The organism is Thiorhodovibrio winogradskyi, assembly GCF_036208045.1.
GTDB lineage: Bacteria > Pseudomonadota > Gammaproteobacteria > Chromatiales > Chromatiaceae > Thiorhodovibrio > Thiorhodovibrio winogradskyi.
In genome coordinates this window covers 2,637,031-2,692,714 of the sequence record NZ_CP121472.1, presented here as the reverse complement: position 1 = coordinate 2,692,714, position 55,684 = coordinate 2,637,031, and the positions used below count along the sequence as shown (strand labels likewise).

Below are 55,684 nucleotides of genomic sequence, written 5' to 3'. Positions count from 1 at the left end.
CGGATGCGCGTCAGACCCAAGGCGTAGTTGAGCAGGTTGAACGGAAACAGCGGCACCAGCCGGGTGAAGGCGACGAAGCGCCAGCCCTCGGCCTCGACGCCCTGGATCAGCCGCGCACTAAGGCCCTTGGCGCGCGCCTGGACCCAGTCGCCGGCGAGATGGCGCGCAATCAGAAACGCCAAGCCGGCGCCGAGCGTGGCCCCGATCAGGTTGTAGAGCGTGCCCCAGAGCGGGCCGAACAGGGCGCCACCGGCCAGCGTCAGCACCGCGCCGGGCAGGAACAGCACCGTCGCCAGCGCATAGAGTCCGATGAAGATCAGCGGTGCCGCGGCACCAGCGCCGCTGACCCAAGCCTCCAGTGCCGCGACGTCGAGCCGATCGCGGTAGAGCAGGGCGGTCGCCACCGCGCCGACGAGCAGCAGGACGCCTAGGGCGCGGAGCAGCGTGCGATGCATGGCGGCCTCCGGTGGATGCGTGAAAAGATCGAGACGTTCAACCTAATGGTTGATCAAAGGATTGCGATCTGTCAAGCTTCTTCCCTCATCAACCAGGGCTCTAATCCCTGCTGACCACAAGGCGGAGGAGACACGACACGATGGACAGTTTCATCCAAACCCACGAGGCGATGATCCGCCTCGGCTTCTTCCTCGGTGTGTTCGCGCTGATGGCGACCTGGGAGGTCATCGCGCCCTCGCGCACGCGGATGCTGACCCGCTTGCAGCGCTGGAGCAGCAACATTGGCTTGGTGGTGTTGAACACGGTTCTGCTGCGGCTTCTGTTTCCGGCCGCCGCAGTCGGTATGGCGCTGTACGTCAACAGTGCCGGCTGGGGGCTGCTCAATGCGCTGGACTGGCCGTTTTGGGCCGAGGTGCTGGTCGCGCTGCTGGTGCTCGACTTCGCCATCTGGGTGCAGCATGTGCTCTTCCATGCGGTGCCGGCGCTGTGGCGGCTGCATCGGGTCCACCATGCCGATCTCGACTTCGACCTGACCACCGGCGCGCGCTTCCATCCGCTCGAGATCATCCTGTCGATGCTGATCAAGTTCGCCGTGATCGCCGCGCTCGGGCCGCCGCTGGTCGCGGTGATCCTGTTCGAGGTCATCCTCAATGCGATGGCGATGTTCAACCACGCCAACATCGCGCTACCGGCCTGGATCGACCGCCCCTTGCGCTGGCTGGTCGTGACCCCGGACATGCACCGCGTGCATCACTCGATCGAGGACGACGAGACCAACTCCAACTTTGGCTTCAACCTCTCCTGGTGGGACTGGCTGCTCGGCACCTACCGCGCCCAGCCGCGTGCCGGCCAGCAGGGCATGACCATCGGCATCCGCCAGCATCGCGAGCCCCGGCGCGTCGACCGGCTCGACGGCATGTTGCTGCTGCCTTTCGTTGGCCAAGTGACCGAGTATGCGATCAATCGCCGGCAATGGGCCGATGCGCCTGATGCGTCTGAGGCTCCGGGTAGCGTTGAGATGAGCACCCAGGCGAGCACCGGAGACAACAGATGATCGCAAGGCAAGCATAACGCCTGCACTCGGCGCTTGCCATACAGTCTCACTTTCGTTAGATTAAACGAATGAAAGAACGACAACTCAAAGATCTGCTCTACGAGCAAGTCGCGCGGATCGGCAAAGCGCTGTCGAGCCCGAAACGGCTGGAGCTGCTGGAGCTGCTCGCACAGGGCGAGAAGACCGTGGAGACCTTGACCAGCGAGTCGGGCGGCGACGTCAAGCTGGTCAGTGCCCATCTGCGAGCGCTGCGGGAGGCGCGGCTCGTTGAGGTCCGGCGCGAGGGGCGCTTCATGGTCTATCGCGCGAGTGGCGCCGATGTCGGCGCCTTGCTCGCCACGCTGCGCGATGTTGCCGAGAGTCATCTCGTCGAGCTGCGCCTGGCCCTGGAACAGCTTGTCGATGCCGAGGCGCAGCTGACCGGTATCTCCCGCGAGACGCTGCTCGAGCAGGCTCGCCGAGGAGACGTCCTGGTGCTCGATGTGCGCCCGGAGAGCGAGTATCGCAGCGCCCATCTACCCTTCGCGCGGTCCATGCCGCTCGATGAGCTGGAACACCAGCTAGACGCCTTGCCGTCGGATAAGCCCATCGTCGCCTATTGCCGTGGCCCCTTCTGTCTGATGTCGGAGCAGGCCGTTGGACTCCTGCGGGCGCGGGGCTTTCGCGCCGCCCGCATCGACGACGGTGTCAGCGAATGGCTCGCCCACGGCTTAACGGTCGATTCGTCGACCAACCCGACGCATTGATCGGTCCCTGAGGAGAATCGCGTGTCCAATGTGGAGAGATTGACCGGCGCCCAGCTTGTGATTCGCCTGCTTGAACGGCAAGGCGTTCGCGTGATCGCCGGTATTCCAGGCAGCGCCAACCTGCCTTTGTACGATGCCTTGTCCAGCTCGCTCAGAATCCGACATGTGCTGACGCGCACCGAGCAGGGCGCCGGATTCATTGCTCAAGGGCTAGCACGCGCCAGCCGGCAGCCCGCCGTGTGCTTTGCGACGTCCGGCCCCGGAGCGACCAATCTGCTGACGGCCATCGCCGATGCCAAGCTCGACTCCATTCCGGTGGTGGCGATCACCGGACAGGTGGCCTACGCATTGATCGGCACGGATGCGTTTCAGGAGGTCGACACCTACGGCCTGAGTCTCCCGATCACGAAACACAACTATCTGGTCAGGTCGGCGGCGGAGCTCGTGCACATCCTGCCGCAGGCGTTTCAGATCGCGGCATCCGGGCGGCCAGGTCCCGTGCTGATCGATATTCCGCGGGATGTCCAGCTGGAGACGGTGGAGATCGAACACTGGCCGGAACCGGGCATCGCCACGGCTCCGCCCGCCGTGGATGCGTCATTACTGCAGGAGGCGGCACGGCTGGTCGCCCAGGCCGAGCGTCCGATCCTCTATCTGGGTGGCGGCGTGATTCAGTCCGGCGCGGCTCCCGTCGCACGCGCGATCCTGGAGCGATGTGGCTTACCGACGGTGACGACCCTGCACGCCCTTGGCGTCCTGCCCGTCGATCATCCGCTGTGGCTCGGCATGCTCGGGATGCATGGTGCCCCCTGCGCCAATAGGGCGATGGACGAGAGCGACCTATTGATCGTCGTCGGCGCGCGCTTCGATGACCGCGCGACCGGCAAGCTCGCGGAGTTCTGTCCCCATGCCCGGGTGATCCACATCGATATCGATCCGGCCGAACTCGACAAGCTGCGCGCCAGCCATGTCGCCATCAGCGGCGAAGCCGATGCCGTTCTCCAACAATGGCAGCCCCTGCTCGCGTCGTCGGCGCGTCCGTCCTGGCTGGCGCGGGTCCGCCAGTTGAAAGCGGACTGGCCGCTGCGTCTACCTGGCGCCGATGATCCGCGCACCCATTACGGACTCGTGAGGGCGGTTGGAGACTGTCTGGATGAGCAGGCCCTGATCGCGACGGATGTCGGCCAGCATCAGATGTGGGCGGCACAGGCCTATCCGCATCGCCAACCCGGTCGTTGGCTGACGTCGGGCGGACTCGGCACCATGGGATTCGGCTTGCCGACAGCCATTGGCGCGGCCTTGGCGGAGCCGGACAATACCGTCGTCTGTTTTACCGGCGACGGATCGCTGTTGATGAATGTCCAGGAGCTGGTGACTGCCGTCCAAGAGGACGTCAATCTCAAGATCGTCCTGATGAACAATTCGGCACTGGGGCTGGTGCATCAACAGCAGACCCAGTTCTATGGCGCGCGCTGTTTCGCGTCTCGGTTCTCGCATAGTCCCAATTTTGTGGCGCTCGCCGAGGCCTGTGGTCTGCCCGCCGTCGATCTCGATACGACGCCGGACCCGCATCAAGCGCTGGCCGACGCCATCGCGCGGCCTGGTCCCTGTTTGATTCACTGCCGCATCGACGCGCAACAGCGGGTGAATCCGATTGTGCCGCCCGGCGCGGCCAATCGCGACATGATCGGAGTCTGAGATGAAACCGTCCGCCTTGAAGCGCGTCGTGCTGGAGCTGACCGTCAACAACCATCCGGGCGTGATGTCGCATGTCGTCGGGCTCTTTTCCCGTCGAGCCTACAACGTCGAGGGCATTCTGTGTCTGCCGGTCGCGGGTGTCGACATCAGCCGCATCTGGCTGCTGATCAATGAAGACGAGCGCTTGCCGCAGATGATCAAGCAATTCGAGAAATTACACGACGTCAAGCGTGTCGACCGGCGACCGGGAGAGCGTGAACTCTTCGATCAGCTTGAAGCATTGGTCAGTCTTGAAATCAGCAACGAAAAGTAACCATCCAACCATGAACAAACACGCTCGCGTCCTCATTCTTGGCTCAGGCCCGGCCGGTTATACCGCCGCCGTGTATGCGGCCCGCGCCAATCTAAAACCGGTATTGATCACTGGCCTCGCCCAAGGCGGGCAACTGATGACGACCACCGATGTCGACAACTGGCCGGGTGCGGCAGAGGGCATTCAGGGGCCGCAACTGATGAGCGATCTCGAGGCGCATGCCCGCCGTTTTGACACCGAGATTATTTTCGATCACATCCACACGGCCCAGCCGATCGAACGGCCATTCACCCTGATCGGCGATTCCGGGACCTACACTTGTGACGCGTTGATCATCGCCACCGGCGCCTCGGCGCAATATCTTGGCTTGCCATCCGAGCAGGCGTTCTTGGGCAAGGGTGTGTCGGCCTGCGCAACCTGCGACGGCTTTTTCTACCGCGACAAACCCGTGGCCGTGGTCGGTGGTGGCAATACAGCCGTTGAAGAAGCCCTGTACCTGGCGAACATGGCCAGCCACGTCGCGCTGATCCACCGCCGCGATGCCTTGCGCGCCGAAAAGATCATGCAGGACAAGCTGTTCGCCCATGAGCGGAGCGGCAAGGTCAGCATTCTCTGGAATCACGTGCTCGACACGGTCCTCGGTGATCAAACCGGCGTCACCGGTCTGCGCCTCAAGAGCACGCTCGACGGGGCGAGTCAGGACATCAGTGTCGAGGGCGTCTTCATCGCCATCGGGCATAGGCCGAACACCGAGCTTTTCGCCGGCCAGTTGGAGATGGAGGCTGGTTATCTTCTCACCCAAGGCGGTCGCCACGGCAACGCGACCCAAACCAGCCTGCCCGGCGTCTTTGCCGCGGGTGACGTTGCCGACAGCATCTACCGTCAGGCCTGCACCTCCGCCGGCACGGGTTGCATGGCGGCGCTCGATGCCGAGCGTTATCTCGATAGCCTTGATGCTTAAGTGTTCTCCACCAACCCAAACCACTTAACACACGAAAAGACCAGGAGCGAAAATGTCGATTCTCATCATTCTCAACCGCGAACCCTACGACAACACCGATGTGACCTGGAACGCCCTGCGTCTGGCCGGCACCCTGACGGATCAAGGCCAGAGCGTGCGCTTGTTCCTGATGAACGACTCGGTCGATCTGGCGCGGGATGTCTGCAAGCCGCCTGAGCACTATGATCAAGATTTATCCCAGATGTTGAAGGACTTGATCGCGCGCGGCGTGCCGGTGCAGGTGTGCGGCACCTGCATGGCGCGCTGCGGAATCTACAAGAACCATCCCTACTTCGAGGGCGCCGAGTCCTCGACCATGGCCGCGCTGGCCGAATGGGTGGCCGACAGCGAGAAGGTGCTGACCTTCTGACGCGCGTCCAGCTCACGGAAAACACAATCAGAAATCAGTCGCCAACCACCAGCCACCAGCCACCAGCCACCAAAGGAAACCCACACCATGACCGATGTCACCACCCCCGCACTGGCCACCCGCTGCGTCCATGCCGGCGAACTGGCCGACGCCCATGGCAGCCCGCACACGCCGATTTACACCACCACCTTTGCCTTCCCCTCGACTCAAGCGGTACTGGACGTGGTCGAGGGTCGCGCGACCGGCAGTCTCTACACCCGCTATGGGCTCAATCCCAGTATCCAGTCACTGGAGGCCAAGCTCGCCGCGCTCGAGGGCGCCGAGGCGGCGCTGGCCTTCGCCTCCGGCATGGCCGCCGAGGCGGCGGTCTTTCTCGCCCTGGGGCGCGCGGGCGTGGTGTGCATCGGCGATGCCTATGGCGGCACCCTGGAGCTGATCGGCGAGCAGTTGCCGGCGCTTGGCATTCCCACCCGGTTGATGCTTGGCGACGAGTTGGATCAGCTCGACGCGGCACTGGCGGCCGGCGCCCGCCTGGTGTTTCTGGAAACCCCCAGCAATCCGGTGCTGGAGGTGTTCGACATCGCCGCCATCGCCGCGCGCGCCCATGCCCAGGGCGCCTTGCTGGTGGTCGATAACACCTTCGCCTCGCCGGTCAATCAGCAACCGCTGGCCTTGGGCGCGGATCTGGTCGTGCACAGCGCGACCAAATACCTCGGCGGCCACAGCGACCTGACCGCCGGCGCCCTGATGGGTTCCAAGGCGTTGATCGAGGCCGTCTGGCCCTGGCGCAAGAATCTCGGCACCACCCCGGCGCCCGAGACCGCCGCGCTGCTCGCCCGCAGCCTGCGCACCCTGGTCGCGCGGGTGCGCACCCAAAACGCCAGCGCCCAGCGGATTGCCGAGGCCATGGCCGCGCATCCCCGAGTGGCGCGGGTGCGCTATCCCGGGCTGCCCGCGCATCCCGGTCACGCTCTGGCGGCGCGGCAGATGCAGGGCTTTGGCGGCATGTTGACGCTGGAGATCAAAGGCGACGGCGCGGCGGCGAGTCAGGTCGCCGACCGCTTGCGCCTGTTCGCCCTGGCGCCCTCGCTCGGCGGCGTGGAAAGCCTGGTCACCCAACCCTGCACCACCACCCACCACGGCCTGCCGCCTGCCGAGCGCACCCGACGCGGTATCACCGACAGCATGCTGCGCCTGTCGGTGGGACTGGAAGAGCCCGAGGATCTGATCGCCGATCTGAACCAGGCGTTGGGCTGAGTGCTCATGTCGGCACTGATTTATCTCGACCACAACGCCACCACCCCGGTCGCCTCCGATGTGCTCGACGCCATGCTCCCCTGGTTGGGCGCGGGCTTTGGCAATCCGGCCAGCGATCATCCGCTTGGGCGGGCCGCGCGCGCGGCGGTTGACCAGGCACGCACGCAGGTGGCGAGTCTGATTGGCGCGCAACCCGAAAACATCCTCTTCACCGCCTCGGCCACCGAGGCCAACAACCTAGCGCTGCTGGGCGCGGCGCGGGCGCTGGCGCAGACCGGGCGCGGCCGGCATCTGATCGCCAGCGCCGTCGAGCATCCGGCGGTGAGCGCGCCGCTTGACTATCTGGAAACCCAGGGTTGGACACTGAGCTGGCTGCGGGTCGATGCCAGTGGCCAGGTCAACCCCGCCGATCTCCAAGCCGCGCTGCGCCCGGATACCCGGCTGGTGTCGGTGATGCACGCCAACAACGAGGTCGGTACGATCCAACCCATTCGGGAACTGGCGGCACTCGCCCACCAGAGCGGCGCGCTCTTTCACTGCGACGCAGCGCAATCAGCGGGCAAGATCCCGATTGATGTCAACGCCCTCGGTGTCGATTTGCTCACCCTGGCCGGGCATAAATTCCACGCGCCCAAGGGCATCGGCGCACTCTACCGTCGCGCCGGCGCCCCGCTGCAACCCCTGCTGTTCGGCGCCGGTCAGGAGCAGGGCCTCCGCCCCGGCACCGAGAATGTCGCCTACATCGTCGCCCTGGGCGCGGCGGCCGCGCTGGCGCAAGCCCGCCTGCCAACACTGAGCGCGCGGCTTAAGCGCCAGCGCGATGGGCTGCACCGGGCACTTGAGGCGGCTATTCCTGGGTTAGTGCTCAACGGCCATCCCGAGGCGCGTCTGCCCAACACCCTGAGCCTGGCCTTTCCCGCCGTCACCGGGCACGACCTGCTGGCAGATGCTCCGGAGATCGCCGCCTCTCTGGGCGCGGCCTGTCATGCCGGCGCCGATGCCGTCAGCAGCGTGCTCGCCGCCATGGGCCGCCCCCCCGAGCAGGCGCACGCGACGGTGCGTCTGAGCCTGGGCGCCGAAACCAGCGATGCCGAACTGGAGCGCGCCGCCGATGTGCTGATCAACGCCTGGCGGCAGTCTGTGACGGCGGGCCAATAGAGGCGGTCGCCATGCGCGCTGAACCTCCCGAACCCGATACGAGCGGCGAGAACCCGCAGGATAGTGGCCTGTGGCCCTCGCCTGCGTATCACCAACAGGTCGAACGCCTGCGCGCGGCACTCGGCGAGACCATCTATCTGGTCGAACTCATCGAGAGCCCGGTGCAGCTTGGCGTGCATCTCAGTGGGCAGCCCTATGAACTGCTCGGCGTCATCGACTTCCCGCGCCCCGATCCGGCGCGCGGGCTGGCGCCGCATCTGCTGCTGCTTGATGACGGTCGCGGGGTCAACCTCGGGCGCATTGCCCGTGTCAGCCGCCGGCCCTTCGCGCCCGAAGCAGCGGATCTGCTCTATCTGGATCGCACGGCCGAGCAGAATCTGCTGTTTGCGCAACGGCGATTATCACCTGAGTTTCTCGCCCAGCGCAGCCGCGCGGCCTTGGGGGAATGTCTGGGGCATGGGTTGGCTGATCGAGACCGCCGACTGATGGGAGAAGATACACTCAGATGACTTGATCTTGGCCGACCGCTTGGCATCATGACGCCAAACATTCACAACATTTCAAAGCTGGCGCTCAATCACCAGGTGCGAGTCGACCTCCCGCACGCCTGGTATGTACTCGGCCAGGCTCTCGGCGACATTGCGCTCGGCCACAGAGCTGACCGAGCCGCTGAGAATAACCCGCCCGCTTTCGACCGCCATGTCGATGGCGCGCGCATTGACTCTGGTGTCCGAGGCCAATAGGCGCAGCAGGCGGGGCGCGATCCAGTCATCCGCGTTTTCTTCCGCCTTGGCGCGCTCCTCGGCTTCGCGCTCCTTGGGGATAAGCGCCGGGTCGACGCTGATGTAGTTGAAGACTTCATCGACCCCCAAGGTGCTGGCGGCCATGGCGGCGAGCCGATCCTTGGTCGCGGCGTTGCCGACCTGACCGTGCAAGCGCACGACGCCTTTTTCGACCTCCATCTTCACATCCAGCGGCTGATTGCGGGTCTGCCAGCGCAGACGCTGACGCAGGCGTGCCTTTGTGGTGCGATCACGCAGCTCGCCAATCAGTTGGCCGGATGCTGCCGCCATGGGTGCGTCCAGTTCGAGCTCCATGACGATCTCTGTATCAGCGCTCGCCATCAACTCGGCCAATTCGCGCGCCAGGTCGGCCTCAATGGCGTTGGAGACCGCGCCTTCCAGATGCCACTTGTTGGGGAAGGGAATGATCCGAATCTCGTATCCGTCGAGCAAGGGGTTGATCCGCATTAACATCTGCGCCTGCGCGGCGCGCACATCGGGCGTTTCGGCAGCAGTGGCGGTGACAACGGAGAGACTGAAGAGGGTCAGAGTAGCAAGGGTTTGCAACACCGCGATTACCTCGATAGACGACAGTCGATTTCAGTGTCCAATGGTTTGACCGCGAACGCGCGGCGTCACGCTGACGCCGCGCCGCGCTCAAGGCATTAAAGATCGCCGACGGCTTCCTTCACCCGCTCCGCGAGCACCGGATCGTAGCGCATGCCGGAAGCGATCTCGTTGTAGTCAGCAATGGAAATGCCGCTGTTCTCGACTGCCTTGACCATGGCTTCCTGGGCCTCTTGCTGCATGCTCTGGGCGGCCTCGGTGGATTTGGCCGTGGACATCTCCTCGGTCAGCTCCTGATTGAGCTCCTGCACATTCTGAAAGGCTTCGGCAAAGGTCGCCAGGGTCCCGTCGTCAACCTCGACTTGCTGTGCGCCCTGCGAGGAGTAACTGCCCTGGGGTTGGCCGCCGCCGGTTGCTCCTCCGCCCCCCATGGATTGCGCCAGCACCGGTCCGGCACTCAGGAGTCCGGCGGCGAGCAGAGCGGTGGCGGTCAGGGTATTGGTTTTGGTCAGTGTCATGATAAGACCTCCTTATAGGTCAGTTTGGCGAAAGGTGCCCCAAGACAATCAGGGATCGTGCCAAACTGCCAAGACGGCATGATTTGTCTTTTTATAACAGACCACTAGGATCAATTTTGCCGCCTCCCCGGCGGTCCCATCCAGCGCCCAAAGCGGATCATTTCGACACATGGGGCATTCCGCTACGGGTCATCCGGACCCCGTTCACCGAGTTTGCGATAGAGCGTCTTGCGCCCGATACCCAGAATGCGCGCGGCCCGCTGCTTGTTACCGCCGGTCCAGTCGAGTACCGCGCGAATATGGCTGGCCTCGACCTCGGCAAGGGTGCGCCAGTCTTCCTCTCGGGCGCCTGCCGCGGGCGATGTGGCATCCGCCGCGGTCGGTGACGCCTGGCGCACGCGCTCGGGCAGGTCATGGAATTCAATCCGCGCGCCGGCGGCCAGGGTGACCAGGCGCTCGACCAGACTGCCCAGCTCGCGCACATTGCCGGGAAAGGCGTAGTCGAGCAGCGCGCGCCAGGCCTCGGGCGCGAACTCAGGCGCCGTGCCGGCGCGCGCATGCAGGCCGAGGAAATGGCGCAAGAGATGAGCGATGTCCTCGCCGCGTTCGCGCAGCGGCGGGACATGCAGGCGAAAGGTCTCCAGCCGGTAGAACAGATCCTGGCGTAGCTCGCCAGCGGCAATACGCTCGCTCGGGTTCTGGTGGGTGGCGGCGAGAATGCGCACATCGGCGGCGATTTCCTGATTGGCGCCGACCGGGCGCACTTGGCCGTCTTGCAGCAGGCGCAGCAGTTTGGTCTGCATGGCCGGTGGCATCTCGGCGATTTCATCGAGAAACAGCGTGCCGCCGTCGGCTTCCAAAAACAGCCCGCGCCGCCCCGCGCGCGCGCCGCTGAAGGCGCCGGCGGCATGGCCGAACAATTCGGATTCCAGCAGGGTTTCGGGAATGCCGGCGCAATTGAGCGCCACGAAAGGCGCCTCGGCGCGCGTACTCTCTTGATGCAGGGCGCGCGCAACCAGTTCCTTTCCGGTGCCGGACTCGCCGGTGATGAGCACGCTGCTGTGCGACGGCGCGATGCGGCGGATCAGCTCAAAGAGCTTCAGCATGGCGGGACTTTTGCCGAGCATGCCGTGGAAGTCCCGCGCCCCCAGCAGCTCCCGATAGCGCGCCACTTCCACCTGTAATTGGCGCCGATCGAGCACCCGCGCCACCGTCAGGCGCAGATGTTCCAAATCCAATGGCTTGGTGAGAAAGTCGTCAGCCCCGGCCTTGAGCGCCGCGACGGCTTGGTCGATGGTGCCAAAGCCGGTCACCATGATGAACCCGGGCTGGGGTCGACAGGCGCGACTGGCCTGCAACACCGCCAGGCCATCGGCGCCGGGCAGGCGCAGATCGCACAGCACCAGGGCAAAGGACGCGGACGTCAGGACGGCGCGAGCGGCCTCGGCATCGGCCACGCCCAGCGCGCGATAGCCCGCGTCCGCCAGCTCGTCGATCAGCAGTTGGCGGTAGCCGTGATCGTCCTCGACCACCAGGATGCTGGCGACCTGACCGGTGTTGTTGGCGGCTGTCTCGGCGTTTGTCATCCGGAAGTCTCTGCTGCGCGGCCCTCTGGTGCGCCATGCACAATGACAGGCGGTAATGCGATTTGAAAACAGGCGCCGCCCAGCCCCCCGGCCTCCAGCGACAAGTGCCCATCATGCTCGGCGATCGCTGCGCGTGCCACCGCCAGCCCAAGCCCGGTGCCCTGGCCAACTGGCTTGGTGGTGAAAAAGGGCTCGAACAACCGCTCGCGCGCGGACTCGGCAATGCCTGGCCCGTCGTCGCTCACCCACAGCCGCAGTCCGTCGTCATCCAGCTCGGCGCTGATCAACACCCGGGCGTGAGCGGCGTTCAGGGCATTGTCGAGCAGATTGCCGAGCGCCTGCTCCAGTCGCAACGGGTCGGCATACAGGCGTTGCCCGGCCAGCTCGGGCGACAACGCCACATCGACCGCCACTGGCCGCTGTGCCGCCTGGGTGCAGCGGCTCACCACGCCATCAATCAGCGGCCCCAGCAATACCGCGCGCCGGTGCAGCGGATTGCGGCGGGCAAAATCCAGCAGTTCCCGCACAATGCGCGAGATGCGATCCAGCTCCTCGCGCTGCGCGGCCAGCTCCGCGCGCGCCGGCGATGACGCGGGTAGCCCGCGCAACGCGCGTTGCGCTCGCCCGGCGACACTGCCAAGCGGCGTGCCCAGTTCATGCGCGAGCCCCGCGGCCAAACGACCGACGGCAGCGAGCTTTTCGGACTGGCGCAGCTCGCGCTCAAGCCGCGCTTCGCGTTCGCGCTGAGCGCGCAGATTGCGCTCGGAGGTCTCCCAGCGATCAATCATGGCGTTGATGCCGACGCCGAGCTGCTTAAGCTCCACCGGCCCGCGCACCGGTATGCGCAGACCGCTCTCGCCGGTGCCGATGGGCGCCATGGCGGCGGTGAGCGCACGCACATGGCGCCCTATGGCGCGATGGTGGCCGATCAGCACAATCAGCACAAAAAGCACCGCCACCAGCAGCACTAGGGTGCCGCCCACCCAGCGCAGCCGCGTCAGGTAGGCTTCGAAACGGCTCAGATCGCGGGTGACTTGCAGCAGTCCGACCACAGTGCCAGCGGGATCGTACAGCGGCAGAAAGAAGGAAAACACCTCGCGCCCGCGCCTTTCCTCGACACTACCCTGGGTGCCCTCCGCCGTCACGGCGCGCGCATCGCGCCGGCGCTCCAGCAGCGGACTGCGGGGTCCGCTGGTGGCGACTTGCTCACCCGCGCGGTCATACACATAGGCGCCAAATACCTGATCGATCTGGAACACCGAGTCCAGGGCCTCGCGCACCGCCACGACATCGCCCCGCACCATGGCTGCGGCAATGGGCAGACGAATCGAGCGGGCAATCAGCTCGATATCGTCCTGAACGCGTCGGTGCATCTGCTTCTCCAACTCCCGCACCCCGAACATGCCGAGCGCCACCAACAGCCCCAGCAGCGGCAGCAGCACAAAGGTCAGCACAGCATTTCTGAGTGATTGAATCGGCTGCAAAAGCTTGGTGTCGTGTATCTCGCCATCCAATTTTGTCGCCTGGGAGTTTAGCATGAGCACCCCCGACAACCACTCACGCAGCGAAAGCCGAGCGATTTGGACTTCCATTAGCGCTGCAGGCCAAGCTGCTGCGCGCCGTGCAGGAACATCGGCAGCGGGTCGGGACCGGGACTGAGCCCAAACATGATCCACACATGACACAGGATAATGGCGGCCCGTGGGCCGCCCCCTTTTTTTGCGATTAGGCGATCAGACCACCTTGTCAGTTACCCCCGCCGCATTTGCCCTCCCCGCATTTGCCCTCACCCTTGCCCTCGGCGCCTTTGTCGCCGCCGCCGCACTTGCCTTCGCTCTCCTTGTCGGCGCCACACTTGGCCTCGGTCCCTTCTTGACCACCGCATTTGCCCTCGCCGCATTTGCCCTCGGCTTGCGCCAGCTGGATATGAGCACTGCTCAGCGGTTGGGCGAGAAAGGGATTGCCGCTGTCGGCCAGGGCACTGCCCAGGGTCAGCGGGCCGCCAACCAGGGCCGCGCCGGCCCAGGTGAGTGTGGTCATTGTCTGCTTCGTCATGGTCAACTCCTGATCCTACAAGGATCCTGATGGTGGAAAAATCGTCTTGCGTGTCGGTCGGGTTCGGCGAACAGTGTCGCGGCTCTGAGTGACACACATCAGTAAAGACCGCCCGAGGGCCGGATTTCTTTCAGCGCTTCGCCACTGGTGCGTCGGAAAGATTGGCCAATGTGGCAAGAATGTCCGCCGGCTCGGCGCGCTGGCGGTAATCGGTCTCGGCGAACGCGTAACGGATAACCCCTTCCTGGTCGATCACGAAGGTGGCCGGCACCGGCAGGATAAAGCGTCCCTCGCCGTTGTACTCGGCGAGATTCAGCCCGAGTCGCTCTTGGTAGAGCGCGCGCAGCGACTCCGGCACCTCGAACGCCAGCCGGTAGGCCTGCATGGTGTCATCCTTGAGGTCGCTCAGAATTTCGAAGGGATAGCCGTCCACCTTGACCTGCGCGAGGGACTGATCCGGTTGCTGGGGCGTAATGGCGATGAGCTGTGCCTGATAGCGCTCGAAGTGCGGCAGGCTCTGGTGGAGTCCGCGCAATTGCAGATTGCAGTAGGGACACCAGGCGCCGCGATAGAAGGTCAGGACGACCGGACCTTCTTGCAGGCGTTGCGTCAGTCGCACCATCTCGCCCCTGGCGTTGGGCAGTTGGAAGTCCGGCGCGGTCTCGCCAACCTGCGGTCCTGGTTCGGGCATGGCGGCCGCCAGGGCGGCAGCGGCGGCTTCCATCTGGTCACGCTCGATAGCGGTGAAGGGTGGCGGGTGCTTGGCCTGCTCGGCCTGAAAGGCATCCAAGTCGCTCTGGTAGCTGGGCAGTCGCGGCGGGTCGGCGGCGGTTGCGCCGCCCACCGCTGCCGCGCCCATGGTAATGGCGAGCGCCAGGGCGAAACGCGAATGCTGCCGTGCCGGCCAGCTGTCATCGATCAAGGCAAGGTCTGGCGTGATGGTGGGGACCGGCGCGCGGGATGATGGGCGCATGGGGGGCTCCTCTTTGTGGTGGTGGGTTAGAATGGGCGATGGGCTCACACCCACAACCGCGCCTGGGTGCCCGAATCCGTGTCCGAGGTCAGCTCAAAGGTCCAGCCATGGGCATCGGCCACGCGTTGCACATAGGCCACGCCCAAGCCCGTGCCTGAGTGCTTGGTGGAGAAAAAGGGCGTGCCGACGCGAGCCAGGGTTTCGGGCGGGATCGGCGCGCCGGCGTTGTGCACTTCAAGACAGGGTCGCTGCGGCTCGTCCCCTGATTCCGGGGTTGATTCCGGGGTTGATCCCAGGGTAAATCCCAAGGTCAGTGTCACGGTGCCGTCGGGAGCCGAGGCCTCGGCGGCATTGTCGATCAGATTAAACAGCGCCTGCGCCAGCATGTCCGCATCGGCCAGGATGGGCGCGAGCGGCGCGGTCTCGATGATCTGGAGCCGACGGCCCTTGAGGCTGGGCAGCGCCGCGAGCGCGGGTTCGAGCTGGCGCGCGAAGGTCAGTGGCTCCAGTTCCTGGCGCTCGGGTGGACGCTCGCCGGCGTAGCCGAGAATCTCCGCCAGCAAGCGTTCCAGTCGCGCCGCCTCGCCTTGGGCCAGCTCGACGCGGCGTTGTGTTCGTGCCTGACGTTCGGACTCGAGCGCCGGCACCACGCGCGCGGCGAAATCGTCCAGACACAGCTGGATGGTCGCCAATGGATTGCGAATCTGATGCGCCAGGGTCGCGGCCAGACGGCCCAGCTCGGCCAGGCGGGCAATGGCCGCCTCGCCGGCCTTGCGCGCGGTTTGATCCCGGAGCACCGCGACAAAGCGCACCTGCTCGGGGGTGCCGAATTTGCAAATACTGATTTCGCTGGGGAAACAACTCCCATCGCGCCGCTGGTGACGGCTTTCCATGGTCCGAGGCTGATCGAACGGCAGTTGGGCGCGAATCTCCGCCAGGGCCTCGGCCGACAGGCTGACGTCGATATCCGGCACCGGGCGGCCAATCAGCTCCTCGGGCGTGAAGCCGAGCATCCGCGCGGCGCGCGGATTGACATCGAGAATCCGCCCGTCGCCAGCAACCAGGAAGAACCCATCGCCGGCGTTCTCGACAAAGGCCCGCAAGCGCTGCTCGCTGCGCTTGAGCGATTCCTCGGCACGCTTGCGCTCGGTGACATCGCGCACAATGGCAATAATGCAGTCACGCCCTTGATGAGGAACGACCGCGGCGGAGATCTCCGCCGGCAGCCGCGCGCCAGCGCGGGTGGTGCAGCTGAGCTCATTGGTCCAGCCATGGCCGGTGGCGAACACCTGCTCGGCGAGCGCCTGCAATTGCGGCATTTCATCCGGGTGAATATCCGAGACCCGCACCTCGGCGAGCAGTTGGTCGCTGTCATAGCCAAGCAAGGCGCAGGCGCGCGGATTGGCCTGAAGAATGCGATCGGCATGCGGGTCGATGACGAAAATGGCATCGTTGGAATGCTCGAAGATGGCGTGCAACCACCAGTGATGATCGGCGCCTGTCGGTTGGATCGCGCGGCGAGCGGTTGGGGTATCGGCCGGGGACATGGGCGAACCTTTGGCATGGGATGGATAAGGATTGGGTCGACAGTCCGCGCGGACAGGCGCTTGCTCACCTGGTGGATCGCAAGCCTCACCTGGTGAGAAGACCGCCGAGGGCGGCTGTTTCTTTCAGCGCGAGTGATGATTGACCCGCGCCGACCGAGCCGGCCACCGCGACAGTCTTTCTCAGGGGTGGAGCGCGTAGCAATCGAGGTCGGCGGCGACGCTGACGCGCCCGGAATACTCGTCCGCGATGCGCGCTCGGCTCGCGTCAAGGTCGGCCTCGGAACGGCGCATCAGATGACTGAGCACCAGATGCTCCACGCCGGCCTCGCGCGCGATGGCGGCGATCTCCGAGGGTCGCGGGTGCAACCGCGCCGCCACCGCGCCAGCATCCTCCGGGATGGCGTGATCCATGATCAGCACCTCGGCATCGCGGGCAAAGTCGATGAAGGCGGGATCATCGCCGTTGAGATCGCCGCTGAAGACGATGCGCTGGTCACCGATGTCGACCCGGTAGGCCAGCGCCGGCACAGGCCCGTGGGTGACACCCATGGCGCTGACCTGGTAGCTGTCGGTTGCGAGCACCGAGAGCGGCTTGCGGCTTGTGGCATCAAGCGTCCGGCGCTCAAGCGCGGCCAGTCCATCGCTGCCATCCAGGTACCCGGCGAGGTAGCGAAAGGCGCCGACGGAAGGTCCGAGCAACCCCTGTAGATAGCCCTCCAGACCGGGATACTGGCCGCCGCCCGTTGGTCCCGCGATCGGCAGGGCGCGGGTGCGCGGGCTGAAATAGCCGCGCTTGAGCAACGCCGGCAGGTCGGTGGCGTGATCGGCATGCAGATGGGTCAGGGCAATCAAGTCCAGATCGGCAAAGCGTGCCCCACTGGCGCCGAAGCGCGCGAAACTGCCGCCACCAAGATCGATCAGCATGCGAGCCCGCCCATCCAGCCACACCAGATAGCCGGCGCTGGCGCGGCCGTTTTGACCCTCGGGACCGCCGGAGCCGAGCACCTGCACGGCGATGGCGTCCGCGCAAGATTGTGCGACCGCCTCTACCGTCACCCCGCACAGCAGCGCACCGAGAATCAGCATTCTCAAGCCAAGCATTCGCATCCTCCTCACCATGACAGGAACCAGTCGGGTGATCGAAAAACCGCCAGATGGCCTGCAGGAACCTCTTGCGCCAGTCGCGCCCTTCGGCATCGGGGCAAGCGTCAGCCAAGATCAGGCGAGTTAGCCCGGACTCCCAAGCGCCAGGATCGCATTGGCAGCGACTGACGAGGGCTAACGGCATGATTCCAGGTGCTGTCGTGCCATCCACCGGGAATCTATCACGCCTGCCATCGAACGCACCTCAGTAATCGGGCCATGCAACCTAATCTAGCCATGCGGAAAGGATTCACAAAGTCCTCTCCAGGAGTAAATATTCCACCGAGATTCCGTCTCGATCATCCTTTATCTTCTGCGCCTAAGGGGATTTGCGGATCGTGTTAAATGACTCGACCAAAAACAACCGGCAGGACGAGATTGTGTTATCTGAACATGAATCGGGTGAACAACTATCCTTGGACCAGGGAATAAACCGCCCCGAACAGGCAAATAAGAGTCCCCGGACGAGGGAACCCAAACCCCTAGCGAGGCTTCGCCTCAGACCAACGAGTCCTGGGGTGGCCCCGGCTGAGCGCACAGAGTGGTTTACACTCTGGATATAGCCGCCCAAGCGGCGAGGAGGCGTGACGCCTGTTGCTCAATCGGGGCCAAGGATAATGATAGGACAAACCGTCGCCGAGTTGTTGGATCAGCATGTGGGATTAGACATCGAAGGCATCGATCGGCTCTATCTGAATCTCTACCAGCCGTTGCTACAGACCGGCGGCGGGGTGGTGAATTTCTTCAAGGGCCATCGTGGCGCGCAAGTCGCCTCCACCACTCTGATGGCGCCGATGACGAAGGAGTTCGCCGCGGCGGTGCACGCCTTTGCCAAGCGCAACGGGATCGATGTGGTGCATTTCGAGAAAGGCCAGCGCAAGGATGACGAGATCCAGCGTCGGCTCCAAACATTCACCCACACCGAAGGGGTGCTCTACATCGGCGTGGCCCAAGAGAAATGCTCGACCTTCCGCGTCACCAAACGCATCAGCGAACGGACCGGGACCAGTTTTCCGTGGCTGTATCGCTCCCCTATGACAGTGAAGGGGTGATGTGCAATCAGTACTATTTCTATGTGGTCGATGAAGACTTCGGGCCCTTGTTCATCAAGTTCTCTGGCTACTTCCCCTATACCGCACGGGTGTGCCTGAATGGGCATGAGTACGCCAAATGCCAGTTACGCAAAGAAGGCATTTCGTTTGAGGCACTCGACAATGGCGTGCGCACCTGCGCCGATCCCAAGCGCTTGCAACAGATCAATGATGAGCTCAGTGCGGCACGCATTGATCAGGTGGTGCGCAAGTGGCTTGCGTGGCTGCCATCGCCCTTTACCGACGCCGATCGTGCGGCCGGATACACATATGATCTTTCGATCCTGCAGGCGGAATTTGCCCGCACGCAGGTGTTCGACCGCCCGCTCTCGGGGCGGCATCTGTTTGAGGAGATCATCCGTGAGAATTTGGACCTGGGCCGTCCGCACCAGGTCAGTGTGATTTTCAACCGACGCATCACCCTGATTGGAAGCAGGGCGCACGCCGGGGCGTTTTCGCACCCGCGTCATCACCTCCGGGGTCACCCCTTCGCTGCACGTGGATTACAAGTCCACCCGGATCAAGCAGTACTTCAAGGAAGAACGCGCCCTGCGCACCGAAACGACGATCAATGACACCCGCGACTTTGGTCTCGGCCGGCGTCTGTGCAACCTGCCCGCTCTGCGGGCCATCGGGTTCGCGGCCAATCGGCGGATGTTGGCCCTCGAACGCATCAGCCAGGATTGTCACCTCGCTGAGTCGGTGTTAGAGCAGGTCACCCAGCCTCAACACGTCGCCGGGCAACGGGTCTCGGCGCTGAGCTTCGGCAACCAACGGGTCATGGCGCTCCTGCAGGCGCTGTGCTTGTTGGTGCTACTTCCTCAGGGCTTTCGTGCCGCTCATCTGCGCCCACAGGTGGCTGAGTTGTTGGGACTGACGCCTCAGCAGTATTCTTCCGGGCGCATGACCTACGATCTGCGCCGCCTGCGACTGCATGGATTAATCGAGCGCATCCCTCAGACTCAGCGTTATGTCATCACCCCGCTGGGGCAACGGGTGGCGATGTTCTTCACCAAAGTCGACGCCCGGGTGCTACGCCCGGGATTGTCCCAACTGTTCGATGGCTGCCCCAAGGCACCGGCGCGTCCGCTCAACAAGGCGATGACCGCCTTGGATAACGCATTCAATCAATTCATCAGCGAGGCCAAACTTGCCGCATGAAACTTGACGCATCTGCACGTCTTTTTTGCCCTCAAGACGGCTAGGAGATATCAACTTCCCGAACGAGTTCGTCATCATCGGCATCCAGCTCTTCTTCTTCCACGTTCACATCGCCGGTGGGTTCGTCCAGAGTAGTCGTTCGAGCGACGGGTTTCCCCGTGGCCTGCTCAATTAGTTTCATCAGGGCCTCTTCGCGCTGGGCGAAAAAGGATTCGAAGTTGTCGTTGCGCAGGGTGTCGACATCGACCAGGTGGCTGGCGAGGATGGCGCTCATGCGTTCAGGGTCGATCTTGGCGTTCTTCTCGAGCTTGTGCAGATACTCCGACGGTGCGGCGCCTCCGATGATGCGGTTCGCGCGGGCGGAGATGGGTGTCTTATTGACGACACAGTCGTAGCGACCTCGCTCGATCCGCTGCTTCTTGCACCAGGCGCGCGGAAAGATGTGGTGGATGTCGACGCGCTCCTCCCAGAAGGAGGTCAACTCGTAGGGTTGCCCGGAACGGAAATCCTCACAGCCGGTGCGCATCAGCAGGGCATGTAACCCTTTGTAGGCTGCGGCGAGTCGGGAGCGCAGGGTGTAGAGGCGCTCTTGGGCGAAATTGGCATCCTGGAACGTCGATGGACGCTTGCTATCGTCGTCGATCCAGATCGGAACATCCTGCACATCTTTAGCCAGCCGGCTTTCGATGGTCGAGCCATACAGCTCGCCGAAGACGCCGCACCAATACCATCGGGCGATCTTGCGTCGCGCGCCATCTTCTTCCCAGCGCTTGCCAAGCCGGGTGATGATCGCCGCCAGCGCGACCAGTTGGGTCAGGTAAGGCACATCCTTGCGCCAGTAAATGCGCTGGAGCTGAAGGAATTTTGCGGCCTGAAGAAAACTGTTCTCAACCGCATCCGCCCATTTCTGGTAGGCCGTCAGGGGCAGATTCAGAATGGCCTGGCGGGTGCAGCTCACCTGGGGCAGATCTTTGCCTTCCTTGCCGGCGGCTGCGGCGGCTTCGCGCACTTCCAAGGTATGTAGCAGGGAAATCGCTTGGAGGAAGTCGGTGCTTTGTAGTTGGGAGAGGACTTCATGGCGACCGAGCCGAGCGGCACGTCCGACTTCACCGGTCTTATCATCCCCGAGCCAGTCGCGGCGCAGTTGAAAGTTGTCCGCCGCATAGATGGCCGTCAGCAGTTCAAAGGCATCGAGCTTTTTGCCGCCAGTGTTGACCTTCTCGAACACCAGGCAGACCGCCTCCTTGGTCGTCTCCCGCTCCAGGGTGATGACCGGTACGTAGTAGGCACGAAAAACTGTGATGATCTCATCTTGAAAACGTCGATAGAAAAGCCGCTCACGCCTAGCTGACTCAGGATCATGCTTCAGCTCTGCATGCCAGAAATCCTCAAAACCAAGCTCCCAATCGTTATCGTCGAATAGCCGATTGACAGGAAACATCCGCTCGCGATATTCCTGTTCCCGCGTGGAGAGGTCGAGTACCACCTCACGGCCAAAATTGGTGCGGATGGTCTTGTCCTCCGGCAGACCAACGATGGCATCCTCGCGGTCGGTCATCGGATCGAGCGCTTTCTCCATGTCGATGTAATACCAGCGCTTGATGGCACGCTTCTGGGCATTCTGGGTGTCGATCGCGCGGTTCAGGCGGGTTGCCTGATAGAGAGAAGTGATGCGCTGCTGGCCATCCAGCAACAGCCGCTCGGGCTGGCGGTCGGGATAGCCGAGGGTGACGCCTTCAATGGCGCGCGGCTGGAAGCGCACCTCCCCTCCTGTGCGCAAGGTCATGATGGCGCCGACCGGAAAAGCCTGGGATATGGACGCGAGAAGGGCGCGAATCCCGTAGTCATCCCAGACCCAGCCGCGTTGGAAGTCGGGGAGTTGGAGTTTGCCCTCCTCGGCTTCGTCGAGCAGTCGCGCGAGGGATTCTTTGCCGCTGTCGAAGATGGTTTGGGTCATATCAATACCTTGACGGCCTGACTGATATCATACCATTACCCATAAGTCCGGCGGATACGGCTGCGATGCGTCGCAAGTGCCTGTTTCAGCGTGAGGCACCTTGGTTCGACGGCTTGAAGATCGGCCTCGTAACCCTCTGATCAAGCGGAACTCACCGACTTATGGGTAATGGTATGGACTGATATAGTAAAAAATGCGGAGACCGAGCATTGGTAACCGATCACAGCAAAAAAAAAGCGGCTGAACGGATTAAAGCAAGCTGACTCCCAATAGCATTTAACCGTGAAAGAACTTCTTGCTGTTCCCCATTTTTTTGCCACAAATATTCCCGACGCGCATCAAGCGTTGCAATCATTGGGAAACATGTCGCAATGAATGTTTTTTCAGACAACTCTCTGAAAAATAGATCAAAGACGTCATCAATACTACTCTTTGTACCACTTGCAGCAGTCGCGTACTTGTTTTCGCCAATAAACTTTCCTACAATTTCTATTCCATCTATCGCTGGCGTCAACCAAGCGAGCCCGGTTCGAATGTTTCCAGCGAGTTTAACTGCGCCCCAAGGGGCAAACTTAATCGGCAAATCCAAAGTATCACGAGCAGCTAGAATACCATCAGCAACATGCCGAACAGAGACTTGATTTATAAAATTACTACCATCCCTAATCGCATACCTCATTGTAGTAGTTGTGAAAGATAGAACATCATCAAGAAAGCTCTCATATTGCCGAACTTTCTTAACAACTTCGTCTACCGTACTCTCGTTAATATCAATGAGAGACTGCGTATGCTTGGTTACAATATTCTGAAGTCGCCGCTGAAGAACACTTAAGCTCTCTGGCCCACCTAATTCAGTTTCGACGAAACTTTTAAGCGCATTAAAATCTTTACATTAATCGACCTCTACTAACAACGAACGACGCACAGCATCTGATTCCTCTCTGATATTAATGAGCGCCGTGGATGCTGCGCGCTCTTGATCTCTAATTGAACGCTGGATCATTTCCGCTTCTTTTGTCGTCAACTCCACTACCTTTGATAACTGCTCAATTGCTGGATTAATTTTTTGCAAAATTCTTTGTGATATATCTATAACAGCGCTTTTTTTAGCGCCAGCATCCAGTCCCTCGCCATCTATACAAATTTCCTCGACTACTTGTTTGAGATTACCAATCCTTGATAGCGAGTTATGTCCTTGAATTTCAGACTGCCAATAAGGTAGCCCCCTGTTATAGGGGTTGGCTGCAACGCAAACAATGGTTCCATCAAAATTACTGCCAGTGGCCTCCTGCAGCGATGTCCTAAGCACAGCTCTCTTTATCTCACACATCTCATTAAATCCGTTGGGTAATCCCCCGGCTCTGCCGGGGTGACAGCAGAAGTTTGACATTTACTGGAGTCCATCTGGGAGACTCCGCAGCGTGAGCCGCCAAGCACACGATTGTGGAGAATCCAGATGGACGAGTTCGAGAGCCTAAGTCACTCACGTTGGGAGTGCAAATACCACATTGTTTTTATCCCGAAATATCGACGGAAGGTGCTTTACAAGCAGCTGCGGAAGCATCTTGGGGAGGTGTTTCATCGGCTGGCGCAACGCAAGGAGAGTCAGATCCTCGAAGGGCATCTGATGTCCGATCATGTTCACATGTTGATTTCGATTCCGCCGAAGTATGCTGTCTCGCAGGTGGTCGGGTACATCAAGGGCAAAAGCGCAATCCATTTAGCGCGAGTCTATGGTGAGCGAAAGCGCAACTTTGGTGGGATGCATTTTTGGGCACGGGGCTATTTTGTCTCGACAGTTGGTCGTGATGAGGCGACGATTCGGGCCTACATTCAGCATCAAGAGCGTGAAGACCAGCGTCTTGAGCAGCTGAACCTGTGGCGCTGACCGGCCGCCTATAGGCGGCTCATGAACTAGGGGCCGCGTTAGCGACCCCCTTGCCGCTTTGAGCGGCTCACGAATTCGAAAGCCCCCGGCTCTGCCGGGGGATTGTTACTTCATTATCATCCTCCAAGTCAGCAACTTCGTCCATCTTGTTTATCGCGAAAATGATTCGCCTACCAGCCTTGAGATCATTTACGAGCCAGCGTATCGTATCAGTATGGGATTTTTTTAGCGGATTAACTGGGCTAACAACAAAAATAATCGCAGATGCTCGCGCAATATACTTCAACGCAATCCCATCATGCTCGGTGTAAGACGAAAATAAGCCCGGCGTATCAATAAACACGTACTTATCTGTACGAAGCTCAGAAATCGTTCTAGTGGTAGGACCGAAACCAATTGGAATTTCATATTGCTCAGCCATGAGTCCAGCCAAACAAGACTTGCCATCCGAAAATGTACCAAGAAAAGCCACAATAGGCAGAGAACCATCGAGCGACCGGAGCACGTCCACAATTGCCTTACGCTCGCTATCGAAACTTGGTCCAAGATCCGCCTCGAGCGCATCGATTATTACGGTCAATTCTTGGAATTTATGTGAAACATCTGACTCTGCGACGTCTTCTGGGGCTTTTTTCATGTTCATGCGATAGTCTCTTTCGTCCTTTCTAGGAAGCATTTGATATTTAGACGGTCAGACTCCGACAAGTCTTTACTGGCAAAGGATTGCTCAATTGAATCAAAAATGATCGTACTAGCAATTCTAGAAAACCTGCGAGCTGCAACAGCAGATCCAGTTCCAATTAACACAAATGATCCCACTCTCATGTCCTCGCCAGATTTTGCAAATCTTGGGAGCACGGCTTTTAGATTATAATCACCATATTGCGCTCCTAATGTGGTTGACAAGTCAAGCAAAATTCCTCTCAGCGCTCTAGAAGATTGCTTGAAATACTCAGAGTAATTTAAGAGCTTATCGGCAAATAGGCCAAACGAATTCAATTGAACGCGCGTAAGACTTTCTATTTCCTCCCATTCGCTGTTGAGCTTTTCAATGCTTTTGTTTGCGTTTATTTTTATTGCTTTAGAAACTTCACTTATTACTTCCAACTTAGCTTCTCTCTCGCGGCGTTTTTTTCCAACTCCAAACAAATCGAGGAGCCTATTCAAAGAACTCATAACAAAAGTGATGAGAGCAGCCAGTGGAGATAACAAATACCCGAGAACAGTAAAGACTGCGGTTTTTAAGACACCAATCAAGATTGAAGAAATACTTGCGTTCAACTTTTCAAAAATCTTCGAAAAGTCAATGTCGACTGGCCCTGAATCAGCAAAAGTGAATTGCATGAAATAATCGAGTTCTCCCAGCTTGTCTGACAACGATTCATTTAAGATTACTTGCTTGGATTCTAACTCTTTCTGCAATTCAGTAATCCAAGAGTCGTAAACGTTGCTCATTTTTTCTTTCACAGCATCTTCAGAATGACCAAGACTTATTTCCTCACTGATTACTTGGTTTAGCGCTACAGAAAGTGTGTCTAACTTCGCGCGGAACAATAGTTCAATGGCGACCCTCGTGTTGGTTAAAAGATCATCGATATCGATTGTTACTGCGGAAATATGTTCTTTCCATCTGTTCGAACTTGTGAACAGAAGTGTAGAAACTTGTTCCAATTTGTCTAAAACATCATTATTAACGAGTAGGGCCTTGTTTAGGTTCGACCAAGCTATAAGGGTTTCGGAACCTTCGAAGAGTTCAGCTAGATTGAACTCAAAATCTGAAAATTTGGAAAAATTTCGGGCTTCTTCCAACGATCGTAAAAAACTTTCTGCCTTATGTCGATCTGAAAAAAATCTTGCTTCAGTCTTGGCTTTTTGAGAAATCAATGCGAGGTGTGCGTTAGTTGATATGTGTCCCGCATAGCAACGCCCGAAAACGTCTTCCATAGTTCGGGAAATATGCTCAGCAAGCTTTTCGGCTCTCTTACGTTTGGTATGGGTAACCGATTTTTTACACAGCAGGTTAAGCCGAAAGGGTGGCACACGCTGCTGCATCAAAGGGACAAGCGGGCAGTCGGGTGAGCTTGCCGGCGATCAGGTAGGCGATGGTGATCAAATGCTTCACCGTGCCGTAGCCGCGTGCTTTTGCTTTGGCAGCCTGGATCTGGCCATTGATGGCTTCGACACGACCGTTGGTCAGGCGCGAATCGAACGCGTTAAGCACGCCTTCCCAATGGTCCTTGATTGTCTGAGCGACCTTCTTCATCGGCTCAAGGCGGCAGCGACGCGCCCAACTGACCCAGGCTTTTAGTAAGGGTTCGGCTTCTTCACGGGAGGTCGCGGTGCGGAAAATCTCGCGCAGTGCCTCCTTGATTCGCCAGGCACGGTGGGTTTTGAGATTGAGCCGACGCAGGTCGGCAAACTGTCCGATCTGGCGGCGCGTCCAGTCGCTTTTGTCCTTCAGCCATAGGTAGCGCGAACGCTTCAGACCGGGTTCGGTTTTCACCTCCGCGCGACGCACCTCATCAACGGCTTTGTTGACCATTTGAATGACATGGAACTCATCGAAGGTGATGTCGGCCCAGGGCAAGTGTTCCGCGACGCCGGCCTGATAAGCTGTCGACATATCGATGCAGACCGAGCGGATGTTCTCGGCGCAGCCGCCATGGGCCTCAAGATCCTCGGCGAATTGATCGACCACCTCCGCCTTGCGCCCCTCGGTGGCGAACACCAGTCGCTCAGCCTCCATATCATGGAACAAGCTAATGTAGTGATGTCCGCGCCGCGCGGCGGTCTCATCGAGGCCGATGTCCTTGACGCTGGAGAAATCCTCCTGCGCACGGGCGGCATCGACATAGGACTCCAGCACGCGCCACACACGCATGTCGCTCACGCGCAGCAAGCGCGCGACCCCAGCCACCGGCATGGCCCGGCACAAGGTCACAATCAAGGCTTCCATCAGTTGGGTGAAGCTGGTGTTGGGCCGCGCCCAGGGCACGGGAATTTGCGTTGTCTTGCCGCACTGCGCGCAACGCACCCGCGGCACCTTCGCCTGCAGATACGCCTCGTATTGGAAGAAGTTCAGATGCCGCCATTCGCGCGCTTGGGTGTCATGAACCGGCTGATGCTCGGTGCCGCAATGCGGGCAGGGAAAGTGCGCCCCACGTTGATAGCCGAGCGCGAAGTCGATGCGTCCAGCCACTGGATCGAAGCGCACATCATCGACAAACCAGGGAGCAGACAAGCCCAGGGCAACAGAGAACAGCGACGTGGTTTCCATGATCAGGCCTCCGAGGCCTGTGGATATGTGGACGCGTCCTGCGGACCGGCCCGAGCCCTACGGGACGTGTGGACAACCCCGGTATCGCGCCGAGCAAGCATCGCGGGAAGCCTGCAAGATCGGGGGGCGGCGCGCTCCCGGGGTTGCCCACACTCTCGGGCCTCGCGCCCACATAGCCACAGGCCCTACAACTGGTTGAACATTAATTTTCCCGGAAAGATGCCGCTTCGCGGCCCGGCTTTCAAGCAGAAACCCATACCAGACGTAAGAGAGGCAAAAAATTACCGGCTGCCGCGCTAGGCGCTCTTTCGATGGAGACGGATGCGCGGTGAAGCAAGACCGATGTGGGATAATCCCATATCGCCTGCTGGCGGAAACCCCTGGCGCACAACCGCGAGGTTACCTCCATGACGAACAACGACATCGACCCTGACCGCTACAACGCAATTCGTCGCATCGCCATCCTTGCCCAAGGCGAGATGGAGGGGTATCGATTCGCACTGGAGCTCGCCCAGCGCCAACTAAACGCAGCCGTGGCCTACCGCGATCTGCTAGTCGATCCTTCTGCTAACGCCACCTCTGCGGAGCAGGAAATCGCCCACTGCAGGGAAAACATCGAGCACATAACCGCCCGCATGAATGAAGCCGCGCCGCGCTGCACGAAGGCCACCGATTTGTGGCGCGCAGTGCGGGAAGCTAGGGGCTGATCGCCTTACCAGTCTCGGGGGGGTAAGGTTGCAGTTTCCCGAAGCTACCTCGGTAGCATCGCCCTGGTGGAATAATCGCCGACTGCCGCGCTGGGCGATGTGCAAATCTGTCCATCGCTCTAAATGCTCAGATTCGAGCAATTGCACCCTGCCGAGCAAGGAGGGTGCCGTTGGCGTCCCCCTTGGGCAAATCCAAACTTGGATTGGCTGCCAGGCTGCGCGCTCTTTCGGTGGTTCGATGGCTGCCGAGAGCAAGACCGGCGAATGCTGCCGAACGTGGGCGCGCTCAGACCTTCAATTTTCGTTTGTTACCTACCCGGTTACCTAAACCGCCCGGACAGTAAAAAAGCCTTGAGGCGGAAACCTGCAAGGCTTTGTTTTATTTGGCTCCCCGAGCAAGACTCGAACTTGCGACCCACTGATTAACAGTCAGTTGCTCTACCGGCTGAGCTATCGGGGAATTGAATGGTTTTGGCTGGAATGAAATTGGCGCGCCCGGAGAGATTCGAACTCCCGACCACCTGGTTCGTAGCCAGGTACTCTATCCAGCTGAGCTACGGGCGCTGTGAGCCGTATATTTTCTGTTTTGTTGGCTTCCCTGTCAAGATGCAATTTCGATCTCTCATGGGTTGTCGTGGTGGTGGATCATCGTGGTGGCGGTGGTTTTTGGTTTCGGTTCTGGTCTTGTTGGGCTCGTCTGGGGCGCTTGTTTCCAGCCGCGCGAGTTAAACTCGCTGGTTTCAGGCACATTTGTGGTGGAGTGGGCGATGCGGGTGCTGTTGATTGAGGATGATGCTCAGCTTGGTGCTTATTTGAAGAAAGCGCTGGCGGAGATGGGGGCGGTGGTGGATCTGACCGAGGATGGGCGTGAGGGTTTGCTGATGGCTGCTAGCAGTGAGTACGATCTGTTGCTGCTTGACCGCCTGTTGCCGCAAGTCGATGGGCTGACGATTCTGCGGACTCTGCGCGCATCAGGGATTCAGACTCCAGTGTTGATTCTAAGTGCGCTGGGCGATGTGGATGATCGGGTCGAGGGGTTGCGTGCTGGCGGTGATGACTATCTGGTTAAGCCACCTGTGTTCTCGGAGTTGCAAGCCCGCATCGAGGCGCTGATGCGTCGGATGTCGCCGGCGGAGGCAGCTAGTACCCGGCTGCGTCTGGGGGATTTGGAAATGGATCTGTTAACCCGCGAGGTGAGCCGCGCGGGTGAGCGCATTGCCCTGCAGCCGCGTGAATTTCGGTTGTTGGAGTATTTACTGCGCCATGCTGGACAGGTGGTGACTCGCACCATGCTGCTGGAGCATGTCTGGGATTATCATTTTGATCCTCAGACCAATGTGATAGATGTGCATATTAGTCGGTTGCGTGGCAAGATCGATAAAGGCTTTGCTTACTCGCTGCTGCATACAGTGCGTGGCGCCGGCTATACGTTGCGGGTTCCTGATGCTGCTGAGTCTGGGAAATGAGATGCCGGGCGTCACTCCGGGAGCAAAGCAGGGTAGGGCGGATTTCCCTGCCGGTGGATCTGGTTCGGCTGGAACTCGGGCGGACCGGCGACTCCACAAACGGCTGCGTGCGATTCTGGCAAGTTCCACTTTTCGCCTTGCACTCCTGTATGTGGCACTGCTGGCGACCTCCATGGCCTTTTTGCTGGGCTTTAACTACTGGTCCACGGCTGGTTACATGGCGCGCCAGACAGACGCGACCATTCATGCCGAAATTCGCGGGCTTGCCGAGCAATACCGACGTCGCGGTCTGGCCGGGCTGACGGCGGTCATCGCCGAGCGCCTGCGGCGTGATCCGGGCGGTGCGGCGCTCTATCTGTTGGTGGATGGGACCGGGCAGCGGTTGGTGGGCAATCTCAACCGCTGGCCGCCTGATTCCGTTGCGCCGACGGGTTGGATCAATTTTCGCGTCAGCGATCCTATCGGTGTTGGTTCGTCGGAGCCAGCGCGAGCCATGGCGGCCCGAGCCATGGTGTTCCGTCTACACGGGGATTTGCGCCTATTGGTGGGACGCGATGTGCGTGAATTGACCGCTGTGCGGAATTTGATGTTGGATGCTCTCTGGTCCGGACTGACTATCACGGCTGCATTGGCGCTCCTCGGTGGCTGGCTGATCAGCGCCAGTGTAGTGCGGCGGTTGGAGGCTGTGAATCAGGTCAGTCGCGAGATCATGGAGGGCGATCTCTCGCGGCGGGTGCCAACAGATGCTAGCGGCGATGAGTTTGACCAACTTGCGGCCAATCTCAATCGGATGCTGGCGCGCATTGAGCAACTGATGACGAGCGTGCGCGAGGTTTCCAACAATATCGCACATGATCTGCGTACCCCGCTGACCCGTCTGCGCGCCAAGCTGGAGCTGCTGGTGCAGGACCAGCTTCCACCGGGGGCGCGTGCAGAGGCAGAGGAGGCAGTGGCCGATGCCGAGGAGCTGCTGGCAACCTTCAATGCCTTGCTGCGTATCGCGCGGATCGAGTCGGGCAGTCGCCGTGCTGCTTTCTCTCGCTTTAATCTGGCCGACTCGGCGCGCGATCTTGCCGAACTTTATGAGCCCCTGGCCGCCGAGCGCGAGCAGCGTCTGGAAATTCAAGCACCGGCTGAACTCTGGCTGGTGGGTGATCGGGATCTGTTGTTTCAGGCAGGTGCCAACCTGGTGGACAATGCCATGAAATACACGCCAGCGGGTGGACTGATCCTTCTGAGCGCAAGCGAGCAGGGCGGCAGTGTGCGTTTGACGGTGGCGGATTCCGGGCCCGGCATTGCACCTGAGTGGCGCGAAAAGGTCTGTGAGCGCTTTTTTCGCCTGGATGACAGTCGTTCAAGCCCAGGAAGCGGGCTGGGCTTGAGCTTGGTACGCGCGGTTGCCGAGTTGCATGGGGCGACATTGATCCTGAGCGACAATACACCTGGCGGCAATGCCCCCGGCTTGAAGGTCAGCATTGTCATGGCGACGGCAGCAGGCTGATTGCAACTGGCTCTTGGGTGTGGTGCGCTTCGTCCCGATATACCCGACCAGTGCGATGGGAAATTGAGCCAGGTATCTGGCTCCGTCGCTGCTGCTAAACCATTTGGCTATCGCAAAGGGGAAAAAGGGCATGAAGAATCCTGTGAAAAGCATCAAAGAAAGAATCCAAGCAATCCAAGCAATCCAAGTCGGTGCACTGACATTGGCCGCTGTGCTGACGGGAGCCAGCATGTCGGCTGCCGCCGATTGGGTACTGGAGCCAGAGCAGTCGCATCTCTCATTTATATCGATTAAATCCAAAGACATCGCCGAGATTCACAGCTTCACCCAGATCACCGGACGAGTCGACGAGGAAGGCCAGGTGACCTTGGCTTTAATGCTCGACAGTGTTGAGACGCTGATTCCGATCCGCAATGAGCGCATGCGCGAGGTGCTATTCAAGACGACGGATTATCAGCAGGCGACCCTAACGGCCAAAATCGACCCGGCGGTGCTGGGGGCCATGCAGGTGGGGGAGATTGGGCAATTGGCCGGCGAGGCGGTGTTGTCGCTGCACGGGCAGGAGCAGCCCATGACCATGCAACTCCAAGTGGCCAGAGTGGCGCCGGACGTTCTTTTTGTCGCCAGCCGCAAGCCGCTGGTGGTGGATGCGGAAAAATTCGGGCTGAGCGATGGGGTAGAGCAGTTGCGGGAAATTGCGGGCCTTGAGAGCGTGAGTCACGCGGTGCCGGTCAGTTTTGTGATGACCTTTGTGCGCGAGCCGGTGGGGGAGGAAGCGCGCGAGGACTGAATCCGTTGCGAGCCTCGCGCCGGCCCGTGGCACAGCAGCCCGCCTTAAGATGTTCTGGCGGGCCTGTTCCTTAGCCCGCGTCTGGCTGACGTCCATAGAGGTCAACCAGATGGCGCAAACGCTCCGCTAGCCCCGGATCGACTGCCGACCAATCAAAACGCCAGGTCCAGTTGCCCTCGGTGGTGCCTGGACGATTCATGCGTGAGAAACCATCCAGCTCTAGTACATCCTGCATTGGGATAATCGCAAGGTTAGCCACCGATGCCAGAGCTGCGCGTATCAGTGGCCAGGGCATGGGTTCGCCGATAGGATCGCCAGTCGGTGGGGTGGCCGGATAACCAAGATAATCGGCCAGGTGCCAACGGTCCGCGTCCTCGAGCGAGCGGAACCAGCCAAGCGTGGTGTCGTTGTCGTGTGTGCCAGTGTAGACGACCGAGTCCGTCTCGTGGCGAAAGGGCAGATAAGGGTTGTCCGCGCCGCCGTCGAAGGCGAATTGCAGAATCTTCATCCCTGGCATGCAATGTTTTTTACGTAGCGCCGTGACCTCATCGGTGATGACGCCGAGATCCTCGGCCACCAAGGGGAGGGCGCCGAACTCGTCCGCCAGTCGCTCGAACAGTGCATCGCCTGGGGCTTGTACCCAGTTTCCTTTGATGGCGACTGGCTCGCTGGCGGGGATTTCCCAGTAGGCTTCAAAGCCGCGAAAGTGATCGATGCGAATGATGTCGAACAAGCTGAGCTGGGTGCGAATGCGGTCGATCCAGAATCCGAATCCGTTCGCCTGGAGTCGATCCCAACGGTATAGCGGATTGCCCCATCGTTGGCCGGTCTCGGAAAAATAATCCGGCGGTACACCCGCCACCACGCGAGTGCTGCCTTCGGGATTGAGATCGAAGTCATCTGGCCGTGCCCACACCTCGGCGCTGTCGTGGGCCACGAAAATCGGCATGTCACCAAATAAGCGCACGCCCCGGCTGTTGGCATGCTCGCGCAGCGCGGCCCATTGGCTGAAAAACACGAACTGCTCCCAGCGGATGTAGTCAATCCGAGCTGCCAATTTGCTTCTTGCCTGTTTCAGCGCCCGGCTTTCGCGTGTGCGCAGCCCTTTGGGCCACTGCCACCAGGGTGCGGCGCGATCCTCGCTGATGGCGCGAAAAAGCGCATAGTCATCAAGCCAATAAGCGTGCTGGTCGCTAAAGCGGGCCAGTGCGGCTCTGTCCCCATCGCCCGCCACCTGGCGAAAGCCATGGTAGGCCAGCCTCAGTGCAGCGGGTTTGGCGCGCGGGTCATCCAGATTGTCGGGAAGCTGATCCAGCCAGCCCGATTTGAGCAAAGCGTCCAAGCCGATGAGGCGCGGATCACCGGCATGGGCCGAACTGGTCTGGTAGGGTGAAAAATCGCCTTGCGGCGGTCCCACTGGCAGCATTTGCCATACGCTGAGGCCGCTGTCGGCCAGGAAGTTGACAAAATTGAATGCCTCCCAGCCAAGATCGCCGCAGGAACCAGGGCCGGGCAGGGAGGTGATGTGCAGTAGTAGACCGGCGCGTCGCTGATGCAGCGTGGCGGCGGATGTTGGGGCAGGGGATGTCATGCGAGGTTCAGGTTTAGCTTAATGTGATGCGTCAATGGCAAGATCAGCCGTAGGTAAGGCACGGGGAGCGCCAGGAATCTATCTGTCCTATGTTAACATTATGCCTTCCATGGGCGCCGGGCATCGCAAGCAAAGAACGGGATTTTTCCGCCAAACTCTTTTTTGCCATGTTCTTAATTTCCATGTTTTTTATTTCCATGTTCTAGGCCCCCCAGGATTCTGACCCGAAAGCATGCCCAGCCCGATGATACCCAGCGCACTACAGATCCTAGCGTGCGCCGCCTTTAATCAGACCACTGACCGCAGGATTTCTTAATACCATGGCTACAGTCGAGCAGACGCCCAGCAATTTGCCGGAACCGCTGCGCTTGATCATCGAAGCGCGTCATCATGACCCTTTTGAAGTCCTTGGCCGCCACGAGCTCGAGGACGGGCGAGCCGTGGTGCGGGTGTTTTTGCCGCGAGCCGAGCGAGTGCGTTTGAATGGCGGCCAGCTTGAGCTGGAACGCGTACCCGGTACCGATTTTTTCGTCTGGGAGGGCGATGCGAAACTGGTTGCCGGCCATTATCTGATCGACTGGTACGACAAACAGGGGCAAGTGCATACCCAGCATGATCCTTACCTCTTCGGCCCCCAGTTAGGCGACTTTGATCTTCACCTGTTTGGCGAGGGGCGACACTGGCATGCCTATCGCTTTCTCGGCGCGCATCAGCGTCGCCTTGAAGGACTTGGCGAGGGAGGCAGGGATGGTATTGAGGGCTTCGCCTTCGCTGTCTGGGCGCCCAGCGCTGCGCGCGTTAGTGTGATCGGGGAGTTTAATGACTGGGATGGCCGTGTTCATCCGATGCGCGTGCGACCGGGCACGGGCGTTTGGGAATTATTCATTCCCGGGCTCGAGCCTGGTCAGTTGTATAAGTTTGAAATTCGCGATCAGGCAGGCCTGCCGCTGGTAAAAATCGATCCCTATGGCAATGCTTTTCAGAAGCGCCCTGAGACAGCAGCCATCTTGCAAGGGCCGAGTTCGTTCAAATGGCGCGATGCGCAATGGCTGGAACAGCGCGCAAAGCGCAACTGGCAGGAGCGGCCCTTGTCCGTCTATGAGGTGCATCTGGGCTCCTGGCAACGTGGCGAAGATGGCAGCTTTTTGAATTACCGCGATTTGGCCAAGCGTTTGAGCGATTACTGCGCGACCATGGGCTTTACCCATATTGAACTCATGCCCATCACCGAGCATCCGCTCGACGCCTCCTGGGGTTATCAAACGACCGGCTATTTCGCGCCTACCGCCCGTTTTGGCACCCCGGACGATTTCCGCTTTTTTGTTGATCATCTGCACGAGCGTGGCATTGGCATACTGCTTGATTGGGTGCCGGCGCATTTTCCGCGGGATACGACCGCGCTCGGGCGCTTTGACGGCACGGCGCTGTACGAGCATGCCGATCCGCGTCAAGGTGAGCACCGCGACTGGGGAACCTACATCTTTAATTTCGGGCGCCATGAGGTGAAGAACTTCCTGCTCTCAAGCGCGCTGTATTGGCTGGATGAATATCATATCGACGGCTTGCGCGTTGATGCCGTGGCGTCCATGCTCTATCTGGATTATTCGCGCAAGGAAGGCGAATGGATACCCAATAAATACGGTGGCAATGAAAATCTCGATGCGATTGAATTCCTGCGGCAGTTAAATACGATCACTCACGAGCAGCATCCAGGCACCCTGATGATTGCCGAGGAGTCAACCTCCTGGCCACAGGTCTCGCGCCCAACCTATCTTGGCGGGCTCGGCTTCAGCATGAAATGGAACATGGGTTGGATGCATGACACCCTGTCGTATATGGAGAAGGATCCGATCTACCGCCATTACCATCACGACCTGCTGACCTTCGGGTTACTTTATGCCTTTACCGAGAACTTCGTGCTGCCTTTCTCGCACGATGAAGTGGTGCATGGCAAGCGCTCGATGATCGACAAAATGCCTGGAGATGCCTGGCAAAAGTTCGCTTCGCTGAGGCTGCTGTATACTTTCATGTATGCCTACCCGGGCAAAAAGCTGCTATTCCAGGGGTGTGAATTCGCCCAGGGGCAGGAATGGAACTTCGATGAGGCTCTTGACTGGTATCTGCTCGAACGCGAGCCGCATTTGGGTATCAAGCAGATTATCGCGGATCTGAATCGGCTGTATCAGGAATTGCCCGCCTTGCATCAGGTCGATTTTGACAGCGGTGGTTTTGAGTGGATTGATTGCCACGATAGCTCTCAATCGGTTCTGAGCTTTGTGCGTAAGTCAAAGGATCAAAAGCAGATTGTCGCCGCGGCCTTTAATTTCACTCCGGTGCCGCGCGAGAATTATCGCATCGGCGTGCCACGCGCCGGTTTCTATCGTGAGGCAATCAATTCCGATGGCGCATTTTACGGCGGAAGTAATGTGGGCAATCAGGGTGGCGTGCATTCCGAGGCGCTGAGCTGGATGGGACGGGAAAACTCCATCCCCATTGCCTTGCCGCCTTTGGCGGGCGTCATTATGGTGCTGGAGCCTGATGAAACTCTGCCGGCCAATGAGACGGCGTCTGAACATGCAAAGTCGAGGGCGCAAGACCAGTCACAGAGTGAGCAGGCATCGGATCAGTCCAACTTACTGGCTCCGAGCGCCGCTGCTACAAGCTCCAGTGACGCGGGGGAAAGTGTGATCGCCGAGCCGATCATGCCTGCGTCATCATCCGAGTCGGTACCGACGGCATCTGCGCAAACAACGGAATCCGAGACGCCGCGTCCGAGCTGAGTGTCGGCTCTGATCGATACTAGCTTCACAGCTATGCGCGGAAGAACACCCCGCCGAACCATGCTGCCCGCCGCCTTGTTACACCATCCGTCTCTCACGTTCTTGCGGATGGTGCCGCTCGCGCTGGCCATGCTTCTGCTCCTAACCGCCACCCTGGCTACGACTAGGGGCGCGCACGCCGATCCCGCCACAGCCTTGCCGGGTAAACTCGATGCCCTACTGCCCGAATGGGGGCTTGATATCAGCCAGGTCAGCGTCTATTTGCGCGCTGTCGATGCCGAGGAGCCGCGACTTCTTGTCAACGCAGAGACACCACGATCGCCAGCATCCGTCATCAAACTCCTGACCAGCATCGCCGGGCTCGACATCCTGGGATCGAATTACCACTGGGCAACGGATGTGTATGCGGATGGTGAGGTGGTTGGCGGCCAACTGCAGGGCAATCTCTACATCCAGGGGTTTGGCGATCCCTATCTGACAACCGACGCCTTTGCTGGACTGCTGCGCGCGCTGCGCACCAAAGGGCTCATCGCGATCAGCGGCGATGTGGTGCTGGATAACAGCTTTCTGGCGCCGCCGGAGCAGGACCGCGGCGACTTTGATGGTGCTGCTCAGAGCAGCTACAACGCTCTACCAGCGGCCTTGAGCGTCAATCGCCAGGTCACGGATATTCACATCTACCATGACTGGATCAATCACAGCGTCGGCGTCTACACCGAGCCGCCGCTAACTGGCGTTGAGATCCTTAATGAGGCGCGTTTGGTTGAAGCACCCTGCGCCCCGCGTTATCACAATCCAATTGCGGGTTTTCTTCCTGCCACTGAAAGCGCCGGTCCCAAGCTGCGCGTCTCTGGCACCTTTGCCGATGCGTGCGGCGAGGAACAGGTCGGGCGCCTGCTGCTCACACCCGAACAACAAGCGGCCGCTGCTTTCGACGCCTTGTGGCGCGATCTGGGCGGCAGCATTGGTGGCAAGATTCGCCTCGGCAAGGTGCCGAATGGCGCGCGTTCCCTTCATCGCGCGCTCTCTCAACCTTTGGGTGTCATCATTCGCGACATCAACAAAAACAGCAACAATCTGATGGCTCGCATGCTTTTTCTGACCCTTGGCGCCAAGGAGCAAGGCGCGCCGGGCACGCTTGAAAAATCCCGCGATACCATCAGTGCCTGGCTCGGTCAGCGCGGTCTGCCCATGCCGGAACTCATGGCCGACAATGGCTCTGGCTTATCGCGCGAAACCCGCATCAGCGCCGCCAGTCTGGGTGAGCTGCTGAGCTGGAGTTACCGTCAACCCTGGATGCCGGAGCTGCTGGCATCCATGTCAATCGCCGGCGTCGATGGCACCACCCGGCGCCGCCTGCGACGCGAGCCCATTGCTGGGCGTGCGCATCTCAAAACTGGCACCGTGCGCGAAGCCAGTTGCATCGCGGGCTACGTGCTTGATCGAAACGACCGGCGCTGGATTGTGGCGGTGCTGGTGAACGGTCGCGACGGCCAAGCCTTGGGCGCCTGGCGTGGTCATGCCGTCCACCACGAGATTCTCCGCTGGGTCTATCGCGGGGCCCCGCTCTAGGCCCTTGGATCACTCACTGCCAGGTGCGTTCTGTGCTGGCGCTGTGACGCGTTTTTCCCTCGCTCTTGCAGCGTGCCCACTTTTTGCTTAAGCATCCGAGCAATCTTCGTCAACAAAAAACGCAAAGAGCAGGAGTCACACAGACCATGATCGGGGCAAGCCAAACACTGGATCGTTACATTAGTTTTGAAGGGATCGACTGCGATCAGCGTGCGCGGCAACTTGTCGCCATGGTGCATCAGCGCATCGCCGAATTGGAGGAAGGCTCACAATGGTCTCGTTATTTTGTCACAAAACTGATCGAGACCGAGCGGCGTGGACAGGATGAGTTGTTCTTTGTTGGCAGCCAGGTGAATGCATTGCGTGAACTGTTCGCGCAAGATAACAATGCGCAGGCGAACGAACTCCTTGAGGCTTTGGAGGAGGAGTGTTGCTGATGCCCTTGAGCCACCCAGCAGGGCAAGAATCCGCCCACGGCCAATGGTGAGAGGGATTCTGATGACAACCCCAATCACCCGGGACTAGACAGCTAAGACGGTGAAACGAGAGCATTCAATTTAGCACTGCTCCCAGGGAAGTCCGCGAAAACGCCAGCCACCCAGACTGCTGCGATGGTGGTGCTCATCGAGATCCCCCTCGAATCCCTCATCGACATGATAAACCGCGTCGAGGCCGTCCTGAATCAGCGCCTTGCCGGCCTCCAGCGAGCGCTTGCCGCTGCGGCAGATTAGCACCACGGGCGCGCAGGACTGCCCGGCCTCGCACACCGCCCCGCCCAACATCAGCTTGCGAATCTCGGTGGCGAACTGAGGATTCGCCGTCCAGTCCGGCTCGTCGATCCAGGGCACATGAACGGCCCCCTTGGGATGGCCGACAAACAAAAATTCCATGGTCGAGCGGATATCCACCAGGATGGCTGCCGGGTGCTCGGTGAGTAGCTCCATGGCCTCTTGTGGCGTCAGGCCGCGGGGCAAATCAGTGCTTGCGTGAGTGGTCATCTCAGTCGTCTCCTTTGGGGTTTTTATGGGGCTGTTTTTGTTATCATTCGCGTCACACTGGCCGACCCAGGTCGGCTAGCGGTATCATGGCGGGTTTTTCCGCACTTGAGAACCGAGGTCATGTCCCAGCTCTCGCCATCCGCTCATTCAGTTCCAGGGGGGCCGCTCGCCCGATCGATCCAGAGGCGCCGCACCTTTGCCATCATCTCCCACCCGGACGCCGGCAAGACCACTCTGACTGAAAAACTTCTGCTGTTTGGCGGCGCCATCCAGATGGCCGGCACCGTCAAGGGACGCAAGGCCGCGCGCCATGCCACCTCTGACTGGATGGAGCTGGAAAAGCAGCGCGGCATCTCTGTGACCTCCTCGGTCATGCAGTTTCCCTATGGCGAGTCAATCGTCAATCTGCTCGATACCCCCGGCCATGAGGACTTCTCCGAGGACACCTATCGCACCCTGACGGCCGTGGACGCGGCCCTGATGGTGATTGATGTCGCCAAGGGCGTCGAGGAGCGCACCATCAAGCTGATGGATGTGTGCCGGCTACGCAGCACACCTATCCTCACCTTCGTTAACAAGCTTGACCGCGAAGGGCGCGACGCCATCGAAATTCTCGACGAAATCGAATCCGTGCTAAAGATCCAATGCGCGCCTGTCACCTGGCCGATTGGCATGGGCAAGCGCTTCAAAGGCGTCTATGACCTGCGCCATGATCGCACCCACCTGTTCAGCGCCACCCACGGCGGGCGCATTCAGGCAGGCGAGGTGATCAAGGGGCTCGACAATCCGCGCCTGGATGAGATGGTTGGAGATCAAGCGGTGGAACTGCGCGATGAACTCGAGCTGGTGCAGGGCGCCAGTCATGAATTCAGCCATGCCGACTACCTTGCCGGAATCCAAACGCCGGTGTTTTTCGGCTCGGCAATCAATAATTTTGGCGTCAAGGAGTTGCTCGACGCCTTCGTTGACTACGCGCCGGCACCCCAGCCGCGCCAGACTCGCTCGCGCGTGGTGGAGCCAAAAGAGTCAGCCTTCAGCGGCTTCGTGTTCAAAATCCAGGCCAACATGGACCCCGCCCACCGCGACCGCGTGGCCTTTCTGCGCGTCTGCTCAGGTAGCTATAAAAAAGGCATGAAAATGCGCCATGTGCGCATCGGCAAAGCAATTCAGGTGGCCAACGCCATTACCTTCCAGGCCGATGAGCGACGTCATGTCGATGAAGCCTGGCCGGGCGACATCATCGGCCTGCACAACCACGGCACCATTCAGATTGGCGACACCTTCACCGAGGGCGAAGAGCTTAAGTACGAAGGCATTCCCTACTTTGCTCCTGAACTCTTCCGCCGGGTGGTGCTGAAAGACCCGCTGAAGATGAAAGCCCTGCAGAAAGGCGTGCTTCAATTGTGCGAGGAGGGCGCGACCCAGGTGTTTCGCCCGCGCAAGAATAACGACCTGATTCTCGGCGCTGTCGGTATCCTGCAATTCGACGTCGCCGCCTACCGCCTGCGCGATGAATATGGCGTGGAGGCCGTGGTCGAGCCCGTCAGCGTCGCACTCGCACGTTGGGTGCGCTGCGAAGATGGCAAACTCCTCGCTCGTTTCGAGGAAAAAGCCTACGATAACCTGGCGCTGGACGGTGATGATCAACTCGTTTACCTGGCTCCAACTCGCGTCAATCTCCAACTCATCCAAGAACGCTGGCCAGAGATCGAATTCCTCGCCACCCGCGAACTCTAGCCAAACCGCCAGAGTGAATCGACAAGGAACCTGGCAGCCCAGGGTGACGGTAGCGCATGCTGCAGGCCTTGGTGCTCGCTCGACAAGACAGCATCGCGCCAATGTGGCAGTATAGTCGCAGGATATTCAGGGTTGGATCCGACCAGAACCCAATGTCCCGAAGAGCTGAACCCATTAAAGCTGAACCTATTAAAGCTGAAAGAGTATCATGCTACATCTAGAGAACTGGCTTTTTGGCCTGGCGTTTTTTCTGGCGATTATCGTCTTTATGTATTCCGTCTTCGATCTGTTGCGTCGGTTGCTTGCACGTTTCGCGTTGCGGGTATGCCGGATGCGGGAGGCGCGGGAAGGCGGTTTTATCTGTGAGCTGAAGCGTAAGCTACACGGTTTTGCGAGCCGATCACTGTGGTCACGCGTGCTGATGATGGTCGGCTCCTTTGGCGTGTTGCTGTTCATCATCATCGAGCATTCAGCCAAACTCTGACAAATCTAAGACGCATAGCCGGTTGGTCTCCGCGGTGACCACCGATGCTGCGCACGCTTGTGTGATGGCTGGCGGCTGTGCTCTGCGCCGCCGGATTACGCGCATTGGTCGCCGCCCGCTGGGCTGGACGTCGAACAGGTATTCTTCCCATGTCCATAACGATGTCGCAATTTTTGAAGTCCCACGGTCTTCAGCGCAATCCTTTTATCGAGGAGGAAGCGCAAAACGACAAGGTGTTTGAAGACCTTGTCAATGAGTCGGGCTACGCGTTCAATCACCAGGCTTGGGATAAGTTTTTTGGCGATCCGCCGGGACGCGGTACCTCCATGATCTTTGGCGTCAAGGGCAGCGGCAAGTCGGCCCTGCGCTTGGCGCTTGAGAAAAATATCGCCCATTTCAACCGGGAGCATCCCGAACACATCCTGCTGATCAACTATGACGATTTCAATGCTTTTCTCGAGGCATTCAAACGCCGAGGTGATCAGGATCGCAAGCGGGGCGAAACTGCCATAACCCTCAAGGATTTTGGCCTGGCCCAGCATCTGGATGCCATCCTCGTGTGTGGCATGGAGGCATTGCTTGATGAACTCAAGGATGGCAACATCGACCTGGACCGGCTGGAGCACTATCAGCGACATGATTTGATGATGCTGATGGCCTTCTACGTCAGCGGCCCGCCGGATCGCTACAACCGGATTATGGAGTCCATGGGCCGTCGGTTGCTGCCGCGCGGCTTTTTCAAGCGCTTGGGGCGAGGGATCAAGGGCATCATTGTCGCTCTCCTGTCGCTCGGTATCGTGCCACTTGCCTGTCGGTCCTTCTACGCGGGCGTGGCGCGCTCGGCGGAGCGGGAGATTCTGGTACGTTGTCGCAATGCGCAAGATATCAAGCGCGCGCTGCGCCTGATTCCCAGTGGTTATTTGAAGGACCAGGATGTCAGGCGCCGCGGTTGGCGTGATGATGACGATGTGCGGCGTTTGTTCGTGACTAAATTCATCGACATCATGTTGGCGCTTGGCTACCAGCAGATCGTGGTGGTCATGGATAAGGTTGACGAGCCCTCGCTGATCAATGGTGATCGCGAGCGGATGGAGGCCTTTGTCTGGCCACTGTGGAACAACCGCATCCTGCAATTGCATCCCAATCTGAGTTTCAAGATGCTTCTGCCTCGCCAGCTCTATGAGGCGGTGCGCAAGGCCGGGTCGGAGAAGGCAAACGAGGCGCGCTTCGATAAACAGAAAATCATTTATCCTTTCCGCTGGGGCGACAAACAACTCTACGACATGATGTCCGATCGCCTACGCATCTGCCGGGACGACCCGAGCCAGCCTTATCCGCTGCAAAATCTGTTTGATGAGGCCATGTCGACGCGAGAGATTCTGACCGCGCTCGACCGGCTGCGTCAGCCGCGCTTTGTGCTGAACTACCTCTATCGGCTAATCGCCGAGACTTGCGCCCATACCGACCGCGCCAATGATGGCCCGGTGCTGATCCAGCACGATATTTTTTATCAAATTACCGCCACCATTGGCGAAGATATCAAGCAGTACTATCAGACCCTAGGTGAGAGTCCTGAATGAAAAGGTGGGGGCGGGAGCTAGAGCCAGGATTCTGCATCAGCAAACTGATTAAGTCGTCAGACTCCGCGCGGACAGAGCCTGGGAAGGTCCATGGTCCGCCCCTGCTTGAGTCCAACAACCCGGGTTGCGAGGCGCTCTAGCACCCCACGGTCATGAGAGACGATCACCATTGCCTGGTCTAGCCCTTCCAGATGAGCCAGCAAACGTGCTTCGCTGGGTTCATCAAGGCCAGTGGTAGGTTCATCGAGTAGCAGCACGTCTGGGCGCATGGCGAGAACGGTCGCGAGTGCGACCAGGCGTTTCTCGCCTGCCGATAAGCGGTAGGTGATACGTTCGGCGAAACCCTCAAGCCCCAGTGCCGCGAGCGTCTGTTCGGCGTCCGCTTGCGCCTCGGCCGGGGAACGTCCAAGATTAAGCGGCCCGAAGGCGACATCTTCCAAGACCGTCGGGCAAAAGAGCTGATCGTCTGAGTCCTGAAACATTAGGCCAACCCGCGCCCGGACGCGGACAAAGTCGCTCTCGACGCGCCGCGCTTGGCCAAAAATCAGGATTTCCCCGGCACTGGGTCGGTGCAGCCCGACTAACAGATGCAACAAAGTGGTTTTTCCCGCGCCGTTCGGCCCGACGAGCGCGACCCGCTCGCGCGGGTGGAGGGTAAAATCCAGGTTTTGCAGCACATTCCGATCAGGAAAACCAAAGGTGATCTGGCGCAGTTCGATCAGAGGCGCTGTCATCCTGGCTGCTCCAGCGCGCAGAGCCAGGCATGCCAAGGCATCAATGCCAGCTTGTCAGTGACCGCCAGCCGCGGCTGCGGAGAGATGCCAGGCTCCTTCATCGCGGCTTTCCGCAGGGTCATCCGTTGGTTGATCTCCAAGTGCTTGCCTAACGCAATGGCGGCTGCGTCCTGGATTGCTGGCCTCGTCACCGCCCACGAAATGATACAAGGCGAGCAGTAATGGCCGTAAAGGTATGACGAATCCTATGGTGATCGTACTCTCGCGTCAAGAAAGAACGGGCACTGACGTTCTCGGCAGTTGACACTTTGCCGTGATCCGAAAACAGCCTGGATTGGGCCCGCCAATCCATCATGAAGCGGGTGGCGGGATCCCTGTTCCGCGGCTATATTGTGGTCTCTCAAAGGTAAACAAATCGCCTAGCATACTTGTCCATGCTCGATAACAACCAGGATAGAAGCGTGAACTGCATCAATCAGCCACCCCCCACACCCAAGCCCAAGGATCAGCGGAAACAGACCCATGGGTAAGGTCTGGTTTGTCGGTGCAGGCCCGGGCGCGCCAGATTTAATCACGGTACGTGGCACGCGCTTATTGTCCGAGGCTGGCGCCATTCTCTATACCGGTTCGCTGGTGGCTGCAACTGCCTTGCAATGGGCACAACCGGAGTGCGAGATCGCCGATTCCAAATCCATGGACTTGGAGCAGGTCGGAGCCTGGCTGCTGGAACGCGTGCAGCGGCATGAGACGGTCGTGCGACTGCAGACGGGCGACCCCTCGCTTTACGGGGTCATGCCCGAGGTGGCGCGCCCCTTGGACGAGGCGCGGATCCCTGTCGGCATCTGCCCCGGGGTATCCTCGGCCTTCGCGGCAGCGGCGGCGGCCGGCGAGTGCCTGACTCTGCCCGAGGTCACCCAAACAGTCATCTTCACCCGTCTGGCTGGGCGCACCCAGATGCCAGAGCGCGAAGCCTTGTGTGGATTGGCCGCACACGGTTGCAGTCTGTGCGTCTTTCTGTCGATTGAGCGCATCGCCGAGGTGGCTGAGATTTTCCAAGCAGCAGGCTGGGCGGCGACAGCGCCGGTCGTGGTGGTGCACAAGGCAACCTGGCCCGACGAGGAGCAGGTGTTGCGCGGCACCTTGGCCAACATTGCCGGGCGCTGCCGCGACGCTGGCATTGAGCGCCAGGCAATGATCCTGATCAGCCCGGCGCTTGGCGCCCGAACGCGGGCCGAACTCAAAACCTCCAAGCTCTATGACGCCGCTTTTCCGCGCCGCTTTCGCCCGGGACAGCCTCGTTAAGGCGCCACGTCAGCAACACCGCTGGCAGTGGCAAAGTGGTAGATAGGGCGTCATGACAAACGGTTGCATCAGGCTCACTGGCGAGAGGAGCGCTGGATCACGCCAGTGTCCAGCGCTTTTTCTGTCCGCGACCTCCTCCGGTCAGGGCAAGACCACACTGACGGCGGCGCTCGCCCGCCACCATCGCCGGGCCGGGCGTCGGGTGCGGGTCTTCAAGGTTGGCCCGGATTTTCTCGATCCCATGATTCTGGCGCACGCTTCGGGCGCCGAAGTGGAACCGCTGGATCTGTGGATGGTTGGCGAGGCGTGCTGCCAACGGCTGCTCCATGAGGCGGCCGCCGAGGCCGATCTCATCCTGGTTGAAGGTGCCATGGGGCTGTTCGATGGCAATCCCTCGGGTGCCGATCTGGCTGAGCGTTTCGGCTTGCCGGTAGCGGTGCTGATCGATGCGCGCGGCATGGGACAGACCTTTGGCGCGCTGGCATTGGGGCTGGCCTGTTACCGACCCGGACTGCGCTTGGCGGGGGTGATCGCCAACCGGGTCGGCAGCGAGCGGCACAAAGAGATGATCCGCGCCGGACTCTCTGAGAATATCCCTTTACTCGGGGCCCTGCCGCGCTTCGATGATGCCGCCTTGCCAAGTCGTCATCTGGGTCTGGTGCAAGCCGAGGAGATCGCGGATCTTGACCATCGTCTCGATGCCGCGTCCTGCCGCCTGGCCGACACCGCGCTGGCGGACCTACCGCCGGCGGTGTCTTTCGCGCCGTTGTCTCCCGAGAGTCCGCCGCCATTGACGCCCCGGCTGGCCGGTCAGCGCATCGCCGTGGCCAGGGATGCGGCCTTCTCTTTCCTCTATGCCGCGAACCTGCGACTGCTCCAGTCGCTAGGCGCCGAACTCATGTTTTTCTCGCCGCTGCATGACCCTGGTGTCGCGGCGGATGCCATCTATCTACCCGGCGGCTATCCGGAACTGCATCTGGAGCGGCTGGCAGCAAATAGATCCATGCATGCCTCATTGCGCGCTCATATCGAAGCGGGCAAACCCCTCTATGCCGAATGTGGTGGCATGCTGTCTCTGCTCGAGACCCTGACCGACAAACAAGGCCATGGCGCCCAACTGTCCGGTCTGTTGCCGGGCCATGGGCGTCTGCAACCGCGCCTCGCAGGCCTTGGCATGCAGAGCCTAGCAACCCCGGCCGGCGAGTTGCGCGGGCATAGTTTTCACCATTCGACCATGGACAGTTCCCTGATACCGAGCACCTACGGCATCCGCCAGCGGGATGGTGGTCGTGGCGAGCCGGTCTACCGTCATGGATCGCTGACAGCGAGCTATCTGCACCTGTATTTCCCCTCGGCGCCAGATGCGGCGGCAGCGTTCTTTCAAGCCTAAGCGGTGTTTCAGTCACCCTTGCGGCAGACAGAGCCTTGTTTGGCGTTGTAACAATCCAGGCTTGACAGGGCGGAATTCCGCAGAAATAATCAAACGCGAATCAGTCGCGTTTATTATTTTGGAGTCTATCCTATGGTCCGGTACCTGTTCGAGATCGCCGAGGAGCAGTCGCGGCTCTCGCTTTATGATGCCGATCGCCAGGCGCTGCTGGCGGAATTTGGGGGCGCCGAGGCACGGGAATTTCTTGCGTCGGTCGAGGGGCTCTATCAGATGGAAAAGGTCGAGGGCTGTTCTCGCTCGCATTCCGGGGGCTGCCGCGGGCATGGATGCTCTGCAGCCAATGATCCGCCCTCGGCCGGGAATGAGCTGCTGCGACAATCCCTGAATCAGGCCCTGGGAAAGCAGGGCATGGGGCACCTGAGCCACCAGATGCAAGGGGTGAATTTTCAGACACCAGGCAGGGCTGTTTTCGGGAGTTTCCCCTTGCTTGATGGCTTGTCGGGCGCTTTGTCCGGCTCGGCGAACTTGCCTGGTAGTGGGCGTCTGGCGCCGCTGCAACCGCTGACTGAAGCGGAGAGCGGGGCGCAAGAGAATCCCGAGGCCAAGATTTGCCGTGCAAAGATTGGCGAATCCGCCACCCAGGTAAAGAAAGCACGCTTGAGACAGCCCTCTAGTAAAGGACGCAAGTTATGGGACATTGACCACAAATATCACTGTCCGCTGATCGGCACCTGTCTGACTGCCGATGAATTGCGCCAACTCGGAGAGCGCCATGCGCATCGACCGAAGGAGCGGCTGAGCGACTTCGAGGTGCATATCAGCTTTGTCGCCGCCGCGCGCGAGCGCAATGGTTTATCCATCGCCACCCATAAACGCCTGGATAAAAAGTATGCCAGCGAGCTGCGTCTTCTCGCCAAGCGCCGAGATTCCGCTCAGCTGCAGGCTGACTGGCAGGACGCGTTGGCGACGGGGCAGGTGCCAGGCATACTCTGGGCGTTGCTCAGTCACCCGCTCACAGACGAAGCCTTGAGCGAGCGTATCTACGAAGACCTACACATGCTCTCCCACCAGATTGGCATGGGGCAGCGCGCCGAGGTGCGTCGTCTCCATGAATCCAAGGCGGAACTGATCCGCCTGCGGCATGACTTTGATGCATTGAACAAGCGCAGCCGTGCGCAACTCGACGCAGCCGCGCGGGAACAGCAGGAACTGACGCGTGCGCTGCGGGAGAAAACCGTCGCCAACCAACGCCTGCACGGACGAGTCGAGGCACTCACCCGGCAGTGCGAAACGGCCGATGCCGCCGGCGGTTCCCGGCGCCTGGCCGGACTGGAGCGCAAGCTGGCCAATCTGAACGCGCGCCTGGTGCGTATTCAGGACGAACGCGACCACTGGCGCCTGGCGTGCGCCGAGGCCGAAGGCCAGTGCGAACAGGCGCGCCAGACCTGCGGTGCGCTTCAGACCAGTATGCTGGCGCTGGAGCAGCGCCTGGCAGAACTTCTCAATGAGTCAGCGGATACTCCGAGCAGCGATCTCGGCGGCCGCCAGGTACTTTGTGTTGGCGGGAGACTGGCAACAGTCGAGCAATATCGCGCACTGACCAGAGGTTGTAACGGCAGTTTCGCACACCACGACGGCGGCATGGAAGACAATCAAAACCGGCTCGAAGCCATGCTGGCCACCGCGGATTTGGTGGTATGCGTGACAGAATTTGTCAGCCACGACGCTTATCGTCGCACCAAGCAATTTTGCAAACGCCACACCAAGCCACATGCCTTGCTCGCCAATGCCGGGCTGGGTTCCTTCAGCCAGGCGCTGGCGGAGTTAGCAGAGCAGGCCGAGCAGGTAGCACTGGCGGCGGCCTGACAGCTAAGTGTTTGGGCTTCTGGTTGGGATGACCACGGCATGCGCGGTTATCCCAAAGCTGATGCAGCCGTGTCAACTTGGGGGATGCGTCGCCGCTGATTCACGATCATGGCAACACCTTAGTACCTGTTGTCGCCATCGAGCAGATTGCCCAGACCACCAAGCACCGAGCCCTCGCCGCGACTGCCGCCGTGCTGCGGAGCCGCGGCCAGCATGCGACCAGCCAGGCGCGAGAAGGGCAGAGATTGCAGCCACACCCGCCCTGGACCGCTCAGCACTGCAAAGAACACCCCCTCACCGCCGAATAGGGCGGATTTAATACCGCCCACCTGTTGTACATCGAAGCCAACCTGCTGCTCGAAGGCAACGATACATCCGGTATCCACATGCAGAGTTTCACCCGGCTCCAGAGTCCGTTCAGTCACGCAGCCGCCTGCGTGGATGAAAACCAACCCATCGCCGTCAAGGCGTTGCATGATGAAACCCTCGCCGCCGAACAGGCCAGTGAGGATCTTGCGCTGGAAGAAAATGCCCAGGGCCACGCCCTTGGCACCGCACAGAAAGCTGTCTTTCTGGCAAATCAGGGTTCCGCCGAGGTCTGGCAGATGGATGGGGAGAATACTGCCAGGATAGGGCGCGCCGAACGCCACCCGCGCCTTGCCCTGGCCTCTGTGGGTAAAGACGGTGGTAAACAGGCTCTCGCCGGTCACCAGCCGCTTGCCTGCGCCAAGCAGCCTGTCCATCAAGCCGCCACCCTGGCCGGTGTGGGAGCCATCGCCAAAAACGGTGTCCATCTGGATGGCCGGATGCTTGTACATCATGGCGCCAGCTTCGGCCACTGCGCTTTCACCGGGGTCAAGTTCCACTTCGACAAACTGCATCTCGTGGCCAAAGATTTCGTAGTCCACCTCATCAGCACGCGTCGTGCGGACTGGTGGTGGTGGGGCGCCAGCGGGCATGGATGCGCCAGATCCGGTCAATTCGGCGACCTCGGCGATAGGCAGCCATTGGGCAAAACCCTCCCGCCAGGCATGGCCAGCCGGATTGGCGCTGGCGCGCATGCGTGCTTGCTGGGTGTCCAAGGGGCCAATTTGCTGGCCGCCGTAGCTGAGGTACCAGGTCATGTCGCAGTTCTCCCGTGCAATGTTTTCAAGGTGATATGCCCACGCAGCATTCTAAATGGTATTTTAGTGCTATTTTAGCGCCGGTTTGACTGTCCGTTGTCTGCTGCGGTCAATCAGGTTTTTTTCGCCTGTCGGTTAAACGTGGAGATGTCAATGTCTATGAATAGCTATCGGGAAGTCAGTTCGCGGTCCTGGGGCAGCCGACTAGCTGGCTCTGTGTCCGGCATTCTGGTCGGTCTGCTGCTAGTGATGGTGGCCGTGGGCTTACTTTGGTGGAACGAGGGGCGGGCGGTCAAGCGAGCCCGCGCGCTTGATGAGGGCCTATCCCAGGTCGTGGAGGTGGCTGCTGAGCGAGTCGAAACGGAGAATCAAGGTCGGCTGGTGCATCTATCAGGCCGTGCCGAGACCAAGGAGACGCTAACCGATCCGGTCTTTGGCCTGAAGGCGCAGGCACTCAAGCTAAGCCGGGAAGTCGAGATGTACCAATGGCGCGAGCGCAGTAGCTCTGAGACGCGCGAGAAAATAGGCGGCGGAACCGAGACGGTTACCACTTACAATTACGACCGCGGCTGGGAATCGAACGTGATCGATTCAGACAGCTTTAAAAAGCCCGAGGGACATATCAATCCGGCGCAAATGCCCTATGACAACTGGAGTCAGACAGCGAGTAGGGTGGAGCTTGGCGCCTTTCGGCTGTCGCGCGAGCAACTCGCGAAACTCAATGATTTCCGTCGTATCGACCTCAGTGACAGCACCCCTGGGTTGCGCCTGCCGCCGGGCGCCCAGCTCGCGGGCTCGGAAATCTATCTTGGCCAAAACCCGGGTGCGCCCCAAATCGGCGATGCGCGGATTCGTTTCGCTCTGGTCAATCCTCAGGATGTCAGTCTGGTCGCTGTACAGCAGGGCGACAGCTTTGTACCCTATCGGGCATCGAATGGCAATGAGGTATCGCTGCTTGAGCCTGGTGTCTTCTCCGCACAGGAGATGTTTCAGGCGGCACAGGATCGCAACCGAATGCTGACCTGGGTGTTGCGATTGGTTGGCGTGCTGGCCATGTTCATCGGTTTCCGCATGTTGTTTGGCACGCTGCGCGTCCTGGCTGCTGTGGTGCCCATGCTTGGACGCATGGTTGGCGTTGCGATCGGGCTGGTTGCGGGCATTCTTGCCGCGACCATCTCCCTGATCACAATCGCTTTGGCCTGGATCTTCTACCGGCCATTGTTCGGTGGTGGATTGCTGCTGTTGGGGCTGGCTTTGTTGTTTGGGCTCAAGCGGTCAAACCAGGCGAGCGCGCCGGTTACTGCCGATATGCCGGCATCCGCGGGGAGTCCTCCGCCGCCGCCACCGGTTTAATCGGTTCGCGCGGACCACCCGCTCTTATGTTTTCAGGTAATGGCTCGAGCTAGCGTCCTCCCCACGGAGCACAGCAGTGCCAAAAAAAGCCAGGGCGGTGATGCTCTCCTCGATCTCGAAGAAGGCGTGATCGCAGGAAGCGCGCACATACATAAGGGTGCCGGGTTGTACCGGCTGCTCGTCGTCCTCGACGCGCAGCCGACCGCGGCCCTTGAGGATGAGATAGACCTCGTCCTCCTCATGCGCCGAGGCCATGTCCTTGGAGCCTTTGGGAACATGGTAGAGCGAGCAGCTGAGTGAAGGGGTGCGGAGGAATTCGCGCATCGAGAGCACGTCATCGGGAATCAGCTTCTCGATGTCGGCGAGTTGGAAAATCTCCCAGTCTCCGGTTTGCACGCGGTTCATGGCTGGAATCCTATTCAGTGTTGACTGGTGAAGAGCCTGGTGAATGGCGGAGGATGCGCGCCGGCCCGTCATGCGGGCAGCGGCGCAGATGATTAGCGCGTGTTGCCGATCCAGCCAAGGGTCGGATCATAAGAGGGTAGGGCGCGGGCGCCAAGCTCCTGGTCGATCATTAAAAGGCCTTGGCCCTCGCCCTTGACGATGCGCAAGCGGTCGAGAATATCCTTGACGTTGGCTTCCTCCTCGACCTGTTCCTTGACGAACCAATCCAGAAAGGCGCCGGCGGCGTGATCGCTGTGCTCGCGGCACAGGCTGACCAGCTCGTTAATGCCTTTGGAGACCTCAAGCTCGTGCTGGTAGGTGTCTTCCATCAAGGCGGTGGCACTGTCCCAGTCATGCGGTGGCTCGGCGATGGCTGACAGACGAGCGCGCCCATCGCGATCAGTCAGAAAATCGAAAAAGCGCGACACATGGGTGAGTTCTTCCATTGCCTGCACTCGCATCCAGTGGCTGAAGCCGCGCAGACCCTGATGATCGGCCCAGGCGGCCATCGACAGATAGAGGTAGGACGAGTAGATTTCCTTGTTAATGTGCTGATTGAATTTGTTTTCAAGATCTTGGGTGATCATTTGGCTGGTCTCTTGGTTGGTGGATGTCAGGGCGCTGTGTGGTTGCGATGATCCCGCGTTCAGGCGCGCGTGAGGCACGCATATTGTGCCTTGCCCTAGTCAAGGGTTTGGGCCATTGCGGGTCTGATCCAAGGGATGGTTCAAGGGCTCGATCAGGAGTGGTGACGCCCGTGCCCTAATAATCCATGCCTGTTGCGCATTCTAAATGCGATGCATTCGCGCAATTGTATAGGATGATGCGTCCGGTTGGAATTTTCCTTGTGCGGCTCATGCGATCATTGTCGCCGCGCCGCATGGAGGCTCCAGCCAATGAGTTCCACTGCCCATCCTCAGGAGGCCGTCAGATGCCAGCGCCACGTCAACATTCCATGGGATCCGGGGGCGATTGTATCTGCCCAAAATGCCAGACCCGAATTCCGCACCACTCCGGAGTTCCTTGCCAGGATCAGGCCTGTCCGCAGTGCGGCGCCAAAATGCTGCGGGTTGGTTCCGATCATTATCTGAAATGGCGGCAGAAGCAGGGCGCTTGAATCCGACCTGGCAGACAGCCTTTAGCCCGCGCCCCAAACTGACGGCCAAAGGCTGCGCCTATTCGAAAAGATAAGTTCTTTATTCCCAGCGAAACAGGCGCGCGGCCAGGCCCATGAGCACCAGGCTAAGGCCGAGCAGTAACGCGATCCGCGGCAGCACATCAAGCAGGCCGGCTCCATCGATCATCACCGCCCGCGCTCCATCGACCAGGTAAGTCAGCGGCATGACTCGCGACATAGCCTGGGCGGCAGTGCTGGCGCCCTCCATCGAAAACCAGACGCCCGAGAGCAGCAGCATGGGCCAGGACAGCAAGTTTAGCAGACCATCGGCGAGTTCCTCGGTTTTGAGCCGGGCGGCCACCGTCAGCCCGAGGCTGATCATACACAGGGCGCCGGCAGCATAGAGCGCGATCAGCGCCAGGTAGGAGCCGCGCATGGGTGGATCGAGCAGGAAATAAGCACCGGCATAGACCAGAGCGCTGGCTCCCAGCACCACAATCAGGCGCGAGAGCACCTGGGCGATCAGAAATTCCATGGGTCGCAACGGTGTGGCCTTCAGTCGCCGCAGCACACCATTTTTGCGATAGCGTACCACCACCCAGCCGACACCCCAGAGGCTGGAGAACATCACATTCATCGCCAGCACCCCGGGAAGCGCCCAGTCGGCGTAGCTCAGCGCCAGGCCATCGGCCAGTTGGCGGCGGGGCAGGGCGGTGATGGGGCTGTTTGGGTTCGCGGTTGGGATGCCAGTTGGGTGAAGGGCCAGCCGGTATTGCGCCAACAGCAGTTCCTCCAGGATGGACGCTTGGCTGGCCTGAGGGTTCAGCCAGTAGCGCGGCGGTGACTGGGCCTCTATCAGCAGATCGAGTTGATGGCGTTCGACTTTCTGGATGGCGCCTTCAATGGCCGCGCGCTCATCCACAACAGAAATAACATTAATTTGCGGTTTGACCAGAAAGTTGGCCAGTGGACTGTCCGCGGCTGGCGCGCCGATGACTCCAATCTTGAACAGCGCCTGCTGCTGTCCGTCGAAAATAAAGGCGAAGGCCGCGATCATCATCACCGGCATGATGAGATTCCAGATCAGGCCGGCGGAGTCGCGATAGAACTCGCGATTGCGCGCGATGAAAATGGCGTAAATGCGTCCCCACATGGCAGTGGCCTCAGTTACGCAGGCGATGGCCGGTGAGTTTCAGGAACAAGTCTTCGAGATTGGGTGTTTCGACCCGCAGCGCGGTCAGTTCCGCGCCGATGCGTTCGAGCTCATCAAGCATGGGCGGTACCTCGGCGGTGGGAATTTCGATCTCGCCGTTGCGCACCAGGGCCGCGGCCGGCAGCGGGCTGGCGGTTGGCCAGGCGCTCTCGGGCAGGCGAATCATGGCGCGCGGAAAGTGCTCGCGCACCAGTGTCTTGGGCACGCCCTCGGCAATGATGCGGCCCTGATCGATAATGGCGATCTGGTCGCACAGGCGCTCGGCTTCTTCCATGTAATGGGTGGTCAGCACAATGGTCTTGCCGCGCCGGCGTACGGTCTCGATCAGTCCCCAGAAGTTGCGCCGCGATTGTGGATCGAGTCCGGTGGTGGGTTCGTCGAGAAACACCAGGTCAGGATCATTGACCAGCGCGATGGCCAGCAGCAGTCGCTGGCGCTGTCCACCCGAGAGCTTGCGGGTGTCGCGTTTGAGGATATCGCCGAGGTGACAGAGTTCGATCAACTCTTCGATGAGTTTAGAGCGGCTGGCGCGGCGCTGGTAAAGAGCCGCGAACATGGCCAGGGACTCGGCCACTGTCTGGAAGTCTTGCAGCGCCGTGGCCTGAAATTGAATCCCGGTGCGCTCGCGATAGGAGGCATCAAGTGGGCAACTGTCGAACAAAATGGTGCCACTGCTTGGCGTTAGAATGCCCTCAAGCATTTCGAGGGTGGTGGTCTTACCGGCACCATTGGGGCCGAGCAGGCCAAAACATTGTCCACGGCGAACGTAAAATGAGAGACCATCAACGGCGCGCACGCCGGGGTAGTCTTTGACTAAATCGCGTGCTTCGAGCAGAAAATTGCCGGGCATCTTGGGGAAGGGGGGGAAGGGGGGAGGCAGGCGCATCCATGCGCCCTTGGCAAGTCTTGGTGTCAGACGCTTACTTCTGTTCGGTCTTGCCGTCACCTTCCTTCATGGTGTTGATCTTGAGTGGCACATAGGCCAGACAGGTGCGCAGATAGGCGGTACCGACGGCGACCAGGCCCAGGATGGTCAGGATGATCTGACCGGTGAAAATACCGGCCAGCACCAGCAGGCCACCAACGGCGAAGCGAATGTTACGGTCTTGATCGCCAACGTTTTTTGGAAGATCCATGGGTCTCTCCTGAAGTTTCGTCATTTAAGGGTTGCACGGGGAAGTGATGAGAACGACGGGCTGCCAAGAACGGGCCGATCTCACTAAGGTTGGAAGCCCGATTTGATCACCGGGCTCGATGCTCTGCGGGACCGGGCCTAGCCGTCACGATGGTCGTGCGATTGAGGTTCAAACTGACCGGGATAGATCAACAGGCCAGATGTCTTGCGTAATCAACCGCAAGTGGTCTCAACTGACCAACACCGCAACAGTATACTGTGCCTCGTCGGATGCTGTCCTTGCGTTCCGACAATCGGGCGCTCCAACAAGCGGGTATTGCGGGTGCATGGACAGACCGCACGGTGGCGCCCCGACATCTTATAAAAACCACAGAGCCCCTAAATTATGCATGGTTTTTCTCTGTCGCGCTGGCTGTTTTGGGCGGCCATCGCATTTTTGCTCTTTCTGGCCGCTCGCCCTTGGTTTGAGCATTGGCTCATCAGCTTCAACGCCGAGCCACGTGTGGTCACTGCCCGCGGCGATCTGGCCGCGGATGAACTGGCAACCATCGAAATCTTCGAGCTTGTCAGTCAGTCTGTGGTCTATATTTCGACCATCTCCGAGATTGCCTTGCCCTGGACGCGCAATCTCGCCGAGGTGCGTCGTGGCACCGGCTCGGGTTTCATCTGGGATGACCAAGGCCACCTGGTCACCAATTATCACGTGGTTGCAGGCGCCTCGCGCGCCCAGGTGCGGCTGGCGGATCAGCGCACCTATGCGGCGAATCTGATCGGCGCGAGCCAGGAGCACGATCTGGCCGTGCTGCGCATCGCACTACCGGTGGCGGGTCCCAGTCCGGTGACCATCGGCACCAGCGAAGATCTGCGCGTTGGCCAGAAAGTCTTCGCCATCGGTAATCCTTTCGGGCTCGACTACAGCCTGACCACAGGCGTGGTCTCGGCGCTTGATCGCACCATCGTCTCTGAGGACGGCACTGAAATCCGTCGTCTGATTCAGACCGACGCAGCCATTAATCCGGGCAATTCCGGTGGTCCGCTGATCGACAGCGCCGGGCGACTCATTGGCGTGAACACCGCCATTTTCAGCCCGACCGGAGGCTTCTCTGGCATCGGCTTTTCAGTGCCGGTCGATACCGTCAACCGGGTGATCCCACAGTTGATCGCCTATGGGCGCTATATTCGCCCGCGCCTGGGGATTTTTGCTGACGATGACGCCAGTCAGGCAGTGTTAAAGGAATTGGGCGTCAGCGGGGTGCTGGTGTTGCGGGTCGAGGTCGGCTCCCCGGCGGATCGCGCCGGTTTGCGCGCAACCAGGCTGACATCCGGCGGCGGGATCATCCCAGGTGACATCATTCAGTCGGTGAATGGGCGAGCCGTCACGGACATGGGTGATCTGATAGAGATTCTGGAAGATTTTCAGATCGGTGAGCAGGTCAGACTCGCTATCTGGCGCCGCGGCCAGTTGCAGGAGCTGACCGTCAGTCTAGGTGGGGAATTGCCGCGTTTGGACTAGTTGCCGCCTTTGGACCAATGGCCAAAGCCGGTGGCTTGATGTTGTCTGAGGTTGCTGGGAAAACCGGAACCCTTGTACCGAACTCAAACACGAATCTAGACGCTGGCGCGGCGAATTAATTCGCGAATCAATTCGCCGCTGGCAGGACACCAGTTAGAGCCCGCACATGCCGCTCGGGCAGCAACCGCCAGTGCCGCAGGCGGGTGCCGGGGCCATACCGCTACCTAGGCTGTTGCTGGAGATCAGGTTACCGCCGTTGGCCATGCGATAGACGGGTGCATCCTCCGGCGTGTCGCCGCACGAAATCCGAGCTTGCGCGCAAAGCTCGCCCCAGGTCGAGAGCGACTCGCTCATGCGGTGGCTGACCTCCACCACCTGGCCATTGGCATCGCAGCGATAATCGTAAGTGGGCATGGTTATACCTCGTTCCCGTCAATGTTAAAGATTGAATATCAGCGTTTTCTAATGCACCCAATTATAGCGAAAATTTGCTCTGGGCAAAGTCATCCTGCCCTTGCTGATGGGATTCACCCAGAGCACCCTGCAGGGTGCGTGAGTGTATGCAGCCGCGATTAGGCTGTCTGGTTCGAACACCGAGGCAGATGCTCCGCGAGCCAATCGCGAATCTGTGGTGAAGCGCGAGCACCGCTAAAACGACCTTGTTCCTCGCCAGCGCAGAACAGCATCACC

The 55,684-nt window shown here is 60.2% G+C and carries 52 protein-coding genes, 2 tRNA genes and 1 pseudogene (2 of these 55 running past the window's edge); 27 read left to right on the top strand and 28 right to left on the bottom strand.

Translation table 11 applies throughout. From position 1 onward, the window contains the following. Positions 1-455, bottom strand: partial view of a TVP38/TMEM64 family protein gene (locus tag Thiowin_RS11975; protein ID WP_328987946.1) — the 5' portion only. Its footprint begins 301 nt before the window's first position; only the first 455 of its 756 coding nucleotides appear in the window; its start codon is at positions 453-455; its stop codon lies off the left edge, out of view. Between the two features lie 140 nt (positions 456-595). Between Thiowin_RS11975 and Thiowin_RS11970 the strand changes: the two genes are divergently transcribed. The 9 genes from Thiowin_RS11970 (at position 596) to Thiowin_RS11930 (ending at position 8,561) form a co-directional block, all read left to right on the top strand. Continuing rightward, complete coding sequence (locus Thiowin_RS11970; RefSeq protein ID WP_328987945.1) at positions 596-1,510, top strand: sterol desaturase family protein; 915 nt, start codon at positions 596-598, stop codon at positions 1,508-1,510. A gap of 68 nt (positions 1,511-1,578) precedes the next feature. Beyond that, positions 1,579-2,256 carry an ArsR/SmtB family transcription factor gene (locus Thiowin_RS11965; protein WP_328987944.1) on the top strand — a complete coding sequence of 226 codons (678 nt, stop codon included), beginning with the start codon at positions 1,579-1,581 and terminating at the stop codon, positions 2,254-2,256. Positions 2,257-2,277: 21 nt separating this feature from the next. Continuing rightward, the gene (ilvB, locus tag Thiowin_RS11960) at positions 2,278-3,954 is read left to right on the top strand and encodes an acetolactate synthase large subunit (protein WP_328987943.1); all 1,677 of its coding nucleotides are present in this window, start codon (positions 2,278-2,280) and stop codon (positions 3,952-3,954) included. 1 nt (position 3,955) lies between these two features. Continuing rightward, positions 3,956-4,267 (top strand): acetolactate synthase small subunit, encoded by a 312-nt coding sequence (gene ilvN, locus Thiowin_RS11955; protein ID WP_328987942.1) that lies wholly within the window; start codon positions 3,956-3,958, stop codon positions 4,265-4,267. A 10-nt stretch (positions 4,268-4,277) separates the two neighbouring features. Next, the gene (gene trxB, locus Thiowin_RS11950; RefSeq protein WP_328987941.1) at positions 4,278-5,228 is read left to right on the top strand and encodes a thioredoxin-disulfide reductase; all 951 of its coding nucleotides are present in this window, start codon (positions 4,278-4,280) and stop codon (positions 5,226-5,228) included. Positions 5,229-5,280: 52 nt separating this feature from the next. Further along, on the top strand, positions 5,281-5,637 hold the full coding sequence (locus tag Thiowin_RS11945; protein ID WP_328987940.1) for a DsrE/DsrF/TusD sulfur relay family protein: 357 nt from the start codon (positions 5,281-5,283) through the stop codon (positions 5,635-5,637). 87 nt (positions 5,638-5,724) lie between these two features. After that, on the top strand, positions 5,725-6,894 hold the full coding sequence (locus Thiowin_RS11940) for a trans-sulfuration enzyme family protein (RefSeq protein ID WP_328987939.1): 1,170 nt from the start codon (positions 5,725-5,727) through the stop codon (positions 6,892-6,894). 6 nt (positions 6,895-6,900) lie between these two features. Then, positions 6,901-8,052, top strand: a complete 1,152-nt coding sequence (locus Thiowin_RS11935; protein ID WP_328987938.1) for a cysteine desulfurase family protein — start codon at positions 6,901-6,903, stop codon at positions 8,050-8,052. An 11-nt stretch (positions 8,053-8,063) separates the two neighbouring features. Beyond that, entirely contained in the window at positions 8,064-8,561 is a 498-nt protein-coding gene (locus tag Thiowin_RS11930) for a hypothetical protein (protein ID WP_328987937.1), read from the top strand. Positions 8,562-8,612: 51 nt separating this feature from the next. Here the strand turns inward: Thiowin_RS11930 and Thiowin_RS11925 are convergent, their stop codons facing one another. The 8 genes from Thiowin_RS11925 to Thiowin_RS11890 form a co-directional block, all read right to left on the bottom strand. Then, entirely contained in the window at positions 8,613-9,404 is a 792-nt protein-coding gene (locus tag Thiowin_RS11925; protein ID WP_328987936.1) for a BON domain-containing protein, read from the bottom strand. A gap of 95 nt (positions 9,405-9,499) precedes the next feature. Then, positions 9,500-9,919, bottom strand: a complete 420-nt coding sequence (locus tag Thiowin_RS11920; protein WP_328987935.1) for a DUF4168 domain-containing protein — start codon at positions 9,917-9,919, stop codon at positions 9,500-9,502. Between the two features lie 182 nt (positions 9,920-10,101). Continuing rightward, positions 10,102-11,505: a sigma-54-dependent transcriptional regulator gene (locus Thiowin_RS11915; protein WP_328987934.1), complete on the bottom strand. Its 1,404-nt coding sequence runs from the start codon at positions 11,503-11,505 to the stop codon at positions 10,102-10,104. Further along, positions 11,502-13,097: an ATP-binding protein gene (locus tag Thiowin_RS11910; RefSeq protein ID WP_328987933.1), complete on the bottom strand. Its 1,596-nt coding sequence runs from the start codon at positions 13,095-13,097 to the stop codon at positions 11,502-11,504. Before Thiowin_RS11910 ends, Thiowin_RS11915 begins: the two co-directional genes overlap by 4 nt. Positions 13,098-13,251: 154 nt before the next feature. Then, the gene (locus Thiowin_RS11905) at positions 13,252-13,560 is read right to left on the bottom strand and encodes an HvfA family oxazolone/thioamide-modified RiPP metallophore (protein WP_328987932.1); all 309 of its coding nucleotides are present in this window, start codon (positions 13,558-13,560) and stop codon (positions 13,252-13,254) included. Positions 13,561-13,690: 130 nt separating this feature from the next. After that, positions 13,691-14,533, bottom strand: a complete 843-nt coding sequence (locus Thiowin_RS11900; protein WP_328987931.1) for a peroxiredoxin-like family protein — start codon at positions 14,531-14,533, stop codon at positions 13,691-13,693. Between the two features lie 44 nt (positions 14,534-14,577). Further along, entirely contained in the window at positions 14,578-16,080 is a 1,503-nt protein-coding gene (locus Thiowin_RS11895) for a PAS domain S-box protein (protein WP_328987930.1), read from the bottom strand. A 180-nt stretch (positions 16,081-16,260) separates the two neighbouring features. Further along, complete coding sequence (locus Thiowin_RS11890; RefSeq protein ID WP_328987929.1) at positions 16,261-17,181, bottom strand: MBL fold metallo-hydrolase; 921 nt, start codon at positions 17,179-17,181, stop codon at positions 16,261-16,263. Positions 17,182-17,840: 659 nt separating this feature from the next. Here Thiowin_RS11890 and Thiowin_RS11885 point away from each other — a divergent pair. Further along, complete coding sequence (locus Thiowin_RS11885; RefSeq protein ID WP_328987928.1) at positions 17,841-18,275, top strand: hypothetical protein; 435 nt, start codon at positions 17,841-17,843, stop codon at positions 18,273-18,275. A gap of 465 nt (positions 18,276-18,740) precedes the next feature. Continuing rightward, complete coding sequence (locus Thiowin_RS11880) at positions 18,741-19,475, top strand: hypothetical protein (protein WP_328987927.1); 735 nt, start codon at positions 18,741-18,743, stop codon at positions 19,473-19,475. Positions 19,476-19,515: 40 nt separating this feature from the next. On the opposite strand, the gene Thiowin_RS11875 is transcribed toward Thiowin_RS11880, so the two are convergent. Both Thiowin_RS11875 and Thiowin_RS11870 read right to left on the bottom strand, forming a co-directional pair. After that, entirely contained in the window at positions 19,516-21,432 is a 1,917-nt protein-coding gene (locus Thiowin_RS11875) for a GmrSD restriction endonuclease domain-containing protein (protein ID WP_328987926.1), read from the bottom strand. A 220-nt stretch (positions 21,433-21,652) separates the two neighbouring features. Further along, positions 21,653-22,762 (bottom strand): annotated as a pseudogene (locus tag Thiowin_RS11870) (LeoA/HP0731 family dynamin-like GTPase). Between the two features lie 126 nt (positions 22,763-22,888). Here Thiowin_RS11870 and tnpA point away from each other — a divergent pair. Continuing rightward, the gene (tnpA, locus tag Thiowin_RS11865; RefSeq protein ID WP_328987925.1) at positions 22,889-23,320 is read left to right on the top strand and encodes an IS200/IS605 family transposase; all 432 of its coding nucleotides are present in this window, start codon (positions 22,889-22,891) and stop codon (positions 23,318-23,320) included. A gap of 67 nt (positions 23,321-23,387) precedes the next feature. On the opposite strand, the gene Thiowin_RS11860 is transcribed toward tnpA, so the two are convergent. Genes Thiowin_RS11860 through Thiowin_RS11850 form a run of 3 tightly spaced genes read right to left on the bottom strand, consistent with a single transcriptional unit; the run spans position 23,388 to position 26,597 of the window. Continuing rightward, positions 23,388-23,963: a dynamin family protein gene (locus Thiowin_RS11860; protein ID WP_328987924.1), complete on the bottom strand. Its 576-nt coding sequence runs from the start codon at positions 23,961-23,963 to the stop codon at positions 23,388-23,390. Next, a complete protein-coding gene (locus Thiowin_RS11855) occupies positions 23,960-25,372 on the bottom strand; it encodes a hypothetical protein (protein ID WP_328987923.1) in 1,413 nt (470 codons plus the stop codon). Before Thiowin_RS11855 ends, Thiowin_RS11860 begins: the two co-directional genes overlap by 4 nt. Continuing rightward, entirely contained in the window at positions 25,341-26,597 is a 1,257-nt protein-coding gene (locus Thiowin_RS11850; protein ID WP_328985128.1) for an ISL3 family transposase, read from the bottom strand. The genes Thiowin_RS11855 and Thiowin_RS11850 overlap by 32 nt, the downstream gene beginning before the upstream one ends. A 407-nt stretch (positions 26,598-27,004) precedes the next feature. Here Thiowin_RS11850 and Thiowin_RS11845 point away from each other — a divergent pair, with 407 nt between their 5' ends. Further along, positions 27,005-27,304, top strand: coding sequence for a hypothetical protein (locus Thiowin_RS11845; protein WP_328987922.1), 300 nt, complete (start codon positions 27,005-27,007; stop codon positions 27,302-27,304). A gap of 384 nt (positions 27,305-27,688) precedes the next feature. Here the strand turns inward: Thiowin_RS11845 and Thiowin_RS11840 are convergent. Next, positions 27,689-27,764 (bottom strand) — tRNA-Asn (locus tag Thiowin_RS11840). Positions 27,765-27,791: 27 nt separating this feature from the next. Next, positions 27,792-27,868, bottom strand: a tRNA-Arg gene (locus tag Thiowin_RS11835). A 203-nt stretch (positions 27,869-28,071) separates the two neighbouring features. On the opposite strand from Thiowin_RS11835, the gene Thiowin_RS11830 reads away from it, so the two are divergent. The 3 genes from Thiowin_RS11830 (at position 28,072) to Thiowin_RS11820 (ending at position 31,061) form a co-directional block, all read left to right on the top strand. Beyond that, complete coding sequence (locus Thiowin_RS11830; protein ID WP_328987921.1) at positions 28,072-28,770, top strand: response regulator transcription factor; 699 nt, start codon at positions 28,072-28,074, stop codon at positions 28,768-28,770. Between the two features lie 172 nt (positions 28,771-28,942). Beyond that, a complete protein-coding gene (locus tag Thiowin_RS11825) occupies positions 28,943-30,271 on the top strand; it encodes a sensor histidine kinase (protein ID WP_328987920.1) in 1,329 nt (442 codons plus the stop codon). A 229-nt stretch (positions 30,272-30,500) separates the two neighbouring features. Continuing rightward, the gene (locus tag Thiowin_RS11820; protein ID WP_328987919.1) at positions 30,501-31,061 is read left to right on the top strand and encodes a YceI family protein; all 561 of its coding nucleotides are present in this window, start codon (positions 30,501-30,503) and stop codon (positions 31,059-31,061) included. A gap of 70 nt (positions 31,062-31,131) precedes the next feature. Here Thiowin_RS11820 and malQ read toward each other — a convergent pair whose 3' ends face one another. Further along, the gene (gene malQ, locus Thiowin_RS11815) at positions 31,132-32,652 is read right to left on the bottom strand and encodes a 4-alpha-glucanotransferase (RefSeq protein ID WP_328987918.1); all 1,521 of its coding nucleotides are present in this window, start codon (positions 32,650-32,652) and stop codon (positions 31,132-31,134) included. Positions 32,653-32,972: 320 nt separating this feature from the next. Here malQ and glgB point away from each other — a divergent pair, with 320 nt between their 5' ends. The 3 genes from glgB (at position 32,973) to cowN (ending at position 37,441) form a co-directional block, all read left to right on the top strand. Next, positions 32,973-35,432 carry a 1,4-alpha-glucan branching protein GlgB gene (glgB, locus tag Thiowin_RS11810; protein ID WP_328987917.1) on the top strand — a complete coding sequence of 820 codons (2,460 nt, stop codon included), beginning with the start codon at positions 32,973-32,975 and terminating at the stop codon, positions 35,430-35,432. Positions 35,433-35,561: 129 nt separating this feature from the next. Continuing rightward, complete coding sequence (gene dacB / locus Thiowin_RS11805) at positions 35,562-37,004, top strand: D-alanyl-D-alanine carboxypeptidase/D-alanyl-D-alanine endopeptidase (RefSeq protein ID WP_328987916.1); 1,443 nt, start codon at positions 35,562-35,564, stop codon at positions 37,002-37,004. A 146-nt stretch (positions 37,005-37,150) separates the two neighbouring features. Next, entirely contained in the window at positions 37,151-37,441 is a 291-nt protein-coding gene (gene cowN, locus Thiowin_RS11800; RefSeq protein ID WP_328987915.1) for a N(2)-fixation sustaining protein CowN, read from the top strand. Between the two features lie 120 nt (positions 37,442-37,561). Here the strand turns inward: cowN and Thiowin_RS11795 are convergent, their stop codons facing one another. Beyond that, positions 37,562-38,002: a rhodanese-like domain-containing protein gene (locus Thiowin_RS11795; RefSeq protein ID WP_328987914.1), complete on the bottom strand. Its 441-nt coding sequence runs from the start codon at positions 38,000-38,002 to the stop codon at positions 37,562-37,564. Positions 38,003-38,122: 120 nt separating this feature from the next. Here Thiowin_RS11795 and Thiowin_RS11790 point away from each other — a divergent pair, with 120 nt between their 5' ends. From Thiowin_RS11790 to Thiowin_RS11780, 3 genes are all read left to right on the top strand, one after another. Continuing rightward, complete coding sequence (locus Thiowin_RS11790; protein ID WP_328987913.1) at positions 38,123-39,739, top strand: peptide chain release factor 3; 1,617 nt, start codon at positions 38,123-38,125, stop codon at positions 39,737-39,739. A 208-nt stretch (positions 39,740-39,947) separates the two neighbouring features. After that, positions 39,948-40,223: a hypothetical protein gene (locus Thiowin_RS11785; protein WP_328987912.1), complete on the top strand. Its 276-nt coding sequence runs from the start codon at positions 39,948-39,950 to the stop codon at positions 40,221-40,223. Between the two features lie 149 nt (positions 40,224-40,372). After that, positions 40,373-41,803 carry a hypothetical protein gene (locus Thiowin_RS11780; RefSeq protein ID WP_328987911.1) on the top strand — a complete coding sequence of 477 codons (1,431 nt, stop codon included), beginning with the start codon at positions 40,373-40,375 and terminating at the stop codon, positions 41,801-41,803. Between the two features lie 56 nt (positions 41,804-41,859). Here the strand turns inward: Thiowin_RS11780 and Thiowin_RS11775 are convergent, their stop codons facing one another. Continuing rightward, a complete protein-coding gene (locus Thiowin_RS11775) occupies positions 41,860-42,537 on the bottom strand; it encodes an energy-coupling factor ABC transporter ATP-binding protein (protein ID WP_328987910.1) in 678 nt (225 codons plus the stop codon). Continuing rightward, positions 42,534-42,659 (bottom strand): hypothetical protein, encoded by a 126-nt coding sequence (locus tag Thiowin_RS11770; protein WP_328987909.1) that lies wholly within the window; start codon positions 42,657-42,659, stop codon positions 42,534-42,536. The genes Thiowin_RS11775 and Thiowin_RS11770 overlap by 4 nt, the downstream gene beginning before the upstream one ends. A gap of 400 nt (positions 42,660-43,059) precedes the next feature. On the opposite strand from Thiowin_RS11770, the gene cobM reads away from it, so the two are divergent. From cobM to Thiowin_RS11755, 3 genes are all read left to right on the top strand, one after another. Continuing rightward, entirely contained in the window at positions 43,060-43,839 is a 780-nt protein-coding gene (gene cobM, locus Thiowin_RS11765; protein ID WP_328987908.1) for a precorrin-4 C(11)-methyltransferase, read from the top strand. Between the two features lie 52 nt (positions 43,840-43,891). Beyond that, entirely contained in the window at positions 43,892-45,229 is a 1,338-nt protein-coding gene (locus Thiowin_RS11760; RefSeq protein ID WP_328987907.1) for a cobyrinate a,c-diamide synthase, read from the top strand. A gap of 132 nt (positions 45,230-45,361) precedes the next feature. Next, on the top strand, positions 45,362-47,095 hold the full coding sequence (locus Thiowin_RS11755) for a DUF2325 domain-containing protein (protein ID WP_328987906.1): 1,734 nt from the start codon (positions 45,362-45,364) through the stop codon (positions 47,093-47,095). A 119-nt stretch (positions 47,096-47,214) separates the two neighbouring features. Here Thiowin_RS11755 and Thiowin_RS11750 read toward each other — a convergent pair whose 3' ends face one another. After that, the gene (locus Thiowin_RS11750) at positions 47,215-48,219 is read right to left on the bottom strand and encodes a TIGR00266 family protein (RefSeq protein ID WP_408034198.1); all 1,005 of its coding nucleotides are present in this window, start codon (positions 48,217-48,219) and stop codon (positions 47,215-47,217) included. Positions 48,220-48,372: 153 nt separating this feature from the next. Between Thiowin_RS11750 and Thiowin_RS11740 the strand changes: the two genes are divergently transcribed. Next, positions 48,373-49,572: a TMEM43 family protein gene (locus Thiowin_RS11740; RefSeq protein WP_328987905.1), complete on the top strand. Its 1,200-nt coding sequence runs from the start codon at positions 48,373-48,375 to the stop codon at positions 49,570-49,572. Positions 49,573-49,596: 24 nt separating this feature from the next. Here the strand turns inward: Thiowin_RS11740 and Thiowin_RS11735 are convergent, their stop codons facing one another. The 5 genes from Thiowin_RS11735 to Thiowin_RS11715 all read right to left on the bottom strand — a co-directional run bounded on the left by Thiowin_RS11735 (position 49,597) and on the right by Thiowin_RS11715 (position 53,482). After that, the gene (locus tag Thiowin_RS11735) at positions 49,597-49,977 is read right to left on the bottom strand and encodes a cupin domain-containing protein (RefSeq protein WP_328987904.1); all 381 of its coding nucleotides are present in this window, start codon (positions 49,975-49,977) and stop codon (positions 49,597-49,599) included. 92 nt (positions 49,978-50,069) lie between these two features. Continuing rightward, positions 50,070-50,603 (bottom strand): ferritin, encoded by a 534-nt coding sequence (locus Thiowin_RS11730; protein ID WP_328987903.1) that lies wholly within the window; start codon positions 50,601-50,603, stop codon positions 50,070-50,072. A gap of 609 nt (positions 50,604-51,212) precedes the next feature. Then, a complete protein-coding gene (locus Thiowin_RS11725; protein ID WP_328987902.1) occupies positions 51,213-52,286 on the bottom strand; it encodes an ABC transporter permease in 1,074 nt (357 codons plus the stop codon). A 10-nt stretch (positions 52,287-52,296) separates the two neighbouring features. Continuing rightward, positions 52,297-53,232 carry an ABC transporter ATP-binding protein gene (locus Thiowin_RS11720; protein ID WP_328987901.1) on the bottom strand — a complete coding sequence of 312 codons (936 nt, stop codon included), beginning with the start codon at positions 53,230-53,232 and terminating at the stop codon, positions 52,297-52,299. Positions 53,233-53,266: 34 nt separating this feature from the next. Further along, positions 53,267-53,482, bottom strand: coding sequence for a YgaP family membrane protein (locus Thiowin_RS11715; protein WP_328987900.1), 216 nt, complete (start codon positions 53,480-53,482; stop codon positions 53,267-53,269). 384 nt (positions 53,483-53,866) lie between these two features. On the opposite strand from Thiowin_RS11715, the gene Thiowin_RS11710 reads away from it, so the two are divergent. Continuing rightward, positions 53,867-54,994 (top strand): S1C family serine protease, encoded by a 1,128-nt coding sequence (locus Thiowin_RS11710; protein WP_328987899.1) that lies wholly within the window; start codon positions 53,867-53,869, stop codon positions 54,992-54,994. A 153-nt stretch (positions 54,995-55,147) separates the two neighbouring features. Here the strand turns inward: Thiowin_RS11710 and Thiowin_RS11705 are convergent, their stop codons facing one another. Both Thiowin_RS11705 and Thiowin_RS11700 read right to left on the bottom strand, forming a co-directional pair. After that, positions 55,148-55,408 (bottom strand): FmdB family zinc ribbon protein, encoded by a 261-nt coding sequence (locus tag Thiowin_RS11705; protein WP_328987898.1) that lies wholly within the window; start codon positions 55,406-55,408, stop codon positions 55,148-55,150. Between the two features lie 158 nt (positions 55,409-55,566). Beyond that, on the bottom strand, positions 55,567-55,684 hold the 3' portion of the coding sequence (locus Thiowin_RS11700) for a thioredoxin family protein (RefSeq protein WP_328987897.1). 263 nt of this gene lie beyond the right edge of the window; the window shows 118 of its 381 coding nt (coding positions 264-381); its start codon lies off the right edge, out of view; it ends in the stop codon at positions 55,567-55,569.

Coding starts and splice junctions, on each gene's coding strand:
- dacB (WP_328987916.1), top strand. CDS start 35,562: ATGCTTCTGCTCCTAACCGCCACCCTGGCTACGACTAGGGGCGCGCAC.
- Thiowin_RS11795 (WP_328987914.1), bottom strand. CDS start 38,002: ATGACCACTCACGCAAGCACTGATTTGCCCCGCGGCCTGACGCCACAA.
- Thiowin_RS11905 (WP_328987932.1), bottom strand. CDS start 13,560: ATGACGAAGCAGACAATGACCACACTCACCTGGGCCGGCGCGGCCCTG.
- Thiowin_RS11780 (WP_328987911.1), top strand. CDS start 40,373: ATGTCCATAACGATGTCGCAATTTTTGAAGTCCCACGGTCTTCAGCGC.
- Thiowin_RS11875 (WP_328987926.1), bottom strand. CDS start 21,432: ATGACCCAAACCATCTTCGACAGCGGCAAAGAATCCCTCGCGCGACTG.
- trxB (WP_328987941.1), top strand. CDS start 4,278: ATGAACAAACACGCTCGCGTCCTCATTCTTGGCTCAGGCCCGGCCGGT.
- Thiowin_RS11705 (WP_328987898.1), bottom strand. CDS start 55,408: ATGCCCACTTACGATTATCGCTGCGATGCCAATGGCCAGGTGGTGGAG.
- Thiowin_RS11710 (WP_328987899.1), top strand. CDS start 53,867: ATGCATGGTTTTTCTCTGTCGCGCTGGCTGTTTTGGGCGGCCATCGCA.
- tnpA (WP_328987925.1), top strand. CDS start 22,889: ATGGACGAGTTCGAGAGCCTAAGTCACTCACGTTGGGAGTGCAAATAC.
- Thiowin_RS11790 (WP_328987913.1), top strand. CDS start 38,123: ATGTCCCAGCTCTCGCCATCCGCTCATTCAGTTCCAGGGGGGCCGCTC.
- Thiowin_RS11895 (WP_328987930.1), bottom strand. CDS start 16,080: ATGTCCCCGGCCGATACCCCAACCGCTCGCCGCGCGATCCAACCGACA.
- Thiowin_RS11740 (WP_328987905.1), top strand. CDS start 48,373: ATGTCTATGAATAGCTATCGGGAAGTCAGTTCGCGGTCCTGGGGCAGC.
- Thiowin_RS11930 (WP_328987937.1), top strand. CDS start 8,064: ATGCGCGCTGAACCTCCCGAACCCGATACGAGCGGCGAGAACCCGCAG.
- Thiowin_RS11730 (WP_328987903.1), bottom strand. CDS start 50,603: ATGATCACCCAAGATCTTGAAAACAAATTCAATCAGCACATTAACAAG.
- ilvN (WP_328987942.1), top strand. CDS start 3,956: ATGAAACCGTCCGCCTTGAAGCGCGTCGTGCTGGAGCTGACCGTCAAC.
- Thiowin_RS11845 (WP_328987922.1), top strand. CDS start 27,005: ATGACGAACAACGACATCGACCCTGACCGCTACAACGCAATTCGTCGC.
- Thiowin_RS11755 (WP_328987906.1), top strand. CDS start 45,362: ATGGTCCGGTACCTGTTCGAGATCGCCGAGGAGCAGTCGCGGCTCTCG.
- Thiowin_RS11855 (WP_328987923.1), bottom strand. CDS start 25,372: ATGCAGCAGCGTGTGCCACCCTTTCGGCTTAACCTGCTGTGTAAAAAA.
- Thiowin_RS11900 (WP_328987931.1), bottom strand. CDS start 14,533: ATGCGCCCATCATCCCGCGCGCCGGTCCCCACCATCACGCCAGACCTT.
- Thiowin_RS11860 (WP_328987924.1), bottom strand. CDS start 23,963: ATGAACATGAAAAAAGCCCCAGAAGACGTCGCAGAGTCAGATGTTTCA.
- Thiowin_RS11965 (WP_328987944.1), top strand. CDS start 1,579: ATGAAAGAACGACAACTCAAAGATCTGCTCTACGAGCAAGTCGCGCGG.
- Thiowin_RS11760 (WP_328987907.1), top strand. CDS start 43,892: ATGACAAACGGTTGCATCAGGCTCACTGGCGAGAGGAGCGCTGGATCA.
- cowN (WP_328987915.1), top strand. CDS start 37,151: ATGATCGGGGCAAGCCAAACACTGGATCGTTACATTAGTTTTGAAGGG.
- Thiowin_RS11825 (WP_328987920.1), top strand. CDS start 28,943: ATGGCCTTTTTGCTGGGCTTTAACTACTGGTCCACGGCTGGTTACATG.
- Thiowin_RS11935 (WP_328987938.1), top strand. CDS start 6,901: ATGTCGGCACTGATTTATCTCGACCACAACGCCACCACCCCGGTCGCC.
- Thiowin_RS11775 (WP_328987910.1), bottom strand. CDS start 42,537: ATGACAGCGCCTCTGATCGAACTGCGCCAGATCACCTTTGGTTTTCCT.
- Thiowin_RS11715 (WP_328987900.1), bottom strand. CDS start 53,482: ATGGATCTTCCAAAAAACGTTGGCGATCAAGACCGTAACATTCGCTTC.
- Thiowin_RS11945 (WP_328987940.1), top strand. CDS start 5,281: ATGTCGATTCTCATCATTCTCAACCGCGAACCCTACGACAACACCGAT.
- glgB (WP_328987917.1), top strand. CDS start 32,973: ATGGCTACAGTCGAGCAGACGCCCAGCAATTTGCCGGAACCGCTGCGC.
- Thiowin_RS11830 (WP_328987921.1), top strand. CDS start 28,072: ATGCGGGTGCTGTTGATTGAGGATGATGCTCAGCTTGGTGCTTATTTG.
- Thiowin_RS11940 (WP_328987939.1), top strand. CDS start 5,725: ATGACCGATGTCACCACCCCCGCACTGGCCACCCGCTGCGTCCATGCC.
- Thiowin_RS11735 (WP_328987904.1), bottom strand. CDS start 49,977: ATGAACCGCGTGCAAACCGGAGACTGGGAGATTTTCCAACTCGCCGAC.
- Thiowin_RS11750 (WP_408034198.1), bottom strand. CDS start 48,219: ATGACCTGGTACCTCAGCTACGGCGGCCAGCAAATTGGCCCCTTGGAC.
- cobM (WP_328987908.1), top strand. CDS start 43,060: ATGGGTAAGGTCTGGTTTGTCGGTGCAGGCCCGGGCGCGCCAGATTTA.
- Thiowin_RS11820 (WP_328987919.1), top strand. CDS start 30,501: ATGTCGGCTGCCGCCGATTGGGTACTGGAGCCAGAGCAGTCGCATCTC.
- Thiowin_RS11785 (WP_328987912.1), top strand. CDS start 39,948: ATGCTACATCTAGAGAACTGGCTTTTTGGCCTGGCGTTTTTTCTGGCG.
- Thiowin_RS11915 (WP_328987934.1), bottom strand. CDS start 11,505: ATGACAAACGCCGAGACAGCCGCCAACAACACCGGTCAGGTCGCCAGC.
- Thiowin_RS11725 (WP_328987902.1), bottom strand. CDS start 52,286: ATGTGGGGACGCATTTACGCCATTTTCATCGCGCGCAATCGCGAGTTC.
- Thiowin_RS11890 (WP_328987929.1), bottom strand. CDS start 17,181: ATGCTTGGCTTGAGAATGCTGATTCTCGGTGCGCTGCTGTGCGGGGTG.
- Thiowin_RS11720 (WP_328987901.1), bottom strand. CDS start 53,232: ATGCGCCTGCCTCCCCCCTTCCCCCCCTTCCCCAAGATGCCCGGCAAT.
- Thiowin_RS11970 (WP_328987945.1), top strand. CDS start 596: ATGGACAGTTTCATCCAAACCCACGAGGCGATGATCCGCCTCGGCTTC.
- Thiowin_RS11885 (WP_328987928.1), top strand. CDS start 17,841: ATGATAGGACAAACCGTCGCCGAGTTGTTGGATCAGCATGTGGGATTA.
- malQ (WP_328987918.1), bottom strand. CDS start 32,652: ATGACATCCCCTGCCCCAACATCCGCCGCCACGCTGCATCAGCGACGC.
- Thiowin_RS11910 (WP_328987933.1), bottom strand. CDS start 13,097: ATGGAAGTCCAAATCGCTCGGCTTTCGCTGCGTGAGTGGTTGTCGGGG.
- Thiowin_RS11770 (WP_328987909.1), bottom strand. CDS start 42,659: ATGACCCTGCGGAAAGCCGCGATGAAGGAGCCTGGCATCTCTCCGCAG.
- Thiowin_RS11920 (WP_328987935.1), bottom strand. CDS start 9,919: ATGACACTGACCAAAACCAATACCCTGACCGCCACCGCTCTGCTCGCC.
- Thiowin_RS11850 (WP_328985128.1), bottom strand. CDS start 26,597: ATGGAAACCACGTCGCTGTTCTCTGTTGCCCTGGGCTTGTCTGCTCCC.